Origin of the sequence: Nostoc sp. DedSLP04, assembly GCF_034530775.1 — a bacterium.
Classification (GTDB): domain Bacteria; phylum Cyanobacteriota; class Cyanobacteriia; order Cyanobacteriales; family Nostocaceae; genus Nostoc.
In genome coordinates, this window is the sequence record NZ_JAVRCL010000010.1 from 115344 (window position 1) to 159166 (window position 43823).

Sequence of the window (43823 nt, forward strand, 5' to 3'; positions counted from 1 at the left end):
ACTTTAACTTACCCTGAGCTTGCAATTGTCGCGCTACATCAAGACATCCATTGAGACGAATGCTATCTTCAAGATGTTGGTAATTATTAATGCCATGCAGTGTTAATAAGTCAATGTAATCTAGCTTTAATAAAGCCAAAGATTTCTCACATAAATGGCGGAAGTCTTCAGAGTTAGATGTAGGAGTAACCTTAGTCTGGACAATAATTTTTTCTCTAGGCAACTTAGGTAAAATAGCTCCTAATTGCATCTCAGAAGTCCCATACATTCGGGCAGTTTCGATGTGATTGATGCCAACTTCTAAAGAACGGCGAATAGTGGCTTCTAGATTCTGTTGATTTTCATCGGGAATTTGTTCTTGAGTAAGCTCTTTATACTCAGTATAGACGTAGCGCATTCCGCCACAAGAAAATACTGGCATTGGCAATTCTGTACGCCCGAATCTACGATATTGCATCATAAATGTATTTTGATTAGAGCGATTCATTAATGACTTTTTGCCGCAATTAAGCCTTGCATTATTTTTAGATGAAACATTAAGTATGATTTTTCAATATGCTGAAGGTGATGTTGAATTAACTCATGTATCTTGGAGTAGTTACACGGTGGCATACTTGGGTATAGATGATGCTCTACATGGTAATTATTATTCCAGTAATAAAACCTAATTATCGGGTTAGAAATCATTGTTCGTGTATCATTCCATAGGTTGTGATTTAAGTCAGACTCACAGCCATAGTGATCTGTAATACTGAAAAGAAACCCGAATGGAGAAGCAAAAGTTGCTAATGGTATCCAGTAACCAAAGAACAAAATCCCAGGAAAAATTACGGTCAATCCTGCCATTAATACAAACCAACCCAATAGTAGCCAATTATTTTGTAAGACAAATTGGCGTTGTTCTGGTGTTTTAAAATAGCTCAAATAAAAGTTAGCTGGTAAGGCTGATTCCTCTTGCGTCTGTGTTTTCAAAGAATCTAAATATAAATCTTTGGTTACTATCCACCAATTTTTACATGCCGCAAGAGGATAAAAATATGTCAAGGCAAAGAGATAAGTATTAAGATTAGGAAAGGTTTGCCATGCTGAGGTATCTCCTACGATTTTACCTTTGATTTTTGCTTCTCGATGATGTCCAATATGAATATATTTGTGAAACGAAAAGTTCATCAACAATACTAATGATAAGAAGGTTCCCATGAATCGGTTAGTATTTTTTGACTTATACAAACTATAGTGAGAGCAATAATGTATTGCTGCAAAAAAACAGACAAATAAGAATCCTTGAACCAACCAGACTAATAACCATACTGCCCAGTTATTCAACCAGAACCCAATAGCTGAGAGGATGAAATATGTACTAATAACAACAAATGTTTGAATAATCGGTCTAAATGTAGGAATCTCATGCAATATACGAAGTTCTTCGTTAGATATTTGAGTAACTTCTTTAATACTAGGTCTGGCATTCTCAATTATTTGATTGTTTTTTGTAAGTTCCATATTTTTCATTTCTACGTTGACAATAACAATTGACAAACCAGATATCAACCTATTAATTGTTTAATTGGTCTTGGATGGCTGCTGCTAGCTGAAATACAGTAGGTTTTTCAAACAGGTAAATCAACGGCAGTTCGACTTGCAAAGCTGACTGTATTTTGCATATAACTTCAAGAGCTTGAGCAGAATGTCCTCCCAGTTCAAAAAAGTTGTCTTGAGTGCTAATCCGATCTATCCCTAAAATTTCTTTCCAAATAGCTAACACAACTTCTTCGATAGGATTTTGAGGTGTAACAAAATCCCTCGATGTTGGGGAGACAATAGTTTGAGTAGGCAAACTTGGAGGTTCCGATATTAAGATAAGTTCAGCTAGACGTTGCTTATAATTGGTCGTTATTTTTTCCAGCAAGGTCTGAAAATTCTCGACCATCTTGGTAATAGTTGCAGGTTCAAATAAATCGGTTCTGTATACGAGCAAACCTTCAATACCTGTTGATGTTTCTTCGAGCGTTAACTCTAAATCAAACTCTGCGGTATCTTTTGTATCTCTAGCAATAAACTGCTCCTTCAAAGTGAGATTTGCAAATTCTAAATTATCCTCTGGAGTATTTTGAAAGACAAACATTACTTGATTTATTAATGTGTAACTGGGATCTCTGACTGGCTGGAGTTCTTCTATTAGCTTAATCAGGGGCATTTCTTGATGAGCGTAAACACCCAAGGCTACCTCGCGTACTCGGCCAAGTAGTTCCCGAAAGCTGGGGTTTCCTCCTAAGTTGGTACAAAATGGCAGTAAATTGACAAAGAAACCAATCAATCCCTCAGTTTCTACTCTGGTGCGATTTGCCAGGGCACTGCTGACAATGATGTTTTCTTGTCTTGTATAAGAGAAAAGTAATGCCTGGAATGCTGCCAACAATGTCATAAACAGGGTTACGCCTTCCTGTTGACTCAGCACCTTGAGTGCATCGGTTAACTTCTGCGAGAGAACTACCGATTGGCCTGCACTTTCAAAGGTTCGCGCTGGTGGACGGGGACGATCGCATGGTAGCTTCAATATTGGCGGACTAATGCCTAAATGCTTTTGCCAAAACTGAAGCTGAGACTCTAAGATTTGTCCTTGTAACCACTGCCTCTGCCATTGAGCAAAGTCGGTATATGCGATCGGTAACTCAGTCAGAGGTGACGGCTTACCCTCACAGAAAGCTTCGTAAACTTTTGCCAGTTCTTGGGTTAGGACACTAAAAGACCAACCATCAGCAACAATATGGTGGGTGACGGCAACGAATAGATACTCTTGTTCATCCAAACGCCAAAGCTTGCTGCGTAATAAAGGGCCTCGTGCCAAATCGAAAGGATGCTTAATTTCCTGTTCAGCCTGTTGTGTGGCTTGAGCTTCGCGTTCAGTTTCGGGGAGGTGCTGAAGATCGATTACTGAAAAGTCAAAGACAGGCTCGTTAATAACAGCATAAACGACTTGTCCATTCTTAACCTGAAAAGTCGATCGCAATGTTTCATGTCGTCGGACAATTTCTCTTAAACTCTCTGATAATGCTTTCTCGTTAAGCGCACCTGTGATGCGATAGACCAAAGGCAGGTTATAGATGGAATTGCCTGGATAGAATTGGTCAAAAAACCACAATTCTAGCTGGGTTAAAGAAATTGGTATTGGCTCGTTTTGCGAGGGCAACCGTTTTAGAGCTAACTCCTGCCGATCTGGGGCTTTAGCTGTGGCGATTTTTTTTGCTAAAGGTGCGATCGCAGGAGACTCAAACAAACTTAACAGTGGTAATTCTATCCCAAATGCTTTGCGCGTTAAAGCAATCACCTGAGTTGCTAGTAAAGAATGTCCCCCCAAATCAAAGAAGTTATCGTAAATACCAACTCGTTCTAACCCTAAAACATCTCTCCAGATACCAGCCAAAATTTCTTCGGTGGGAGTACGCGGCCCAACAAAAGTTTGACTTAATTCAGGTCGGTTTGTTGTCGGTTCTGGTAAGGCGCGACGGTTTACCTTACCGTTGGGTGTGAGCGGAAAAGATTCCATTTCTACAAAAGCCGATGGAATCATATAATCTGGCAGTTGCTCAGTCAAAAAAGCCCGCAGTTGTTCGACTGTGATTGTCTCTCCTGCAATGGGGACAAAGTAAGCGACTAAATATTTTTCCCTGGCACTTTCCCCATGCACTTTAGCTACAGCTTGGTTAATTTGAGGATGTTTGCTCAGAACGGCTTCAACTTCTCCCAGTTCAACGCGAAAACCCCGAATTTTTACTAAATCATCTATCCGTCCCAAAAACTCGATATTGCCATCTGGTAGATATTGGGCTAAGTCCCCAGTTTTGTACAAACAACTTGATTTTAAATTTTGGATTTTGGATTTTGGATTATCAGAACTTTCAGCAGATTGGAAATTTTCACTTGTGTCCCTCAATCTAAAATCTAAAATCGGCAATCCAAAATCGGTAAACGGATTTGGTAGAAATTTTTGATTGGTCAAATCTGCACGGTTGAGGTAGCCACGAGCCAAACCATCACCACTAACGTAGAGTTCCCCAGGAACGCCAATCGGCACGGGTTGAAGATTACTGTCTAACAGATAAACTTGCACATTGACAGCAGCCTTACCAATGGGTGGATAAATCGGCCATTCATCTGGCTTTTGGCTAAAAGTATAAGCTGTCACCAAGTCTGCTTCCGTGGGGCCGTAGAAATTATAGAGCGTACAATTTTCCAGACGCTTAAACAGCTTAATCATCGGTTGAGTAATTTGGAGTTGTTCGCCACAAGCGATCGCTTCCCTAATATTCTGAAATAAATGTGCTTGCTCTCCGTAGATTTCCGCTAATTGCTGCCACAGAGTAACGGGCAGAAAAACTTTACCAATTGGGTTATTAGCAAGTAAATGAATTAATTTATCTAAATCTTTGCGATCGCATTCAGAAATCATATACAGCGTACCTCCCAAGCCCCACGCCACGGATATTTCGTGATAGCTGACATCAAAACTGAGAGAGGCAAACTGAAGCACACCAATACCTGTGGTCATTTTTGCCTGATGGTGTGCTACTAAATTGGTGAGCGATCGCTGGGTAACAAGAGTGCCTTTAGGAGTGCCAGTAGAGCCAGAGGTATATATGATGTAGGCTAAATTATCAACTCCTACCTCAACTTGCAGATTGCTCTCAGATTCTTTGGCGATTTCGTCTTCATCTTCATCTAACACAATTAGACGATGAGCCAAGTTGCCATCAAGTAATGACTTCCAACGTGTTTGAGTTAAGACGACTGGTGCTTGAGAATCCTTGAGCATGAAAGCTAAACGCTCTGGCGGATAGGTAGGATCGAGGGGAACGCAAACTCCCCCAGCCTTAAGAGTTCCTAAAATAGCGATCGCAGCTTCTATTGAACGCTCTACACAAATACCCACTGGGACATCTGGCTTCACACCTAAGCGTTGCAAGTAGTGGGCGATTTTATTGGCTTGCTGGTTTAACTCCTCATAAGTCAATCGTTGATTTTCATATACCACCGCCAAGGCTTGAGGTGTTTTTTCAACTTGCTCCTCAAATAATTGATGGATGCAACGATTGATGGGATGCGCTGCTGAGGTAGCATTCCACTGTACTAAAAGCAAATCTTGCTCTGCTGGAGTCAGTATCGGTAACTCGCCTGGGGTGCGATGAGGATTGACGGTAATTCCTTCCAACAAAGTGAGGAAATGGCCGGCCATGCGATCGATAATATCTGCATCAAAACGTTGGCGATCGTAGTAAATTTTTACAGTCATTTCCTCGCCAGGAATTGCCAGCAGTGTGAGAGGATAATTAGTTTGTCCTCTGTCTTGTAGTTCCCCAATGCTCAAGTTTCCAGGAAGTTGTTGCAACGTTACATTTACAGGATAGTTTTCAAATACAACGAGGCTTTCAAACAAAAGTTGAGTGCGAGGAATTTCACTTACGCCTTGAATATCTACCAGTGGAGTGTATGAATATTGCTCCCGTTCTATGTACTCTTGTTGCAACAACCGCAACCAGGTTAACAAATCGGTTGTATCCGGGATTTTCACTCGTGCGGGTAATGTATTAATGAACAATCCAACCATCGACTCCACACCAGATAAAGTAGGTGGGCGGCCAGATACAGTAGTGCCAAAAACCACGTCAGACTCACCACTGTAGCGACTTAGTAACAGCCCCCAAGCAGCTTGTACCAAGGTGGCAAGTGTCAAATGATGTTGTTGGGCAAAAGATTTTAAGGTAGTTGTCGTCTGGGCTGATAGATGTTGCGATCGCACCTCAATATTTTGCTGTTGGTGAGAACTCTGCCCTAGCGATCGCTCTACTATCAAAGGCGTAGGTGCAGTGAAACCCTCAAGATTTTGTTGCCAAAACGCTTTCGCTCCAACCAAATCTTGCTGCTGCAACCAATTAATATAATCTCGGTAAGGACGACTGGGAGCTAAATATAACTGTTGACCGTTCTGAATTGACTCATATAAAGCAAACAATTCTTTGAAGATAATCGGCCAGCTCCAGCCATCAACTAATAAGTGATGAAAACTCCAAACAAACTCATAATTCTCATCAGCTACCCGAATTAAAGCAAAGCGCATTAATGGAGCTTTGTCAAGTTCAAACCCTTGTTTTCTATCTGAATCTAAGAAAGAATTGAGACGTATTTCTTGCTCCTGTTGAGGAAACATTCGCCAGTCTAAATTAGACCAAGGCAAATTCACCTCTTTTCGCACCACCTGAACTGCTTGTTTGCGATTCTTCCAAACAAAAAGAGTTCTCAAAGCCGAATGTCGCTCTACCAACAGTTGCCAAGCTCGTTCAAATACACCTGAATCTAAATTGCCATGAATAGTTAATTGAAACTGCTCAAAATATATTGTCGATTCCGGCTCATAGAGAGTATGAAATAGTATCCCCTCTTGCGTAGGTGAAAGAGGATAAATAGATTCAATATCTTTATTTTTACTTTGTTTTTGTGCAACTACCATTGTTTTTTAAAGATGATATTAATTAGGTTATTGCGATTTTTATTTAAGTGAGGTACAAAACCAATGTTTTTTAACGCAGAGGAGCGCAGAGTCAAGCGCAAAGGTACGCAGAGGTTTGCCCAATTTTATTAGCAATGTATTAATAACCTCTGGCCCTATGCGGTTCGTTTAAAAAAAGTAATTTTCATAAATCAAATAGAACTTATATAAACTAAAAACTTACCAAATTTCTTAAAAAGCAGATGTTGACAATCCGCCATCTACTGGAATAGTAACACCCGTAATATAACTGGCACATTCTGACGCTAGAAAAGCTACCAAATTAGCAACCTCACTAGAAAAACCACGACGACCCAGAGGAATCATTTTATTAGTTCCTTCAATGATTGAATCAACAGTCTGACCCTCCTCTTCGGCAAATACTTCTAAATATTCTCTATGCCTTGGAGTATCAATCAAACCAGGATTGACACAGGTAACTAAAACATTCCACTTAGCAACTTGCGAAGCAACAGTTTTAGTAAAATTGATTAATCCAGCATTCGCCACTCCCGATTTAACAAGACGACTAGAAGGTTCTTTTCCTGATGTTCCAACAATATTGATAATGCGTCCCCATTGCTGACTTTTCATCGTCGGTAGCACTAAATTCGTCATGCGAATATAGCCCATTAACTTGCCTTCAAAGACAGACAACCAATCTTCATCAGATAGATTTTCTACTGCTTCATTAGAAAAACTAGCCCCTTCTGAATTATTAACCAAGATATCAATTTTGCCAAATTGGTTGAGAGCTTCTTGGACTAAGTTTTGAGAATCACTTGGATTTTGCACATCAGCAGAAATCGGGACAATTTTTGCTTGAGAACCAATCAAACCTTGATAAGCTTGCTCTAAGCGTTCAGAATTTCTCCCACAAATTATTAACTGACAACCTTCTGCTGCCAGCTTTTGGGCAACGCTATAACCTATGCCAGCACTTGCTCCGGTCACTAAAGCTACTTTCTGTGTTAATCCTAAATCCATGATGAATATTCCTTTAGGAAGTAGTTAGCGCTGTATTAAAAAAACTATCTTTGAGCGAAAAATGAGAGCGAGGTTTAATCACAATTTCAATCAAAGATACTGTTGCATCAGAAGAATTATATCCTCCATAAACAACATCAGCAGGAATATAATAAACACTACCATATTCTACCTGTTGCTGTTGTTCTGCAACTGCGATCGTCAATTTATCATTCAGGACTATTCCCATTATTTCATTAGCCGATTGGCGAATTGGAATTATTCCTTTGGGAGGAATTTGAGTGATAATAATCTCAAACCAAGAACCAACAACAGACTTACACTCAAAACCTGTAACTTCATCTTGAGTTGATGTAACTTTCAGAATAGCCTCCTCAGCTTCCTCAAAATTTGTGATGCGTTTCACATCAAACGCTAACGCTGTTTCTGAGAAAGGGTTGATAGAACCATGAAGAACATTAGAACCAGCTACATAAACTTGCTCAAATGGCTCCAGAATTTCTTTAGTACCGTTGAGGTTAAATTCCAAACGTCCCGCAATTTGCATTCCAATTTGGCTTTCGGGATGTCGATGCAATTCAAAAATAGCTCCTGGGGGAATAGAAGCTAATTGCACAACTGTGTCTTGACATTGAAATGCGATTAACTCAACATCAGAATTAATTTTGATGGTTTTTGGCTGAGGAAAATATTTAGACATAATTTTCTGCTAATTTTTTCTGAAAAATTGACCAACTCATACGAATGTTTCCATAGATTGAAATAAATTCTAAATCGTAGGCTTTCACCGCATTCTCATTAGTAATAGCGAAATCGGCTAAACCCTGCATTACCTGCATCGCTGAATCGCTGGTAGAAGGAGACAAATCCACTTGTATTTGTGTTCGATCTTGAGAGTCTGGCAATAGTTTTGTTAACAGAGGTAAAGGAGCAGGATGAGTAACAATTCTAGAACCGTTGAAAACTGCCTCTTTATTTTTTTTCTTAGCCAATCCATAAACTGGAGTAGGAAATATAAAAATGAAGCCTAGCTCAAAACTTGGCTCCATATAAAACTCATTAATTCGGTCGTAAGCATGAGGGACTAAAGCCATATTTACTTTGTCTTGTAGCAAAGCTTCTTTGACATCTGTAAAAGTATCAAATAACTGAGTTGATACAGTAAATTCTTCTGAGATAAGATGGTTATTTATGTGCTTGGCAGCGTAGTCACTACTAGTAGCATTAGGCCCCAAAGTACCTATGACTAAATTTTTTGAAGGAGGGATACGAGGTTGAAATTCAATCTGAAATTCCAGCATAGTTTTTCCTGAGTAATCATCATGATATTTTTTGGTAGTGAATCATTAGTAGCTTTGTTATAAATTACCTCCAGAAATTTAGTTTATTTGCAGAAAACTTTGTTAAAACAGAAACCGGGTTTATAGTATGAACTACTTTATTTAATTAATTTCTGCTAGCAGTTCGTCCAAAGCTTCTTGGCTAAACTCAACTTCCGGGAAATCTGAAGGAGTATAGCCACCGGCCTCTGGGGATAAACAGTGGGCAATAATAGTTTCTAAGGCTTCTGTATACTCATTAGCTAGATTTTCTACAGTGACCCGGCTATGGAAATGTTCGCTATATTGCCATTCCAGTTTCAGCCTTCCTTCAACGACTAATCCATTTACAGTTAACAAATGGCGGCGCTGTCCTTTGGGGCTGTGAATGGAACCGCTAGACTCTTGGGCGTATTTCCACCCAAGGGTTGCTAGCTGCGTTTGGTCGAATTGACCCAAGTAGTTAAAGCTCACCTCAGCTTGAGGTAGGACTTGTATAGGTAGTTTTTCTCCCCTGCTCGACGGCAGTTGCTCCTGGGGGAAACCCCCAAGACCGCACTGCCTCCCCTGCTCCCCTGCCCCCCTGCTCCCCGCTCCCTGCTCAAGAGCTTTTTCACTGCGATCGCTCTCATCCAGGCTAAGATAGCGCCAGATGCCATAATCAATACCTCGGTTGGGAATACGTCGCAGTTGCTCTTTTACCGACTTGAGAACCTCTCCGGGATCGAAACGATCCTCCAGTTTTAACAGCACGGGGAATATAGTAGTAAACCAGCCTACAGTACGAGACAAGTCCACATCCTCAAACAAGTCCTCTCGTCCGTGACCTTCTAAGTCAATCAGAAGGCAGTGAGAACCTGTCCAACGAGCGAAAGTCTGCACCAACGCTGTCAGCAGCACATCGTTAATTTGAGTATTGTAGGCTCCGGGGACATCCTGTAATAGAGTGCGAGTCTGTTCTACATTCAGGTATACAGATACAATCCGACTGGAAGCTACAGTATTATCTTGGGCAACAGCAGTATAATCCAACGGTAAAGGAGCAATTGGGAACTGGATTGAGTCCAGCCAGTAATCTAACTGTGAGTAGAGTTGTTGACTGCGGGCATAATCCTGCAATCGCATTGCCCAATCCTTGAAGGAAGTTGTTTTTGCAGGTAGTTGGATACTTTTGCCAGTTTCTAATTGTTTGTATGCTCCAGATAAATTTTCTAGCAAAATTCGCCACGAGATTCCATCTACAGCCAGGTGATGGATGATAATGAGTAAACGTCCGGGGGAATTGCCTAAGTGAAACAGAACGACCCGCATCAGCGGCCCATCTGCTAAGTTCAGCGTCCTTTGTTCTTCCTCTGCCCTGGCTTCAATTGTCCTTAACTGTTCTGCTTGGGGCAGATAGGACAAATCTGCAATACCCAACGATACGCCATCGCTCGCATCACTGTTGTACTGCTGCCATTGCCCCTCCTGCTGCACAAACCGCAGGCGTAGAGCATCGTGATGGTACAGTAACTTTTGTAGTGCCTGCTTTAATAACTCCGGTTGCAAATTTGCGGGAACTTCTAGCAGGAAGGATTGGTTAAAGTGATGAGGTTCTGGCAGATTTTGCTCAAAGAACCAGTGCTGAATCGGTGTTAGAGGGACAACCCCTGTAACTAAACCTTGTTCTGATTGAACCGAATTAATTGTACCAGCAACAGCAGCTAATTCAGCAATTGTTTGATGTTGAAATATTTGTTTGGGAGTAAGTTTTAGTCCGGCTTGATTAGCTTTAGCAATAATTTGCATACTAATGATAGAATCTCCGCCCAATTCAAAGAAATTGTCGTGGATACCGACTTTTTTTAGAACTAAAACCTCCCGCCAAATCTTTGCCAAGACTTCTTGAGTGTGGGTGTGGGGAGAGACAAAGCCAGTTGATTCATCGAACTCGAACTCTGGTACTGGTAATGCACGACGATCTACTTTGCCGTTGGGGGTAATCGGCAGAACTTCTAGAACTGTGAAGGATGTAGGTATCATGTAACTGGGGAGCTTGGACTTGAGAAACTGACGTAACTCATTACTGTTCGGCTGTATCAGTTCTGGGATGATATATGCTGCCAAACTCTTAATACTGGGTTTATCTTCTCTTGCAAGCACAACAGCATCGCGTACCTGTGGGTGTTGAGTCAAAGCCGCCTCAATTTCGGAAAGTTCAATGCGAAAGCCACGAATTTTAACTTGGCTATCAATGCGACCCAAGAATTCTATATTGCCATCGGCTTGGTAGCGAACCAAATCGCCTGTTTTATATAAAAGTGCTGAGTGCTGAATTGTCCTCCTACTCCCTGCTCCCTGCTCCCTGCTCCCCTGCTCCCCTGCTCCCTGCTCCCCTGCTCCCCTGCCTCTCTGGAAAGGGTTACGAATGAAGCGTTCTGATGTCAGGTCGGGACGGTGGAGGTAGCCTCGTGCCAAGCTCTCACCACCGATGTACAATTCTCCAGTCACACCAATGGGTACAGGCTGTAACAGGGAATCGAGTATATAAATTTGGGTATTAGCGATCGCCCGCCCAATCGCAGGTGGTATATAGTCTTGTTGTCTTTTCGGAACAGTACCAGATGTTGTGACTACAGTATTCTCTGTTGGCCCGTAATTATTCACCACCTTAAAGGGATGGGAATCTAAAGGATACTGATGCAATTGATCCCCACCTGTGAGCAAAGTCCGCAAAGCAGCATTCGCCGGCCAATTTAATGATAAAATTTTCTCGGCCATTGGTGTCGGGAGGAAACTAATGGTTATTGCCTTTGACAACAACCAGTCTCGTAGTTGCTCGGGGTAAAGCCGGGTTTCATCATTGGGAAAGTGAATGCTAGCTCCCGCCGTCAGATAAGGCCAGATTTCCCAACTACAAGCGTCAAATGCGACTCCCGCAATTTGTGTTGCTCGGTCAAGCGGCGACACTGCAAAAGCTTGTTGATGCCAAAAGACGAGATTTAACAATCCTCGATGTTCAATTTGCACTCCTTTGGGTTTACCAGTGGAACCGGAAGTGTAAATCACATAAGCCAGATTGTCAGTTGTTACTGTATGGAGTAAATTCTCTACACTGGTGCTGAAGATTGCTGTGTCGCTATCCAGACAAATCACCTGCGCTTGATGTGACGGTAGCATTGCGACCAAGCTTTTCTGGGTCAACAGCACTTTAACTTGGGCATCTTCTAGCATAAACGCCAACCGCTCTTGAGGATACGCTGGGTCAAGCGGTACATAAGCCCCACCAGCCTTGAGAATGCCCAGCAATCCTACCAGCATTAGGGGAGAACGCTCAACACAAATTCCTACCAATACTTCTGCACCAACACCTAAAGATTGCAGATAGTGCGCTAATTGATTGGCGCGGAGGTTCAATTGCTGGTATGTCAGAGACTCATCCTCATAGACCACAGCCACAGCATTTGGTGTTTTTTCCACCTGTTCTTCAAACAACTGATGGATGCATTTGCTGTCAGGATAAGGCGTATAAGTATCATTCCACACCACTAGTAACTGATGTCGCTCCTGCTGAATCAGCAGTGGTAATTCACCAATGGTTTGATTCGGATTAGCAATAATCCCTGCTAACAAAGTCTGGAAATGACTTGTCATCCTCGCAATGGTATCTGGCTCAAAGAGGTCGCTGTTATATTCCCACGAACCGATCAGCCCCTCTTTTGTGTCCCAAACTGCCAAGGTCAAATCAAACTGAGATGTTCCACGTTCTATAAATTGAGGAGTCAGGGTAACATCAGGCAATTCTAATGTATCCAACAAGAAATTCTCTAAGACAAACACCACTTGGAATAGGGGATTGTAGCTGAGAGAACGTTCTGGTTGCAAGGCTTCTACTACTTGTTCAAAGGGGACATCTTGATGAGTGTAAGCAGACGTTGCAACTTGTCGCACTTGAGAGAGAAACTCACCGAAACTCGGATTTCCCTCGATTTTGTGACGCAGTACCAATGTATTGACAAAAAAGCCCATCAATGTTTCTATCTCTGTGCGGTTGCGGTTGGCAATAGGGCTACCAATGCAGATATCATCTTGACCACTGTAACGAAACATTAAAACTACGAAAGCCGCCAGTAGGGTATGAAAGAGGGTAGCTCCTGACTGTTGGCTGAAGGTTTTGATTTGCTGGCTCAAATTTTGGTCAATTTGAAATTCCTGGGTAGCACCACAGAAAGTCTGAACGGCGGGACGTGGTTTGTCTGTGGGTAGTTCTAATAAGGGTGTAGCACCAGCTAATTGTTGCTTCCAGTAGTTAAGTTGCTGTTTTTGAATTTCTTCGGTTAACCATTGTCGCTGCCAAACTGCAAAATCAGCATACTGGATGGGCAACTCAGGGAGGAGTAAAGGAGAATCAAGAGTAAAAGCTCGGTAGAGGCTGGACAACTCTTTGATGAATATCCCCATTGACCAGCCATCCGTGATTATATGGTGCATAATCAACACCAGCACATTCGACTCTGACCCCAGTCGCAGTAAAGTGACTCGCAACAAAGGGCCATTATCCAAATCAAAAGGTTGCCGAGCTTCTTTTGTGACAATCTGTTGTACTTCTGATTCTTCTAAACCTTGCAAGTCCAGCACTGGCATAGCAATCAGCAAGCTAGGAGAAATTACCTGCACGGGTTTTCCATCTACTGCTGGAAATGTTGTCCGTAAAATATCGTGGCGGCGAATGATTTCGTTGATACTCTGCTGAAGAACTTCTACGTTGAGTACACCTTGAACGCGCAGCTGGAAACCCTCGTTATAAAATGGGCTTTGGCTCTCTAATTGATAGAGAAACCACATCCTCTGCTGGGCAAAGGATAAGGGCAACTCTGTAGAACGCTCTATAGGCAGTATTGGTGCAAAGGAGGAGTCTGTGGCATTCTTGGCTTCTTGTATAAAAGCCAGGATTTCTGATTTGCGTTCTAGCAATTGGTTTTTCAGGTCTGGGTTCATCACTCCCTTGGGAGCGCGATAGTTTAAGCGATCGCCTTCCAACCAAATTTTGATGCCTAAACTATTTAAATAAGAGACAAATTCTATTGTTGTCATTTATAATACGCCTCCCTCATATTCTTCCTCTGCGTCATCAATAGCTACATTCCACTTGCTGACGACAGTTTGTAGCGCCTCAAGACTTTCTCCCAAACCAGCTACAGTTGGGGATGCAAAAAAACGATTGGGCGACAACTCAACAGAAAAAGTCTCACGCAACCGAGAAATGACTTGGAAGGCTAGCAAGGAATTTCCTCCTAATTGAAAGAAGTTATCATGAATGCCAATTTGAGGTATGCCTAATACTTCTTGCCAGTTTTGAGCTATTTGCCGTTCTGTCTCGTTTCGGGGAGCGATCGCTCTTTGAGTCATACCCCTAGCCAATAAATCTCGATTGATTTCACCATTAGCGGTGAGAGGCATTTGGGATAGTTGCACGAAGTCACAGTTAACGGTTGTTGTGAAGCGATCGCGCACCGTCAAATCTGATAACTCTGGTACGGTAGAACCGTTACTCGTAGTGAAATAGGCAGTTAATTTCTGTAGCCCTGGAAACTCAGAGGTGAAACGCCGAATTTTGGGATTGCTGCCATCTAAACCGACTATTAGCTGTGCTTGGTTGTGATATAAACCAGCCAAAAAGGAATATAATCCTTGTTGCAAACTCATCTCATAATAGCCTTGAGCGCGGGTGATTTCTTGCCTCTGATAACCCTTGTTAATCCCTGTATCACGCCAATTTGTCCAAGCAAAGCAATAGCTGTGCAACCTGCTAACAGAACGTTGATATTGATTAAAGCTTTCCAAAAAGTTGTTAGCAGCAGCATAAGCAGAAATTGTCGCTCCACCAAAGAAACTTGCTAAAGACGAAAAGCTAATGAAAATCCCCTGTCCTTGCTTCTTAAGTACCTGATGTAGTACCCAAGTGCCTAACACTTTGGGTTGCAGAATTGCAGCTAAACTCTGTGGTGTTTCATTCACTAGCATTTGTTCGTGATAAGTTCCCGCCAGATGAATCACGCCATCCAGTTGACATCCCCAGTTAGCCTTGGCTTTTTCCACCACTTGTTGCACTGCTTGAAAGTCGCAGATATCGACTGCTTCATAAACCACGGAACCAAGCTGCTTTAATTCCTGATAAACTTTGACTTTTTCTAATGAGACATTTGGTAAACGAGTCCGACCTACTAATAATAATTTGGCATTAAAAAACTTAATTAGATATTTAGCAATTTCAACTGCAACGCCTCCAAGCCCACCACTTATGAGATACATTCCCCCCATTTTCAAAGTAAGTTCTTGCTTTGGTTTGTCTTGCAGATTAACTTTTTCTAAACCTGCAATTAAACGTTGTCCATTGCGATAAGCTATTTCTTGGTCTTTTGAGAAAATCTGGAGTTCTTGTAGAAGATAGTTACCATCTACTTGTACTGAATTTGGTGTCAAATCTATGTGACGACAATTTAACCAAGGTATTTCTTGGGGAATAGTTTTAATTACACCGAGAACTGGAGATTTTTCATAAGCAATCTTGTCTGTTACTTGCGTAGATTGGGTGTAGCTAGAAACAAACAATAACTGTAAATCTAGGAAACTTTGAGTTTTTGCTAGGGCTTGGACAAGAAATAACAAACTGTAAATTCCCTGTTCTTGCGCTTTTTCCAGAGCTGCTAGGCTTTTGATTTCTCCGCCATACTCTTGATAATTCCACAGATGGAGAATCTGACCAATGGTCTGTTTCTCTGCCTTGATTGTGTCAAGCAAAAGCTGATAATGGTCTGCATTTCCAGGATTTAAAAAGAAGTGATTGGAATCTTTTTTAGCAAAATCAGAGCCGGGTGAAACACACAGATATGGCAGGTTTTGCTGTTCTAGCTGCTGACAAACAAATGTCCCCAATCCTAACTCGTCGAGGAAGACTATAGTTAGACAACCTTGGGGTAAAGCTTTTATAAGTTTGGCTTGCTTCCGCCGCCAGACTTTTTGATAGAACCAATCAGGAATAGTATTAGTATTATTTAGTAATATATCAACTTGTTTGATAATGTGGTTAAACTCACCTGCACCGAAGCGATCGCGAAGTTGCGATCGCTGAATTTTACCAATGACGGTTTTAGGAATATCTTCTTTAGGTAATAAAATTAAATAATCAGGATTTAACCCTACTTTACTGACGACTGTCTGCCGAATTTTATTTAGCAGTTCTAATAGTTTTTGGTCTTCCGTAACAGGCGAACTGAAGAAGATAGCCAGTTTCTCTGTTGCATCATCAGCATCGCAGACTGCACAAGCGGCTGTGTAGGAAACTTCAATTTCTGCAATTTCTTCAACTACTGCTTCAATTTCATGACTGTAGTAGTTAGCTCCATTGATAATGATAGTTTCTTTGGCGCGACCAGTAACAACTAATTGTCCGTTGGCAATGAATCCTAAATCTCCAGTATCAAACCAGCCATCTTTTAAAAATGATTGACTGTTTGCATCGTAGTTGTTGTAATATCCCGGAGAAACTGCATCACCTTTAACTTGCAAACGACCGATAGTGTCTTCTGTTAATACAGAGTTTTGCTCGTCTACTATGCGAATTTTAACCCCAGGAATAACTGAACCTAAATCAGTAAAAGTATGATGATTTGGATGGTCTATTTCTACTCGTTTAATAGTACCTTCTAAGATAGATTTATCTATCCTATGGAATAACAAAGGTGATTCTTTTTTGGGCTGATAATATGTAATTCCCGAACCCATCTCTGCCATCCCAAAAGCTGGTCTAATTGCTGTTGCTTCGAGTCCATAAACAACTAAATTTTCTCGAAAATCTTCCACAGCTTTACTAGATACTGCTTCGCCAGCTGTTAGGAGAAATTTTACGCAAGATAAGTTCCAGTTCTGTTCTGGTTCTTGTTTGAGAGAGTCATTAACTATGGCATAAGCAAAGTTGGGGGCCCAGCTATGAGTAATCCGATATTTATGGATCAAATCCAACCAGTTGAGGAGGCGACCTAAGATATATTCTTTTTGGGCATAAACGAGGGTGCAACCGATTTCTATACCACGAATATGCCAGTCGGAAATGCTGCCAATATGATCGAACGGCAGCCAATTTAAAACTATATCTTCTCGCTGGTGTTGATTGAGTTGGTTAGCTCCTCTGGCACGAGCAATGAGATTTTGATGAGTCAATTGAACGCATTTTGGGATTCCTGTACTGCCAGAAGTTAGATTGAAAAGAGCCACTTCATCTGGTTGACTCTGGTGATATTGTTTGCTGGCAGGATTGTCTTTTAATGCTTCAATCGTGTCTATTTTTAGGCGTTCTGCTGGTAGCCATTGCGATAGTAATTCTACCTCTTGTTTGAGAGCTTCTGTAGTTAAGATGACTGGACTATCTAAGAACTGCCAAATATGACAAAGCTTATCCACCACCTTGTTTGATTCTCTATAAGTTGGTGGTACTTCCACGATCGCAGGTACAAAGCCTCCCAATATGCAGCCCCAAAAAGCTGGAATAATGTCACAGCTAAGTTCCATCTGCAATATGACTTTGTTTTTTGGCTTGAGTCCCAACTTTCTCAAACCAGCAAGAATTCGCTCGGCAACTTCCAGTAATTCAGCGTAGGATTGGCGTAGTTCTGTGCCATCGGGCAACAGGTAAATAATACCCTCACCTGTAACCTTTTGAGCAGCTCTTTGCAAAACTTCCGGCAAGGTAATAGGTGCATTGCGATCGTTCGAGAGAATATCACCGTGGCTGATGGCAAGTGGCTTCGGCTGTGTGAAATGTTGTTGTGTATTGGGCTGAGAGTCTTTGAGGATTGGAGAAAAGTTTGCGATCGCATTTTTGTTTTGCCAATCTGGGAGCAAATCTGACAAATGGAGTGAGGGAATTTGCTTTCTCAACTCCTGCACTACTACCACTGCCTGTTCGATTTGATAATGAGAATTAAGTTGCTTTTCTACTTGCTCTATTAAACTTTCATCAATAACAGGAATGTTACTCAAAGCTAATTCGTCTACCTCGCCTGCGGCAGTTAAAGGTAGATTGGACACTGATACAAAAGCTCTTGGTAGTAATGCTTCATCGCATATATCTTGAAGATAAAAGCGAATTTGTTTTAGCAAAATATTTGAGCTTGAAACAATATATAGTATGACTTCTAGCGGAGATATTTTCTTGACAATTACTGTACATTCGTTTATTGAAGTTTTCTCCAATAAAACTAATTCAAAATCAGTTTTAAGTTGCTGTATTTTCTCCAAATCTAAACTTTTTTTTTCTGAAAAATTCATTTGATTATCAACCCATACTGTATATAAGTGGTGGTTAAAAACTATAAATTGAATGAATTAGTGCAGAACAAGTTTTTAGGTTTTAATCTGTTCCTATTTAAATATACTTTCATGCGGCATTGCATAATTTTGAATAATGGCCTTTGAGTGTTTAATCCGGTATAAATCGGACTCAGAGGCCATTTTATTATTTGAGAGAAATTAAGCGCGATCGCACTTAATTTAGTAACATTTTGTTGGCAGTCTCAACAAATGTAACAGGAAAATTATTCCTCGACGATTTCAATTGTCTTTGGTGGCTGAACCTCTTCAAAATTATCAGTGATTGTTGGGTTAAGTTCATTTTTTAGTTTGAGTTTTAGATCCTCTGTAATGGGTAAATCTTTAATTTCTTTGAGGAGATATCTCACAGATTCGGTTTTGCGACGTTCTGCATAAATATTCTTGAGAACTGCTTCAATTCCAAATCCCGCGATAGCCTCCCCTACAAGCGTTGTCAAACCAAGCACACCTAGACCGCCGATGATGCCAAACGGGCCTCCCAACCCCGCCAGGGCAGCTACAACGCCGTAACCACCCGCCAAACCTGTTGCAGAAATTGCAATTACCAGAAGTATGCCAGGAAGACCCAAAGCAGCGATTTTTTTAACGACTTCATCCATTGGAATTACCTCAAATCCTTACATTCTTGGTTAAATCTTGATTAAGGGTAATAGAATTTATTCACCCTTACTTGCTAGCTTAGTACTTAATCGAGATGGTGACTAATTTTTACTTTTTCAAAACTGAGTGCTGAGTGAGGAGTGCTGAGTGCTGTTAGCAAAAAGCTAAGGTTTAGCCCGTGCTGAGTTAGGAGTTAAGAGTTTTGTTTATCTCCTTGTCTCCTCATCTCCCTGCTCCCCTGCTCCCCTGTCTCTTTTTTAGGCTAACAAAATACTACATAACTCATCGATTTGTTTACTTTTTTCTGTAATCAGTCGATGAGCTATAGTTTGTAACTGACGAATATTTTCTGATTTGACATTATCTATGTCTTCTAAATCACCTGTTAAAAATGTTTGAAATCTATAATAAGAGCCTCTGATTTCCTTGTCAGGAGACTCAAATAAGTGTTCTAATTCTCCAGCTACAACTTCACTACCACCGTCCATAACAATGTTTAAAAGAGGTTTTACCCATTGCAATTGTCCCCAATTTTTCACATCGTTATACTTGTAAACACTCGTCAGGGAACCTGTACCCAAGGAAACTAATAAGATATCGTTGGTATGTAGCACTGCTTTTTGAGCTTGTCTACTGATTTTCGCTTCTGTAATCGCCAAGCTTGCTGGATTATTAGCAACCAATCCTCCGTCTACTAAATTATAGAAGCCACTAGGATTATGGGAAGTCGCAACTCGATAGGGAGGAAAATAAGTAGGTGTCGCACTAGTTGCCATTGCCGCATCTTTGAGCGTAAAACCGACACTCACCTTCCGAAATTTTTTAGATTCTATCTGTTGTTTTTCGATTTGGTTGGTAAAGAATATCGGAATTCGCTGTTCGATATCGTAGCTAGTGACGAAAACTTCTTTAAGATTATTTTCTAGAGGGGTATTACCAAAATATTGGTTGATAATTTCTTCTCTGCCGTCAGACGCATATTTGGGTTGAGCAAACATATCTTCAAGAGGGCCGAGCAAATGTTCAAAAAATGGCTCGTAAAATATCTCAGCCCCATATTCGACATATAATTTGACCATCTGTTCGGCACTGTACTGAGCTTGTGGCTCACTTTCAGATATAGATGGATCTAAACTTAATTGGGGTTTAGTCAATCCTAGTGCCAGAATTCCTCCGGTTGAAGTGCCTGCAATTAAGTCGAATAAACTAAAAATCGGTTTTTTTGTGCGCTTTTCAATTTCTGCTAATATTAGCGCTGGGATAATGCCTCGAATACCGCCTCCATCAATGGAAAGAATTTTATATCTAGGATTGGCTGTAGTAATCATAGTTTTTTGCGATCGCTCCTGAGTTAATTTTTGTGGTTTTTTGGGCTGTTGGATATCGGCCAGAACTTGACTTTCAGTTGCTTTAGCTATTTCGACTTTCTCCTCTTGCTTTGGCTGGGAAGTTTGAATGTTGGTATTTTCACTCTGCTTCTTTGCCCCTTTTTTTCCCTTTCCTGTAGTCGAGGCTACAGAAACGGGAGTTACAAGAATGTCGTTTTCTACATCTGGGGAAACCTCAATGGATTGCTGCGAGTCAGCTTTGCCAACAGCAGTTAGTTCAGTGGAGGAAACCTCTGCAACTGACTGGTTCTCTTCTGGGGAATTGCTTGTTGTTGGACTCTGGTTCGATGATTGGGTAATTCCGAATGGAATTTGTGCTAAACCCCAACTGGGATTACCATGCAAAGTTCCATTATGAGTATTTTCAGTCTGGTCTTTTACGGTCGTTCCTTCTCCTTCGTTTAAAATCCAATAAGCGACTAATCCTTGTTCCTTCCCGACTAGAGGCTTAATGCGGTGTGTTTGGATTTCCACTGGCGGACAGGGGTAATTCCAGACGCTAATATTAGCTAATTGACCTGTGAAATATATGTTGTTGTGTAAAGTCGCGCCCAGAGTCACAGGACTAGTTGCTTTGTTTAAAGAGTCACCTGTCAAATAGCCAAAATACTCATGCTCGTCAAGGTGTATAGTCAGTTGACCCCGATTAAAAACAATAGCAAAGAAGTGCCATTGTCCGACAGTTAATTCTCCATTGCCAAAGGTTTTGATAACCTTCTCAGCCTTTTCATCAATATATATATCTAAGTTTCCTGATTCATTGATGCCAAACTCAAAGTTATCACTATATCGGTCTGAGGAACGGGCAAAAAAAACATTGTGCGTTCCGTATGTAGTGGCTTGATTTTTTAGTTCTTGAGGATTAATCCATCCAGAAATTGTAAAGGCTGAACTCCCCTCAGCAAAAACACCACCAATATCATTTCTGCCAAAATTTATATAATCATCTTGACCATCAAATGTTATAACTGATTGGCTATATACCTGGGTTGTCACGATATTTTAATCTCCAAATAAGAGTAGAACTGAAGAAAGTCCTTAGCGACGATTAAAATTTATGGCGATCGCTTGAATTAATGGAGTGTACTCGGATTCCTATCATCGTCCATCGTCGCACTCTCTACGACTGACTATACCAGTATGGCTGCGCTCTTTGTTAGTTGCCATATCTCACTCACCATTAAGATTTTTCCAATTCAAATCTTGACAAGTATTAAACAAAATTACTAAACCTTTATAAACTTATAACTTATTCAAAACTATCATTTATTACAATTTTGAAAAATTTTAATTATTGCCCAAATATTCAAAATTTATGTTCATTGTATCAGAAACATAGTTTATCTGAATTTTTTAGTCAAGATATTTATCTAAATATTTACTTAAATTTATAAAATTATTATGCTTTAAATCTTTGCGAACAACATTACTTGTTGGCGATTAATTTCTTAACTGTCTTAACTGTCTTAACTGTCTTAACTGTCTTAACTGTCTTAACCGAATTGTTTGAAATGCTGTTGCATTTTATTGAGAAAAATGAGATGATTTTTTAAGTGAAATTTTCAGTATGTTAATTTAAAGAAAGTAAGTTTGTTTCAACGATATAGGAATCTGTTTTTATTTCTGAAATTATTTGCGTGGTGCGCGTTGGCATTAGCGTTGGCGAAGCCTCTCGTAGAGAAGCCTCTCGTAGAGAAGCCTCTCGTAGAGAAGCGCAGCGCAAGCGCGATAGAAAGGAAACTCTTAACAGGGAACAGGGAACAGGAGAGAAGAAAGTTAGAGGTCTACTGAGTTTTTTCATGCAATCAAATATGAGTCCTATAGATTAGTTTTTATCAAAAAAGAGTAAAATCATCAGTTACATTAGGGGTAATTCTGCTGCGGTTGCAGCTATTCTTACACCATTGGGAAATCCGTTTAGTATCGTAGGAGGTATCGGGCTACTTGGTCTAATAACGGTTGTAGGGGATGCTGTAGCAGGATATGGACTTGAAGCTATTGTTAAAGCTATTTATAAAGTAACAAAACTGAATTTGTTCAATTTTTCCTTAAATAAATTAAAGATTTACCGATTACAATAGACTTAGCTTGGGGTTAAGTATTACTTTTTAGGAAGTAGAGACTACAAAAACAATTGAAATTGTTGAGAAATGATTTTGATGGCTAGTTGTTACCTAATGCCAACCCACTTTTAGCAAAAGTTTAGTTAGGTAATATTAATTATTGAAGAGCGGACTTTAAGAAGGATATATAGCATTTCCTAGTCTGTTGAGGTACAAATCTCTGCGTACCTCTGCGCTTTACTTTGCGTCCCTCTGCGTTTCAAAATATTATCTGTACCTCACTTAACAGGGAATCGCTATACAAGCTAATGCGGTTAGATAATCATAGTCAGCTTTTAGATTACGCGATCGCTGCATTACCCATATCACACTACCACCATCAGCGTTAGCGGTTATGCCCGTGGAGGAATTCCCGGCACTGCAAACAATAATTGTCGCCGGAGAGTCTTGTTCTGCTGAATTAATCAAGCAGTGGTGTGTTGGCAGAAACTTCTTCAACGCTTACGGCCCGACGGAAGCTAGTGTCTGTGCCACGATTGGCAAAGCCACGCCGAAGGCGAACGCAAAATGCCATAATAGCGAGAAAATATCTATTGGTAAGGCGATCGCCAATACATCAGCAGAAGAACGTAATCGCTCATTACCAGCACAAGTAGTAGTTTGTCTGAATTATTGCTCTTTAAGTTGAGGACAAGTAGGCAAGAGTGATTGGGAATTTGCTGATGTGTCTGCATCAGTACTTTGGAGTTCTGGAACTGGCTTGGACTGAGCAATATAGCACTGGCGCATGGTTGCTTGTTTTTCTAATCGGGTAGCGATCGCTTCTAACAATTCCTCTACTGTCGAGGGCTTGGTAAGATAATAGACCATTTCCGGCTGCGATCGCTTCAAACCCTTCTGCTTCTAAACTGTCTACGAGATAGAATTATTAATTTATCATTAGCAGATGTGGCTGCAAGTGCAGGGGCAGAATTTACCTAAATACGCTGTAACTAATTCGTAATTGGGCATTGCTTATTTCTCCTTGTCCCCCATTCCCTTTGATTTGAATTTGCTCTAAACTCGACCTGAACGCACCTTTATCAGATCGTGAAGAATGATTAACAAAAACGAGTATAGACAAACATGATAAAAATGCTAGCTGAAAACTTGATAGGAATTGAGACAAGCTTACAAATTAATTGGGTTTGGCTAAATGTCAGCTTACAGTTTGCTAGTTGGGCACTCTTCTCACTTTTACTTGCTGAGATATTAAGAGACAGCTATCATGCTTTGTGTCATCAAGTCAATTGGCTTGCTAAATGGCACAACAAGCACCACATGGCTTATCGCCGCGATTTATCGATAGTTTCTCTGAAAGTTTATCAAGAATCGCAGCTTTATCACGACATTTTAGAGTCGAGTCTACTGCTGCTGGTATTGATAGTCATTGCCTTAATTGGTAAGCAAATGGGGTTATGGCTAGGAGTAGCTTACGCTTGTACCTTTTTGTATGGTGCGTCTGTGCGATATTTTCTAGGAAAAATTGATACAGATTACAACCACCTACCCGGCCCTTTAGAGACAATTCCATCCATTTGGTGGGTGAATCGGTCTTACCATTGGCGACATCATTTTGATGATGTTAACGCCTACTACAGTGGCGTCTTTCCCTTAGTTGATAAAATTCTGGGTACAGGACTATCTCTCAAAGGTAAAACCATCGCTTTAACTGGAGCATCAGGAGCGTTGGGGCAAGCGTTGGCGGCTGAACTTGTCAAGAATAATGCTAAAGTCGTGGCATTAACCACTAATCCAGAAAAATTAGTAGAGCAAGTTGGGGTAAAGGTAGTTTCCTGGCAGTTGGGCAATGAAGCCAATCTGAAGGATAGTTTAGAGAAAGTAGATATTTTAATTATCAATCATGGAGTCAATGTCTACGCCAGCCGCACATCCGAGGCTATCAATTCCTCTTATGAAGTGAATGCCTTTTCAGCATTGCGGTTGATAGATATATTTTTGACAACTGTAACAGGGCCACAAGCAAAAGCAACCAAGGAAATTTGGGTAAACACTTCTGAGGCTGAGGTTTCTCCAGCACTGAGTCCGCTTTATGAACTCAGCAAAAGAGCGCTAGGAGATATTGTTACGCTCAAGCGTTTGGATGGGGATTGTGTAATTCGCAAGTTAATTCTTGGCCCGTTTAAGAGTCAACTAAATCCTTATGGAGTGATGTCTGCACAGCAAGTCGCTCGTGCGATCTTATTTTTGGCACGGCGTGACTTCCGAAATATTATTGTGGCAATAAATCCTCTCACCTATCTGCTGTTTCCCTTAAAGGAAACGAGTACGTCACTATACTATCGAGTCTTCAGCCGGACAGCAAAAAGTGAACAGGACTTACACAAATAATAGTCAAAAAGAATGATTTTCAGGTAGTTTGTCAAGTTTAAATTGAGAAGTAAGCAAGTTTGTAGTAAGGACTTTATTCCTTATTTTCTAAGCACTAAAGTGCTTACTACAAACCCTCAAAAGTGAAAGTGATATCATGTCTGGCTAATCACTTATGATTACCGTATCTGTGCAAAAATCCCAAAAATCTCTTTCCCCCAGCAAGAGCTGCCCTTTAAATGATAAGTCTTCAACCAGAGATTAGATGAGAGCCTTAGCCGTATCGGTATCGAACACCTACTGCTTCAAAGATATAAAGGTGGAGACTATATATAAAACAATTTTCTTTACAACAGAAGAATTAAAAACGGGAAATCCTCTAAATAAACCTGACATCAGGCATGATAGTGTCGATAAAAAAAGCTTCAGCTAAACTCTGTACAATAAATTATTAGTCCTTACTGCATCTGGTTCACCATACCTCTTATGTCAGATCAAAGAGCACCAGAAATCGAACTGCTCCGTGCGGTTTACGCAGCTTTCAACGCGCGAGACATTGACGCTGCCCTTGCCCTCATGACTCCGGACGTGGTTTGGCCGAGAGCGTTTAAAGGCGGTTTTGTTCATGGGCCTGAAGAAGTTCGCGCTTACTGGACGGAGCAATGGAGCGAGATCGATCCGCACGTCGAGCCGGTTTCCTTTTACTTGGAGGAGGGCGGGCGCATTTTGGTCGATGTGCATCAGGTCGTGCGTGACAAGGCTTACGCAGTTCTTGCCGATGAACACGTGGGCCATCGATTCACCTTTGAACACGGCTTGATTCAAGCTATGGAAGTCTGTCCACTTCCATCGTCCACCACAAAGACCTAACCATGCGCAAAGAGCAAACAGGCATTTCTAGGGCGGCCTTCTTCTGTATCCGGGGTGAAGTAAGCATCCGTACAGAAAGTTACGCCCTTGGATTTGATGAGCCGCTTTTAATCCAAGCGTGAGCCACGGAGAAACCTGTACCAATTAATTGAAGTGTGATTTTAATTTTGCCAATTTTTTTGATTTTATTTTCTTATCCTACTCGCACCCCAAGTTCCTCCCAAACAAGTTTATCGTTTTTTAATAGCCATCATCCGAACTCCACCATTAGGAGCAAGGGTAAATCCACGTCGTTGCAGTTTAATAGGTTTATTTTCTACTAAGGTAAGTTGATAATTGGATAAAACTGTTGCGAGGACTAATTTAATTTCTAACTGAGCCAAGGCATATCCTAAACAGCGCCGAATTCCACCACCAAAAGGAATAAACTCCCAAGGGGAATACTGGCGTTCTAAAAAACGTTCGGGATTAAATTGTTGAGGATTAGGATATAAGTCTTCCCGGTAATGCAAGAGGTAGATACTTGGCATTAAAGTTGTATCAGGAGGAAACTGATATCCGGCAATATTTATGGATGATTTGGTAATGCGTGGGAAAAGCCCTGGAAGGACTGGATACATCCGCAGGGTTTCTTGGCAAACTGCGCTTAAGTAAGGAAGTTGGGCAATTTCCATCGGGTTTGGATTTTCTCCCAAGCTGTCAAGTTCCTGCTGCAATTTTAAGAGAATATCTGGATTTTGATGAATTTGATAGAAAGCCCACGCTAGCGTTGTTGCAGTAGTTTCATGTCCAGCAAATAAAATTGTCAGCAATTCATCTTTTAATTCATCGTCGGTCATTGCTTGCCCATTTTCATCCCGCGCTGCCATCATCAAGCTCAAAACATCACCCTGGTGATTGTTCTTTGTTCTTTTCTCTTCAATTTCTGCTTGAAGTAGCTGATAAATATGGCTTTGTCTACTTTTCATCTGCCCCCAAGGAGTCCATTTTCCCCAATCTTGTTGTAAGAATCGGAAAAATAGCATACTGGAGCGCAAAGGAGAATCAGTCATATCCAACCAACTAGTAAGTAGAGGTAAAATTAGTTGATAGCGTTTCCCTTCACTTAAACCAAAGACAATTTGTAAAATTACTTGTAGACTAACTTTCTGCATGGCAGAACGAGCCACAAAAGGTTGACCGATTTGCCATTGACTGGCGATTTGCTCGGTAATTAAGCAGATTTGTTGAGCATAAGTCTGTAGCCTTTCTCCATGAAAAGGGGGCATTAATAATTTTCGTTCTCGTCGATGGCGGGCACCATCTATTAACATGAGAGAATTTCGCCCAATCAAAGGTTCTGCAATTTTATTACCACGACCAATATCAAATTTAGAATCTTGACTGAAAATTTCTTGAATGGCTTGGGGACGGCTAATAATTACATAAGAACCGAGTCCACTCAGTTGCATGGAAAAAATGTCTCCATACTCTTGACTATACTTTTGCTGAAATCCAATCGGATCGGCAATCCATCCGATCAGTTGCCACCACGAAGGGCTAATAATGCAATTCGGTAATTGACTAAGCATAATATTTTACCTGTGATTCCACTTGATAATCTCAAACAAATACACCCATTATCCCTGAGTAACCATATTTAGGGACTGGCTCATGACTGCATTGATTAAGCTATCTAGCAAGCGATCGCGTGATAAAGATGTAAGTTCTTTTCCATACAACATTTCTTGTAAAATCACGTACGATACCAAAGAACCAAAAAAAATCTGAGCCATTGCTTCTGGGTCGGTGATTCCTAATTCTGGATGAGATCCGAAATACTGACTCAGCATTTGCCGACCGCGTAGCACAACGGTTTGAGTATAAAGTTTGGCTAGTTCGGGAAAGTTTTGTGACTCGGTGATAATCAAACGCAATAATGCCAAATAATCGGGATTATCAGCGACTTCGGTTAAATAAATTTTAGCAATTTGACGCAAAAAAATCGCTGGTTCGCCATGTAAATTTTCTGTACAAAAAATACTTTGAAAACAAGCGAGGGTCAACCGTTCTATCAACGCTTTAAACAGCCCTTCTTTATCTTGAAAGTGACTGTATATTGTTTGCTTAGATACTCTAGCCGCCGCACTAACACGATCCATACTTGTTCTAGCGTAACCCTCCTTCAAAAATACCTGTATAGCTCCTTGCAAGATTTGCTCCTGCTTGGGAGCGATCGCAGGTAAAGTATTTTCTAGTTGAAAAGTAGGGTTTATAAACATGAAAAGTAAACTTTTTGACTTATGTCTTGTCTTATCATACTAGACAGTCTAGTATATGACACAGAATTCAGAATTTTCAATTTACAAAATATTTTTCACAATCCAGGGTGATATCATGACTCAGACTATCCCAACATCCCCGGAAAATTTCAAAGATGCAGTATCGAAGCAGCAAAACCGCAAGAAACCGATCCTTTTAACGATTGGGGTGCTGCTGGTGGCTGGTGGCATTGGCTACGCGGTGTGGCGCTCTCAACCGCAAGTATCACCAAATGTACTGCAAGTTAGCGGACGGATTGAAGGTTATGAAACCGAGATTGGGATCAAGCGTTCTGGAAGAATTGAGACAATTGCCGTGCGGGAAGGGGCAGCAGTTAAAAAGGGGCAAGAGTTAATTAAATTAGACGACACAGACGATCGATTGCTGCAACAACAACTACTTGGTAGTCAAGCGAGAGTGACATCTGCGAGATATGATGAACAGCAAGCAGTTTCAGATGTAGAGCGAGTCACCAGAGAAATTCAAGAAATTAACAGCCAAATTAACGAAGCCAAACTGAATTTACGGCAGTCTCAAGGGGATACCCAAGGAAGAATTGAGCAGGCCCAAGCAAATGTCGCAGCAGCCAGAGCCACATTAGTGCAAGCACAAGCGCAAGTTAAACAGGCAGCAGCAGAAGTTAATTTAGCAAAAATCAACCGCGATCGCTACGCCCAATTGGTAAAAGAAGGGGCAGTCAATCAACAACAATTCGATCAAGCCCAAACTACTTTAGATACTGCAATCGCAACCCTAGAAGCACGAGTTGCAGCAGTTAATGCCGAACGCCAGCAATTACAAGCTACATCAGGAGCGTTAACTCAAGTTAAAACTACAGGTTTCAATCCTGATATTCGCAACGCCCAGTTAACAGCGTTAATCAGAAAGCAGCAGCAAAGTTATGCTGAACTTAAATCTGCACAGGCAAAAGTCAACTCTGCCCGTGCCAAAGTGAAAGATGCCCAAGCATCAAATCAGCAAATCCTCACCCAGATTGCAGACTCCAAAAAAGATTTAAATGTAGTTAGTCCTTTAGATGGAGTAGTGACAGCCCGTAATGTCGAACCAGGTGCAATAGTTAGCAGTCAGACTAATATTTTGACAATTGTTGACCCGAAAACAGTGTATTTTAGAGGTTTTATTCCCGAAGGCGATATTGGCAGAGTGCGTTTAGGACAAACAACAAAAATTTTCATTGATTCTGCACCAAAGAAACCATTAGAGGGTAAAGTAATTGCCATCGATCCGCAAGCTTCATTTACACCAGAAAATATTTACTTTCAAAAAGATCGAGTCAGGCAAGTAGTAGGAATTCGGATCAAAGTTCAAAACCCTGATAGTTGCTTTAACCCCGAAAAACCTTATAGGGAATCAGATTTACCCTGCGCCAAAATGGGGATGCCAGCAGATGCCGAAATTAGTTTGAAGGCAGGAGGCAGGGGGCAGGGGGCAGGGGGCAGGGGAGCAGAGGAGCAGGGGAGCAGGGGAGCAGGGGAGCAGGGGGGGCAGGATAGCGCAGTGGTAGCGAGTCCGCAAGCGGTGGCAGGAGGTAGAAGGGAATGAAACAGCAAATTACTACTTTCTCTCGAAACTTACCCTCATCATCTAATCTGCCAACTACAGCAATTGAAGTTCGCGGTTTGCACAAGCACTATGGAAACTTAGCTGCTGTGCGAGGAATTGATTTGAATGTCTACAAAGGTGAAATGTTTGGATTAATTGGCCCTGATGGTGCGGGGAAAACTAGTACATTTCACATTTTGGGCGGTGTGATGGAAGCAACGGCGGGGGAGGTGCAAATATTTAATCAACCTGCACGAGATGCCCGATTAATTACAGGTTATCTTACTCAACAGTTTTCGCTGTATTTGGATTTGAGTATTGATGAAAACTTGCGTTATGCAGCAGGGTTGCGGCAAGTCGCAGATGATTTATTAAGGGAACGCCGCAATAAATATTTAAAATTAATGAATTTAGAGCGATTTGGCGATCGCTTAGTGGGACAACTTTCTGGTGGAATGAAACAAAAACTGGCGCTGTGTTGTGCTTTGGTTTCGCAACCAGAAGTATTGTTACTAGATGAACCTACCACGGGTGTCGATCCAGTTTCCCGGCGGGAGTTTTGGGATGTGCTGGGGGAATTATCAGCCGAGGGGATGACAATTGTAGTTGCAACACCATATTTAGATGAAGCTGAACGCTGTCACCGCGTGGCTTTGATGTACAGTGGGCAAATTCATGAAATTGGCACACCCAAAGAGTTACGGGCTAACTTAGGCTTGCATCGCTTAGAAGTGCGAACAGCCAACCTGGAAGCTACAGAAGAAATACTCTCCCAGGCTACTCAGACAAATATAGTAGATGTGCAAACTTTTGGCGATCGCTTGGATGTCCTCGTTGAAGATATAAATTCTGGTGAAACCCAAGTTTGCGAACTACTGCAACAACATCACTTACCTTCTCCCAGTATCGAACATGGCGAACCCACATTAGAAAACGTTTTTGTCACGCGCTTGCGACAACAAGGTTCCGCGCCGCAATTTTTTCCGTTTCCCCGTTATCGGAAGAGGGGAGCAGGGGAGCAGGGGAGTAGAGGGGCAGAGGGGCAGAGGGGCAGGGGAGCAGAGGGAGTATTTAATACTCAGGACTCAGAACTCAGCACTCAGGACTCAGCGCTAGCGATATATGCTCGCAATCTCAGCCGGGTTTTTGGCAAGTTCCAAGCTGTTAAAGATGTCAACGTCGAAGTTCGTTATGGGGAAATCTTTGGGTTGTTAGGTGCTAATGGTGCTGGCAAAACTACCACCATTAAGATGCTGTGTGGATTACTAGAAGCAAGCGGTGGTGAAATTTCTTTGGGTGGTGAGACAGGAAATCTGCGTAGTGCAGACTTACGGCGACGCATTGGTTACATGAGTCAAAAATTCACTCTTTACGACGATTTAACTATTTTGCAAAATCTTGAATTTTATAGCGGAGTTTACGGCGTACCTCGCAAACTTCGACGGGAAAAAATTGATTGGGTAATTGCTACCTGTGGCTTAGAAGGACAAGCAAATATGATTACAGGACAGCTACCAGGTGGTTGGAAACAGCGAGTTGCTTTCGGTGCTTGCGTGATGCACGAACCAGATATTTTATTTTTAGACGAACCAACATCAGGGGTAGATCCGTTGGCGCGTCGCCAGTTTTGGAAGCTGATTAATGACTTCGCCCGCAACGGTACAGCCATATTAGTGACAACGCACTATCTAGAAGAAGCTGAACAGTGCAACCGGATGAGTTTTATGGTTGCAGGAGAAACCGTCGCCGAAGGTTCACCCAGTTCTGTCAAAGCCTCGCAACCGGGACAACTAATAGAAATTATTGTTAATCAAAACCAAGTAGCTTCTCAAATACTAAAACAACACTTTGAGTCTTGGCGCGTCTCGATTTTCGCTGATAGTTTACACGTTGTTCTCGATTGTCCCGAACAGGAAATAAATCAACTCACTCAACTTTTAAAAGCTAATCAAATTACCATCAATTCTTTACGTCCGATTCCTTTTTCATTAGAAGATGCCTTTATTGGTATAGTACAGCAATCGCCAAAATAGAAAAACTCTGTAATAAAATTCTACTTCAAACTTCTTGGCGTTTAAAAACACTATGATTTTAGCCAAAGTAATATTTAATATATATGAAACTATATGAAACGAATTCTTGCTCAATGTGTAAAAGAAATAGCTCAATTTCGCCGCGATCGCCTGACGTTGGCACTAGCATTTTTATTGCCATTCATTACCTTAATAGTTTTTGGATTTGCTATTAGATTAGAGAGTAAAGATATTCCTTTAATTGTGCAAGATTTCAACCGCACAAACCTAAGTAATAGCTATATTGAAAGATTGTATGCCACCAATCAATTTGTGCCAAAACAATGGTCTGGTGGCAATCCTACACGCGATGCTATAGATAAGGGAATTGCTAAAGTCGCAGTAATTATTCCGCCGGAATTTAGCCGTGATATTCAAGCAAGTAGAAGTACAAATGTGCAAGTATTGATCGATGCCACTGATGTTAATAATGCTCGTGTAATTAGAAATAACATTCAAAGAGTGACGAACTTTTTTATGCAAGAGCATGGACTGCTACCTGCTACTAATAGCATTACAGCACGAACGCGTCTATGGTTTAATCCTGGGAGATTAGAATCGCTGTATATTGTGCCAGGAACTTACGGAGTTATACTGTGGATTTTTCCTTCATTGCTCTCTGCGATCGCAATGGTACGGGAAAAGGAAAAAGGGACAATTTTACAAGTCTATGCTTCTAGTATTAGTGGCACTGAACTTTTACTTGGTAAAGGATTAGCATATTTATTAATTGCCATCCTTGAAACATTAGTAGTTATGGTATTAGGCTCAATTATTTTCCAAGTCGGTATAGTTAGCAACCCCATAACATTAGTAGTTGGCACTTTATTATTTCTGACAGATAGCGTTTTTTTTGGATTACTTTTAGGAGTCCGTAGTAGTAACCAAAATGCTGCTGTACAAGGCGTTTCTCTCGTAGGTTTTATCACATCCTTATTACTTTCAGGTTTTATTTATCCCCTCAATAATATTCCTTTCCCTTTATCACTACTACCTAACATAATTCCGGCGCGTTATTACATCGATATCACTCGTGATGCCTTCGTGCGTGGTACGGGATTTGGCGGAGTTTGGTTTGATTTACTCATGCTTGCAGCTTTGGGATTAGTATTTTTCAACGTATCACGCCGAGTTTTAAGCCGAATGCAATTACCAAATTAATCTCTCTGTCTTCTCTATGGTTTGATAAAAAGTAACTTTATGAAACTTATTCAGCGATTATTTGATAGTTCATTTTGGGCATTAGTGCGGAAAGAGATTAATCAAATTCTCCGCAATAAGCAATTAATTGTTTTATTAGTTGTCCCGCCAACAGTCCAATTATTGTTGTATGGTTTTATCCTCAATCCCGACGTTCATAACTTACGATTAGGTATCATTGACTATGCCAACATCAGCGCTAGTCGAGAATTAGTTTCAGCCATGACATCAAATCGAATTTTCACCTTAGAATCTGTACCAAGCAGTGAAAAAGCATTGAGTCGTCAGGTAGAAGAAGGAAAGCTAGATGTCGGGGTAGTAATTCCTCCTAATTTTTCGCGTCAACTGGCACAAAAATCAGCAGAAATTCAAGTATTTATTGATGCAGTAAATGCGAATACAGCCGGAATTGCCGGAAATTATATGAATCAAATCATCCAGCAATATAATCTGCAATTAGCCCAAGGTCAAGCAAGTCCCCCAGTTTCACCTGAAGTTGTATTCCTTTATAATCCCGGACTGACAAGTAGTTGGTTTTTTGTCCCAGGAGTTATGGGTTTAGTTTTAACATTAATTGGCACATTAGTATCAGCAATTACAGTTGTTCGGGAAAAAGATACCGGAACTTTAGAACAATTATTAATGACTCCGGCTGCTAACTGGCAAATATTACTATCAAAAATCGTCCCTTTAGCATTTTTATTAATGGGAGATGTTTTATTAGCTATCACTTTAGCAACAGTAATATTTCATGTACCATTTCGAGGTAGTTTTCTGCTATTTTTGGCTCTATCAAGTATGTATGTATTTGTCGGGATTAGCTTGGGTATTTTGTTAGCTACTGTGAATAGTTCGCAACAACAGGTAGTTTTGACAGCTTTCTTTATTAATTTACCAATGGTACAAACTTCTGGAGCGATCGCACCCATTGAAGCCATGCCACCTTTGTTTCAACTTTTATCCCTACTTAATCCCCTGCGCCATTACATTGCGATCGTTCGAGGTATTTTGCTCAAAGGTGTTGGCTTAGATGTACTGTGGATGAATGTTTTGGCTTTAGTCGCTTTTGCTGTTGTTTTATTAACTATTAGTGTTAGTAAGTTTCGCAGTCAATTAAGCTAAAAAACGATTTACAGCGTATTTCTGGTACAAGCGATCGCACTACTACAGCATGGCGTAAATAAACATACCCTTCGGGTGACGCTCCTGCGTCGCTAACGCTACGCTAACATCAGTCGCCTGCGGAGGGAAACCCTCCCGCAGCGCCGGTTCACCATTTCAAACGGCGCAAAAAGCTCAGAATATAATTCTTTTGACTTTTGACTTCCGCCTTGCATAGGCTCAGGCTGGAGAGTTTTACCGTCTCCAAAACGCTACGCGATGGTGCAAAACACCCAGCAAAGGCGATCGCAAAACTACATAATTCGGTAAAATTGGGTAAAGCAATTTTTGCGCTTGTTAAACAAAGGCATCAGCAAACCCATGCAACTGAAACTCAGTGCATCTCGACTTCCCTTCGCCCCCCTCTTGTTAATCGCCCCCTTTTTCCTATGGGGGACGGCAATGGTAGCCATGAAAGGAGTGATACCCCATACTACACCGCTATTCATGGCAGGTGTGCGTCTGATACCAGCAGGGATGTTAATTCTGATTGCAGCAGCATTCATGGGTAAACCCCAACCGAAGGGTTGGGCTGCATGGCTGTGGATTGCTTTATTTGCCCTAGTAGATGGGACGCTGTTTCAAGGCTTTTTGGCAGAGGGATTAGTCAGAACTAGTGCAGGGTTGGGGTCTGTGATGATTGACTCGCAACCCTTGGCTGTTGCCTTGCTGTCGTTGTGGCTATTCCAAGAACAGATTGGTTTTTGGGGATGGCTGGGGCTAGGCTTGGGAGTCACAGGCATTACTTTAATTGGCTTACCTGATGAGTGGATTTTACATTTTCTCGATTCAGGCGCAAATATGACAATCGGCAACTGGCAAGATTTATTTGCTAGTGGCGAGTGGTTAATGCTGTTAGCAGCACTATCAATGGCAGTGGGAACAGTGTTGATTCGATTTGTGTGCCGACATGCTGACCCTGTAAGCGCTACAGGATGGCACATGATTTTGGGCGGATTGCCGCTATGGGGAATTTCATCAGTTGTTGAATCTCAGCAGTGGGAGAATCTGGGAGGATCTGATTTCATGGCCTTGGGTTATGCTACCGTATTTGGCAGCGCGATCGCTTATGGGTTATTCTTCTACTTTGCTTCTAGTGGCAGTCTCACAAGTCTTAGTTCTCTCACCTTCCTAACACCCGTCTTTGCGCTACTATTCGGCAATCTTTTCCTCTCAGAAGTCCTCAGTCCGTTGCAGTGGGTAGGAGTATTTCTCACTTTAATCAGCATCTATCTCATCAACCAACGTGATACTTTAGGAGGACAAAACGACAAAGTTACTGTCGGCGAGATAGCTAATATACAGCAACCAGTTTTAGAAGCATCTGCTAACAAATTGAACCCCATCAGCCTAGCAGTTAGAGAATCGGAACCAGAAATTTTACCCTAACTTGTTAAAATAATTCTTAATTAGTAATTAAGTAAGGGATGAGGGAGAAATCAATTAAAAATGACGCTCTCTACGAGACGCTGCGCGAACGCAGACTCGCTAACGCTGCGCTAACAAAATTTAAAATTTAAAATTAAAGAACTTCTGCCTGGTTGTTGAGTTTCGACTAAGCTCAACTGCCGCGTAGTCGAAACACTGCCTTCTGACTCTTTTTTCCCAATTCCCAATTCCCAATTAAAAATGACAGTTAACATTTGGTCGTCTAGAAGCTATTGTGGTATCGAAGATTTAAAAAGCACGTTCAGGCTGGAACTTGCAATATGAGGCTATGCCGTTCCTCAATTCTGATATTTACCTGTTTTTCTTGCGTGGGTTTTTACCCAAATCGCTCAAGTGCAGCTACACCTAACCTAGCGCCTGAAATTTTAGAACTTGCACAAGCTAGTTCGACAGTTACTGCTAGTCCGGCTGTTTTGAAATATGGTAGTCGAAAATCAGATGTGCAGAGACTACAAACCCAATTAAAGCAGTTGGGGTACTACAGGGGCGTGGTAGATGGACAGTATAACGCCAGTACAGAAATCGCTGTAGCTAAATTCCAGAAACTAAAGGGTTTAAAATTAGATGGGATTGCTGGCCCGGCGACTCAGGAGAAACTGCAAGCAGCTTTGGCAGCGAAAAAGCAGTTTTTCACCTCTCCAATAGTTACTCCTCCAAAAGTTACCTCTTCAATAGTTACCTCTATTGCTCCGACTTCGGCAAATCCTAAAGCACCTGAGAGAGGTTTTGTCTGGTGGTTACTATTGGCCATTGGAGTTTTAGGATGTAGTGGCGCACTTTTTTATCTGCTGAGGTCGTTTCAAAAGGCCAAGCAAGTGCAAAAGTCCGAAATATCAGAGCCTAAAAGCTTGAGTGAAGCTAACAAAGAACCGATTACACCACCTTTACTGGAGACTGTCACTATTCTACAAACACCTCCTCCACCACCAACATTTTCCACAGAATTACTGTTACCAGAAAAAACTTCCCGTCTTGCTAAACTCAATATCGTTGAGGAATTAATTCAAGATTTGCGTAGTTCTGACCCAACGAAGCGGCGCAAGGCTATTTGGAATTTGGGTCAGCAGGGAGATTCGCGGGCAATTCAACATCTGGTTGACCTGATAATTGATGCTGATTCTCAAGAAAGCAGCTTAATTTTGGCAGCTTTGTCAGAAATTGGCATCCGCACACTCAAACCAATGAACCGTGCTTTAGCAATTTCAATTCAAGATGAAAGTCCACAAGTGCGGCAAAATGCGATCCGTGACCTGACGCGCGTTTATGACATGATGGGTCAAATGACTCAGATGTTGCACCATGCGCTAGAAGACCCAGATGCCGATGTGCAAGCAACAGCACGATATGCTTTGACTCAGATGAATCGAATACAAATACGTGACTTGCCAAAGCAACAGAGTCTACAGGAAGATTCTGATAATGATTCACAACAATAGAGATTGGTAGTGTACCCAATACTTCTGGCTTTGTGCATTTTTAATTAAGAATTGGATTTTGGAAAAGTTTACTGGGTTTGGGTTATATCATGTCCGCATAATTAGTTATGCTAACCACAGTCATTACACCCCACCCCCAACCCCTCCCCGCTCTTCGGGAGGGGAGACAAGGCGTAGCTTTGGCGGGGAGGGGTTCTTCGGGTTTAATAAGCAATCAAGCGGACATGATATTAAAGATTTTTTCTTCTCCTTTTTCCCAAAACCCAAGAAGTATTGGCAGTGTACCAAGCTGAATCTGCTGTCAGCTTAAAAATATTTCAACTGGATGTGGATATTAGTATCTGGCCCTACCACTAAAAATGCTGCTTCGTTAAATTTAGGCGCTCTTGTGCGAATTTCTGGGTTGCTGGAAAATCCAAAACCTTCCCTTGGTATACCAAAAAAATTGGTATTGAGAGTGCGGTCATTATTTTGATCGTGGAAGACAGCAACGGCATAACTACCTGCTTTCAAGTTATTAAAGGTAAGTGGTAAAGGATTTTCAGTAATCTTGGTACACTGCTTTTGTAAGCCGCGATCGCCATCGCTAGGAAATCCTTCACTGCTAGCAAATATACTGGCACATACTTGTCCTTGTTCATTCTTCAAGCCATCAATTTCCACGGTGAGTTTGCCGTTAAAATTTGCTTTGGCACTAAATGACCATGCCAAATTTCCCATAACTGCCAATAGCAGCAGACTAACTCTTAAGCCTTTAAGCATAAAATTTTTACAAGGTAAAATGCGATCGCTAAATTATTGAAGCAGGCAGAGGACAGGAGGCAGTGTTTCGACTACGCGGCAGTTGAGTTGAGCTTAGTCGAAACTCAACAATCAAGCAGGAGGCAGAGGGCAGGAGGTTTTATACTCCCTACTTTCCCTCGCTTGGGTAGAGAATTTTGCAAAATCAGTTCAATCAACTAATGGTGTATTGGTAGCTCAAATTAAGAATATGCCAGAGGGTGAGCTAAAGAAATATTTTCCCTAATATTTCCCAATTGAACTTTGTTCATCAGAAAATACCGTTGCATCACCTTCTTTAAGAAATCCACTATAGGCTTCCATACCGTGTTCGCCAATATCCAAACCTTCTAATTCCTCTTCTTTAGATACTCTAATACCTAAAGTAGCTTTTAGTGCCAACCAAAAAATACTACTGAGTAAAACAGTAAAGCCAGCTACTGAGAGAACGCCCAGCAACTGAATGCCAAACTGTCCAAAGCCACCACCGGAAAAGAAACCTTTTTCTGGCCCACGTGTATACCAGGTAAAAACACCAGGGCCAACAGACCATAGACCAACTGCTAGAGTTCCCCAGATACCACAAACTAAGTGAACTGAGGTAGCTCCCACTGGGTCATCAATGCCAAGTTTGTCAAAGAATGTTACAGAGAAAACTACCAGTACCCCAGCAATAAAGCCAATTACTAAAGAACTAGCGACACCTACGTAAGCACAAGATGCTGTAATCCCAACCAAACCAGCCAAAATACCATTGATAATCATTGAGAGGTCTGGTTTACCTAAGTACAACCAAGCTGTGATGGTGGCGGCAATTCCACCGCCAGCAGCAGCCATGTTAGTAGTTAGAGCAATATGAGCGATCGCACCAGGATCGGCAGCCATGACAGAACCGGGGTTGAAACCAAACCAGCCCAACCACAAAATCAAACAGCCCAAAGTAGCAATACTCATGTTGTGACCGGGCATTGCTACAACTTGCTTGTTTTGATATTTTCCAAAACGGGGGCCAAGAAATGCTGCTCCCATCAAAGCTGCCCAGCCACCTACAGAGTGAACCACCGTAGAACCAGCAAAATCCCAAAAGCCTCTATCTGCTAGCCAACCACCACCCCAAATCCAATGTCCGGTAATGGGATAGGCAATACCTACAAGTAAGAGGCTAAAAATTAGGAAGTTAACAAACTTGATCCGTTCGGCGACTGCACCAGAAACGATTGTTGCTGCTGTTCCAGCAAATACTAGCTGGAATAAAAACTTGGCTGCTAAAGGTACACCAGCCCAATTAATGGCACTGAACACACCTTTATAAGCGTCTGCTGTGGCGGGACTGTTATCTACTCCTTTTAAGAAAAACCCATTCAATCCAATGAAGTCATTGCCATCACCGAACATTAAGGCAAAACCGATTGACCAAAAGGCAACGGTAGACAGAGCAAATACAATCAAGTTTTTGGAAAGAACATTGACAGCATTTTTCTGGCGACAGAAGCCAGTTTCTAACATACAAAAACCAGCGTTCATGAAGAATACTAAAAAAGCAGCGATCGCTACCCACAATGTGTCAATAGCAATTTTGAGTTCTGCTGTCGTTGGCGCTGCGGCTGGAGTTTGGGCAACTGCGGCATAACCCCAACCCAACACAATCAGACAAGCGATAGGTAAACAAGCTTGCCAACTGGGAGAAAGTCGCTTAATCAAATTAAATAGCTTGACTTTAGAGTTAGATTGTGAGTTTATAACGTAATTTTTTGCAGACAAATGCCTATTTTTTGTTTTCGATTTTTGTTTGTACATGAATTTGAGCATCATCCTCCAAACCATTCTTAAAAAACGTAAAAAGCAGGTTAAGCAGAAAAAAATCCTGTCCGAAATTAGATCCAATGGGTTTTGATGTTTTTCCTTTAGACAACTTGTTGAAAAACCATAAACTCAAATAACCTTAGTAGGAGTTTAAAAAATTATTAGCACATCTGTAAATATTTTTTATAGTTCTTTGTAAGAAATTTACGATCTATTTTCGGAAAGAGTCAAGTCTTCTTCACTTAATCTTTAATGTTTGAAAAAAGTTGACTGAGAAAGCGCCCAAAATTGTCTTGAATAATGTCAATAAAAAATCAGGTAGAAAGAACTACCCTAAAATGGCTCTTTTAAGCTAACAATGTGATTTTTAGCTCTATTCACTATCAAAACTAAAAAACTGTATTTTATGATACAGTTTTTTGGTTTTTGTGATGAAATATAATTCATGATGCAACAAAAAAGTAACTATATTCTTTCTAGCTACCTATTTTCCAAAATCATAAATTGGAGAATTCAGGATGTTGTTAACTTTTGATACAAAGAGTCAATTCTTTGTGACTTTCAACCTAGATCGATTCATCGCTGCACTCAAAACTTGGTATTAAAAGCAACGTAAAATTAACGTATTTATGCTGAAACAGTAGCTTTACCGAGCTATTTATCCAAGATACAGGGTTTTGCAACTACACAACTCACATAGAATTGTTACAACAAGTCTAACAAACCTAATTTCCTTAAAGAAACCGAGTTTAGAGTACCTGTAATATGGGAGACTTGGCAATATTCCCTATCAATCAGATTTCAGATGAATAACACAATTTCGGATATTGCAGTCCAGACCATCAACGGTGAAGATAAGCAATTAAACGACTACACCGATAAGGTACTCTTAATTGTAAATGTGGCTTCCTTCTGCGGTTATACTTCTCAATACGAGGGGTTAGAAAAGTTGAACCAAAAGTATGGAGAAGCAGGTTTACGTATTTTAGGGTTTCCTTGTAACGATTTTGGTGCGCAAGAACCAGGAAGCAATGAAGAAATTGTGCAATTCTGCACGAGTAAATATGGTGTTACCTTTGAACTATTTGATAAAGTTCATGCCAAAGGTTCACAGCAGCATCCACTTTATGAGCGACTTACTAAAGCTGTTGAGCCAACGGGAGCTGTTGCTTGGAACTTTGAAAAATTTTTAGTTAATAAGCAAGGTGAAGTGGTAGCTCGATTTAATAGTAGTGTCCAGCCAAATTCACCAGAAATAATTGCCATAATTGAGAAAGAATTAGCGAAATAGTCATTTGTCATTTGTCATTTGTCACTAAATCAAAATTTTTGTACTATTGACTGTTAGCTCTGGACTGTTAAAATTATTTACTTCCAGACAGTTAATTGAGAAAATCGGCTCAATGAGTAGTTTAATTTATTTGTGTCTAATTTGTCATGAACGTTGCAATCATTGGTTGTGGTTATGTTGGTTATAAAGTTGCTCAATATTGGCAGCAAGATATGAATTTTGCTGTTAGTGTAACCACAACTTCTCCTGAGCGTGTCCCCGCCCTACAATCAGTATCTCAAAGAGTTGTAGTTACCAGTGGTAATGACATAGATGGTCTAAAATCAGTTTTGCACAATCAAGATGTTGTACTTTTAAGTGTTGGGGCAAAAAATAGGGAAGTTTATGAAAAAACTTATCTACAAACTGCCCAAACTTTAGTTTCGTGCTTACAGCAGATTAAGAGTGTAAAACAGTTAATATACACAGGTAGTTATGCCGTATATGGTGACAGGAATGGTGTATGGGTAGATGAAGAAACACCGCTTGCACCCGCTAATTTAAATGCCCAAATCCTCTGCAAAACAGAAGAGGTGTTGCTATCGGCATCTAGCGAAAATCTCCGTGTTTGTATATTCCGCTTAGGAGGAATCTATGGAACTGGTAGAGAACTGTTGAAAATATTTGGTAGCTATTCTGGTACAACCCGTCCGGGCAATGGTGAGGATATCACAAATTGGGTTCATCTAGATGATATTGTTAGTGCGATAGAATTTGCCCGTCACCGTCGTTTGCAAGGAATTTACAATCTGGTAGATGATGCACATCTCACCAGCCGAGACTTGCTAGATAGCTTATTTGAAAAACATAATTTACCCAAAGTAGAATGGGATACATCTATCAAGAGTACTCGTCCCTATAATGCTTGGGTGTCGAATGAAAAGCTCAAAGAAGCTGGATATGAGTTGATTCATCCACAGATGATTTTTTAGTAGGTATTAAAAACTAGGAATTATGCAACCATCTGCTGTAGCTAACACAACTAATTTGACAGCATCTCCTAGCCAGTTTTACAGTTGGCAGAATTATCGTTGTGCCTACGAAGTACATCAACCAATTAATACAACATCTGAGGGCATTCCCTTACTATTAATTCATCCGATTGGCGTGGGATTGTCGCGGCGATTTTGGCAACGATTTTGTCGCGAGTGGTATAGTACAGGTCAGCGTAATTCAATTTATAACCCTGATTTACTAGGATGTGGTGAAAGTGATATGCCCCGTATAGCTTACACTCCTAGTGATTGGGCAGAACAGTTGCAGTCCTTTTTACAAACAGTAGTCCAAAAACCTGTTATTGTTGTAGTGCAAGGCGCTTTATTGCCAGTTGCTATTCAATTAGTCCAAAAGGAATCAAATTTAATTGCTGGACTGATACTTTCTGGGCCGCCAACGTGGGCTTTGATGACAAATAAACCACCAAAATGGCAGGAAAAATTCCTTTGGAATGTATTAGATTCGCCTTTTGGCAGTGCTTTTTATCGCTATGCACGCACTCCAAAATTTTTACGTTCTTTCTCGATTCGCCAACTCTTTGCTTCTGAAAATGCGGTGGATGCAGAGTGGTTAAATACATTGCTTGCAGGTGCAGAAAATCCTGCAAGCCGCCATGCAGTGTTTTCTTTTTTAGCAGGGTTTTGGCGAGATGATTATACTAGTTTTATGGCCTCTATTCATCAACCAACATTAATAGTTATGGGCGAAACTGCATCGAGTATTAGCCAAGACAATAAAAAAGAAACGCCAGATGAACGCTTGGCTCATTATCTTGCTTGTTTCCCTAAAAATAGAGGTATAAAAATAAACGGACGTAATGTTTTACCCTATGAATCAACCACTGAATTTGTAGGAGCGATCGCGACCTTCATTAATGAAGTTTCTTAGACGATTGATAGTTACATTGTACCAGTTCTCCCATGATAGGTTATGACTGGAATTGATTACTAAAGGCAAGCAAAATTATGTTACCCAATCATCGAGGACAAAGAGTACCCAATGTCACTTTTCATACTCGCAAGAACGACCAGTGGGTGGATGTGACAACCGATCAGCTATTTGCTAATAAGACAGTAGTTGTCTTCTCTTTACCAGGTGCTTATACTCCGACTTGTTCATCTACTCATCTTCCTGGCTACAACGAATTAGCTCCAATTTTCAAACAGAATGGTGTCGATGACATTATCTGTATTTCTGTTAATGATGCCTTTGTGATGAACGAATGGGCAAAGGATCAAGAAGTAGAAAATATCACACTAATTCCTGATGGAAATGGGGAATTTACTGAAGGTATGGGTTTATTAGTAGATAAATCAGACCTGGGGTTTGGGAAGCGATCGTGGCGTTATTCTATGCTGGTGAGAGATGGTGTAATTAACCAGATGTTTATTGAACCAGAGGAGCCAGGAGATCCCTTTAAGGTGTCCGATGCTGAGACAATGCTCAGATACATCAATCCCCAAGCAGTTAAGCCCGAAGTAGTTTCCCTGTTTGCGAAAGTGGGTTGTCCTTACTGTGCCCGTGCTAAGGCAATGCTCAAGGAACATGGCATCAATTACGAAGAAATTACCTTGGGCAAGGATATCACCACGCGATCGCTAAAAGCAGTTGCGGGTGCAACAACAGTTCCCCAAGTATTTATCGATGGTAAATTAATTGGTGGTTCTGAGGCATTAGAAGCCTACTTCGCTGCTAAATAGGGTTGAGTAGGGTTGCAATACTGCATAGGTTTTGCTTAAAAAATAGAAATGTGTAGTGGCGTGGCAAGACTAAAATGTTGCAATAAATTTTCTTGTGGGGCGGGCATCTTGCCCGCCAATTAGGACGGGCTAGAAGCCCATCCCACAAGAGTTTGCTAATGCACAAATTTAGCCTTGCCACGCCAGTAGTAGCGTGGCAAGCTTGAAATAATGTATTAGATGTAGGTTGGGTGGAGCGGAGCGCAACCCAACATATATAAGGATATTGGCTTTGGCAAAGCCTCCAACGCCACTTGCTACAACGCGGGGAACCCGCAAGAGCGCTGTGGCTTCCCAACCTACAATTTTTTTGCAACTCCCCCTAAACCCTTGTCTTCCTTAACTGAACCATATTGCTATATAAGCAGATACCTCGAAATCGTTTTGAGGTACTTCAAAGTCGTTTCGAGGTACTCCAAAGTCGTTTCGAGGTACTTCAAAGTCGTTTTGAGGTACTCCAAAGTCGTTTTGAGGTACTCCAAA

At 41.2% G+C, this 43823-nt stretch carries 28 protein-coding genes and 1 pseudogene (1 of these 29 only partly in view); 14 read left to right on the forward strand and 15 right to left on the reverse strand.

The annotated features are described in order from the left end of the window. From RMX89_RS08625 to RMX89_RS08670, 10 genes are all read right to left on the reverse strand, one after another. On the reverse strand, nt 1-457 hold the beginning of the coding sequence (locus tag RMX89_RS08625; RefSeq protein ID WP_322688655.1) for an aldo/keto reductase. It extends 710 nt beyond the left edge of the window; only the first 457 of its 1167 coding nucleotides appear in the window; it begins with the start codon at nt 455-457; the stop codon falls past the left edge of the window. A 29-nt stretch (nt 458-486) separates the two neighbouring features. Further along, nucleotides 487-1503, reverse strand: coding sequence for a fatty acid desaturase family protein (locus RMX89_RS08630; protein ID WP_322673931.1), 1017 nt, complete (start codon nt 1501-1503; stop codon nt 487-489). A gap of 52 nt (nt 1504-1555) precedes the next feature. Beyond that, nucleotides 1556-6505 (reverse strand): non-ribosomal peptide synthetase, encoded by a 4950-nt coding sequence (locus RMX89_RS08635; RefSeq protein WP_322688633.1) that lies wholly within the window; start codon nt 6503-6505, stop codon nt 1556-1558. Nucleotides 6506-6736: 231 nt separating this feature from the next. Continuing rightward, nucleotides 6737-7531 carry an SDR family oxidoreductase gene (locus RMX89_RS08640; protein WP_322688634.1) on the reverse strand — a complete coding sequence of 265 codons (795 nt, stop codon included), beginning with the start codon at nt 7529-7531 and terminating at the stop codon, nt 6737-6739. Nucleotides 7532-7544: 13 nt separating this feature from the next. After that, nucleotides 7545-8231: a cupin domain-containing protein gene (locus RMX89_RS08645; RefSeq protein WP_322688635.1), complete on the reverse strand. Its 687-nt coding sequence runs from the start codon at nt 8229-8231 to the stop codon at nt 7545-7547. Then, nucleotides 8224-8832, reverse strand: a complete 609-nt coding sequence (locus RMX89_RS08650; protein WP_322688636.1) for a LysR family transcriptional regulator — start codon at nt 8830-8832, stop codon at nt 8224-8226. The genes RMX89_RS08645 and RMX89_RS08650 overlap by 8 nt, the downstream gene beginning before the upstream one ends. A 141-nt stretch (nt 8833-8973) precedes the next feature. Continuing rightward, entirely contained in the window at nt 8974-13923 is a 4950-nt protein-coding gene (locus RMX89_RS08655; RefSeq protein ID WP_322688637.1) for a non-ribosomal peptide synthetase, read from the reverse strand. Then, on the reverse strand, nt 13924-18156 hold the full coding sequence (locus RMX89_RS08660; RefSeq protein WP_322688638.1) for an SDR family NAD(P)-dependent oxidoreductase: 4233 nt from the start codon (nt 18154-18156) through the stop codon (nt 13924-13926). A 266-nt stretch (nt 18157-18422) separates the two neighbouring features. Continuing rightward, nucleotides 18423-18818: a hypothetical protein gene (locus RMX89_RS08665; RefSeq protein WP_322673924.1), complete on the reverse strand. Its 396-nt coding sequence runs from the start codon at nt 18816-18818 to the stop codon at nt 18423-18425. A gap of 258 nt (nt 18819-19076) precedes the next feature. Further along, nucleotides 19077-21203, reverse strand: a complete 2127-nt coding sequence (locus RMX89_RS08670; protein ID WP_322688639.1) for a patatin-like phospholipase family protein — start codon at nt 21201-21203, stop codon at nt 19077-19079. Nucleotides 21204-21844: 641 nt separating this feature from the next. Here RMX89_RS08670 and RMX89_RS08675 point away from each other — a divergent pair. Together RMX89_RS08675 and RMX89_RS08680 are read left to right on the forward strand one after the other, a co-directional pair. Next, nucleotides 21845-22036 (forward strand): hypothetical protein, encoded by a 192-nt coding sequence (locus RMX89_RS08675; protein ID WP_322688640.1) that lies wholly within the window; start codon nt 21845-21847, stop codon nt 22034-22036. 571 nt (nt 22037-22607) lie between these two features. Continuing rightward, nucleotides 22608-22886 (forward strand): annotated as a pseudogene (locus RMX89_RS08680) (AMP-binding protein); the annotation flags it as partial. Between the two features lie 53 nt (nt 22887-22939). Here the strand turns inward: RMX89_RS08680 and RMX89_RS08685 are convergent. After that, on the reverse strand, nt 22940-23161 hold the full coding sequence (locus RMX89_RS08685; protein ID WP_322688641.1) for a hypothetical protein: 222 nt from the start codon (nt 23159-23161) through the stop codon (nt 22940-22942). Between the two features lie 234 nt (nt 23162-23395). On the opposite strand from RMX89_RS08685, the gene RMX89_RS08690 reads away from it, so the two are divergent. Next, nucleotides 23396-24661: a bifunctional sterol desaturase/short chain dehydrogenase gene (locus RMX89_RS08690; RefSeq protein ID WP_322688642.1), complete on the forward strand. Its 1266-nt coding sequence runs from the start codon at nt 23396-23398 to the stop codon at nt 24659-24661. 465 nt (nt 24662-25126) lie between these two features. After that, nucleotides 25127-25510, forward strand: coding sequence for a nuclear transport factor 2 family protein (locus RMX89_RS08695; RefSeq protein WP_322673920.1), 384 nt, complete (start codon nt 25127-25129; stop codon nt 25508-25510). A gap of 230 nt (nt 25511-25740) precedes the next feature. Here the strand turns inward: RMX89_RS08695 and RMX89_RS08700 are convergent, their stop codons facing one another. Next, nucleotides 25741-27081: a cytochrome P450 gene (locus RMX89_RS08700; RefSeq protein WP_322688643.1), complete on the reverse strand. Its 1341-nt coding sequence runs from the start codon at nt 27079-27081 to the stop codon at nt 25741-25743. 48 nt (nt 27082-27129) lie between these two features. After that, a complete protein-coding gene (locus RMX89_RS08705; protein ID WP_322673918.1) occupies nt 27130-27771 on the reverse strand; it encodes a TetR/AcrR family transcriptional regulator in 642 nt (213 codons plus the stop codon). 115 nt (nt 27772-27886) lie between these two features. On the opposite strand from RMX89_RS08705, the gene RMX89_RS08710 reads away from it, so the two are divergent. The 6 genes from RMX89_RS08710 (at nt 27887) to RMX89_RS08735 (ending at nt 36692) form a co-directional block, all read left to right on the forward strand. Then, complete coding sequence (locus tag RMX89_RS08710) at nt 27887-29374, forward strand: HlyD family secretion protein (RefSeq protein ID WP_322688644.1); 1488 nt, start codon at nt 27887-27889, stop codon at nt 29372-29374. After that, entirely contained in the window at nt 29371-31407 is a 2037-nt protein-coding gene (locus RMX89_RS08715) for an ATP-binding cassette domain-containing protein (RefSeq protein ID WP_322688645.1), read from the forward strand. The genes RMX89_RS08710 and RMX89_RS08715 overlap by 4 nt, the downstream gene beginning before the upstream one ends. 93 nt (nt 31408-31500) lie before the next feature. Continuing rightward, nucleotides 31501-32607 (forward strand): ABC transporter permease, encoded by a 1107-nt coding sequence (locus RMX89_RS08720; protein WP_322688646.1) that lies wholly within the window; start codon nt 31501-31503, stop codon nt 32605-32607. 39 nt (nt 32608-32646) lie between these two features. Next, nucleotides 32647-33768 carry an ABC transporter permease gene (locus RMX89_RS08725; protein WP_322688647.1) on the forward strand — a complete coding sequence of 374 codons (1122 nt, stop codon included), beginning with the start codon at nt 32647-32649 and terminating at the stop codon, nt 33766-33768. Nucleotides 33769-34128: 360 nt separating this feature from the next. Next, entirely contained in the window at nt 34129-35196 is a 1068-nt protein-coding gene (locus tag RMX89_RS08730; RefSeq protein WP_322673913.1) for a DMT family transporter, read from the forward strand. Nucleotides 35197-35516: 320 nt separating this feature from the next. Further along, complete coding sequence (locus RMX89_RS08735; protein WP_322688648.1) at nt 35517-36692, forward strand: peptidoglycan-binding protein; 1176 nt, start codon at nt 35517-35519, stop codon at nt 36690-36692. Nucleotides 36693-36998: 306 nt separating this feature from the next. On the opposite strand, the gene RMX89_RS08740 is transcribed toward RMX89_RS08735, so the two are convergent. After that, nucleotides 36999-37454 (reverse strand): DUF2141 domain-containing protein, encoded by a 456-nt coding sequence (locus RMX89_RS08740; protein ID WP_322688649.1) that lies wholly within the window; start codon nt 37452-37454, stop codon nt 36999-37001. Nucleotides 37455-37715: 261 nt separating this feature from the next. Beyond that, on the reverse strand, nt 37716-39269 hold the full coding sequence (locus tag RMX89_RS08745) for an ammonium transporter (protein WP_322688650.1): 1554 nt from the start codon (nt 39267-39269) through the stop codon (nt 37716-37718). Nucleotides 39270-40080: 811 nt separating this feature from the next. Here RMX89_RS08745 and RMX89_RS08750 point away from each other — a divergent pair. The 4 genes from RMX89_RS08750 (at nt 40081) to RMX89_RS08765 (ending at nt 43301) form a co-directional block, all read left to right on the forward strand. Further along, complete coding sequence (locus RMX89_RS08750) at nt 40081-40566, forward strand: glutathione peroxidase (RefSeq protein WP_322673909.1); 486 nt, start codon at nt 40081-40083, stop codon at nt 40564-40566. 146 nt (nt 40567-40712) lie between these two features. Continuing rightward, nucleotides 40713-41537: an SDR family oxidoreductase gene (locus RMX89_RS08755; RefSeq protein WP_322673908.1), complete on the forward strand. Its 825-nt coding sequence runs from the start codon at nt 40713-40715 to the stop codon at nt 41535-41537. A gap of 22 nt (nt 41538-41559) precedes the next feature. Then, the gene (locus tag RMX89_RS08760; protein ID WP_322688651.1) at nt 41560-42489 is read left to right on the forward strand and encodes an alpha/beta hydrolase; all 930 of its coding nucleotides are present in this window, start codon (nt 41560-41562) and stop codon (nt 42487-42489) included. A gap of 77 nt (nt 42490-42566) precedes the next feature. Further along, nucleotides 42567-43301, forward strand: coding sequence for a glutathione peroxidase (locus tag RMX89_RS08765; RefSeq protein WP_322673906.1), 735 nt, complete (start codon nt 42567-42569; stop codon nt 43299-43301). Nucleotides 43302-43823 lie beyond the last annotated feature (522 nt).

Excerpts from the sequence above, each read along its gene's own strand:
- RMX89_RS08630 (WP_322673931.1), bottom strand. The coding sequence starts at position 1,503 with ATGGAACTTACAAAAAACAATCAAATAATTGAGAATGCCAGACCTAGT.
- RMX89_RS08635 (WP_322688633.1), bottom strand. The coding sequence starts at position 6,505 with ATGGTAGTTGCACAAAAACAAAGTAAAAATAAAGATATTGAATCTATT.
- RMX89_RS08640 (WP_322688634.1), bottom strand. The coding sequence starts at position 7,531 with ATGGATTTAGGATTAACACAGAAAGTAGCTTTAGTGACCGGAGCAAGT.
- RMX89_RS08645 (WP_322688635.1), bottom strand. The coding sequence starts at position 8,231 with ATGTCTAAATATTTTCCTCAGCCAAAAACCATCAAAATTAATTCTGAT.
- RMX89_RS08650 (WP_322688636.1), bottom strand. The coding sequence starts at position 8,832 with ATGCTGGAATTTCAGATTGAATTTCAACCTCGTATCCCTCCTTCAAAA.
- RMX89_RS08655 (WP_322688637.1), bottom strand. The coding sequence starts at position 13,923 with ATGACAACAATAGAATTTGTCTCTTATTTAAATAGTTTAGGCATCAAA.
- RMX89_RS08660 (WP_322688638.1), bottom strand. The coding sequence starts at position 18,156 with ATGAATTTTTCAGAAAAAAAAAGTTTAGATTTGGAGAAAATACAGCAA.
- RMX89_RS08665 (WP_322673924.1), bottom strand. The coding sequence starts at position 18,818 with ATGGATGAAGTCGTTAAAAAAATCGCTGCTTTGGGTCTTCCTGGCATA.
- RMX89_RS08690 (WP_322688642.1), top strand. The coding sequence starts at position 23,396 with ATGATAAAAATGCTAGCTGAAAACTTGATAGGAATTGAGACAAGCTTA.
- RMX89_RS08695 (WP_322673920.1), top strand. The coding sequence starts at position 25,127 with ATGTCAGATCAAAGAGCACCAGAAATCGAACTGCTCCGTGCGGTTTAC.
- RMX89_RS08700 (WP_322688643.1), bottom strand. The coding sequence starts at position 27,081 with ATGCTTAGTCAATTACCGAATTGCATTATTAGCCCTTCGTGGTGGCAA.
- RMX89_RS08705 (WP_322673918.1), bottom strand. The coding sequence starts at position 27,771 with ATGTTTATAAACCCTACTTTTCAACTAGAAAATACTTTACCTGCGATC.
- RMX89_RS08710 (WP_322688644.1), top strand. The coding sequence starts at position 27,887 with ATGACTCAGACTATCCCAACATCCCCGGAAAATTTCAAAGATGCAGTA.
- RMX89_RS08715 (WP_322688645.1), top strand. The coding sequence starts at position 29,371 with ATGAAACAGCAAATTACTACTTTCTCTCGAAACTTACCCTCATCATCT.
- RMX89_RS08720 (WP_322688646.1), top strand. The coding sequence starts at position 31,501 with ATGAAACGAATTCTTGCTCAATGTGTAAAAGAAATAGCTCAATTTCGC.
- RMX89_RS08725 (WP_322688647.1), top strand. The coding sequence starts at position 32,647 with ATGAAACTTATTCAGCGATTATTTGATAGTTCATTTTGGGCATTAGTG.
- RMX89_RS08730 (WP_322673913.1), top strand. The coding sequence starts at position 34,129 with ATGCAACTGAAACTCAGTGCATCTCGACTTCCCTTCGCCCCCCTCTTG.
- RMX89_RS08735 (WP_322688648.1), top strand. The coding sequence starts at position 35,517 with ATGAGGCTATGCCGTTCCTCAATTCTGATATTTACCTGTTTTTCTTGC.
- RMX89_RS08740 (WP_322688649.1), bottom strand. The coding sequence starts at position 37,454 with ATGCTTAAAGGCTTAAGAGTTAGTCTGCTGCTATTGGCAGTTATGGGA.
- RMX89_RS08745 (WP_322688650.1), bottom strand. The coding sequence starts at position 39,269 with ATGTACAAACAAAAATCGAAAACAAAAAATAGGCATTTGTCTGCAAAA.
- RMX89_RS08750 (WP_322673909.1), top strand. The coding sequence starts at position 40,081 with ATGAATAACACAATTTCGGATATTGCAGTCCAGACCATCAACGGTGAA.
- RMX89_RS08755 (WP_322673908.1), top strand. The coding sequence starts at position 40,713 with ATGAACGTTGCAATCATTGGTTGTGGTTATGTTGGTTATAAAGTTGCT.
- RMX89_RS08760 (WP_322688651.1), top strand. The coding sequence starts at position 41,560 with ATGCAACCATCTGCTGTAGCTAACACAACTAATTTGACAGCATCTCCT.
- RMX89_RS08765 (WP_322673906.1), top strand. The coding sequence starts at position 42,567 with ATGTTACCCAATCATCGAGGACAAAGAGTACCCAATGTCACTTTTCAT.